This is a genomic window from Bacillus cereus group sp. MYBK95-2 (genome assembly GCF_051915225.1).
In the GTDB taxonomy this organism is placed as follows: Bacteria; Bacillota; Bacilli; order Bacillales; family Bacillaceae_G; genus Bacillus_A; species Bacillus_A cereus.
On sequence record NZ_JBQAEH010000002.1, the window covers coordinates 172042 to 228029 of the forward strand.

Genomic DNA, 55988 nt, shown 5'->3' on the forward strand with positions numbered 1-55988 from the left:
TTCATATTGAATGTGAGGAAGAAGACGAGCACTTCCATAACCACCTCGTGCACAAAAAATTGCCTTCACTTCATTATTTGTAAATGCTTCATGTATATCGTCAAGCCGAACTTGATCACTTCCGGCTAAAAATCCATATTTCTCGTAAACACTCTTCCCGATTATTACGGATAACCCCATCTCTTGTAATACATTCACACCTTTTAATACACTTTCGATTGTAGGTGGACCAGATGGTGCAATAATCATTACTGTATCACCTTGTTTTAATGCATTTGGATAAATCATTAAGCTCAGCCTCCTTCTCTTTCAATATATTCGCTTCATATGAAGTTCAACCCTTGCAAAAGCAGGGGAAAGCTTATCAAATAAAGAAGATATAAAGGAAATAGGAGGGGAAATGATGTTTACAAGTCGAGTAACAGACATATTAAAAATTGAGTATCCCGTTGTTCAAGCCGGTATGGCAGGCGCGATTACGACGCCAGAACTTGTTGCAGCAGTAAGTAATAGTGGAGGATTAGGGACGCTTGGAGCCGGCTATATGAGCCCAGAACAAATTCGTGAAGCGATTTATAGAATAAGAGAACTAACAGATAAACCTTTCGGTGTTAATTTACTTGTAACGAAAGAGATAGAAATAGAAGAAGAGAAGGTAAATGAGGCGAAAGTATTACTAAGCGGAGTGAATAGAGAATTAGGTATAGAAGTAGAAGGAACGTTAAAGCTTCCAAAAAGCTATAAGGAACAATTACAAGTGCTATTAGATGAAAAAGTACCGGTCGTTAGCTTTGCATTTCAAACGTTAGAAAAAGAAGAAATAAATGATTTAAAAAGAAGTGGAATAAAAGTTATCGGAACAGCTACCCATGTGAAGGAAGCGAAAGTACTTGCTGAACTAGGAGTAGATATTATTATTGGGCAAGGTAGCGAAGCAGGAGGGCATAGAGGAACGTTTATTGGGAAAGAACGAGATGCTATGATTGGTACTTTTGCGTTAATACCTCAGTTAGTAGGGGTTATTCCGCATATCCCAATTGTCGCAGCAGGTGGTGTAATGAACGGACAAGGGCTTGTTGCGGCATTGGCACTAGGAGCAGAAGGTGTTCAAATGGGATCAGCCTTTTTAACAAGTGAAGAGAGTATTACGCACGATGTGTATAAAGAAGCGGTTTTACATAGTACAGATACGAGCACAACTGTAACTCGTGCGTTTTCCGGGAAATATGCACGCGGTATTCGGAATGAATTTATAGAAAGACATGAAGGAAAAGAAGAAGGGCTTCCGGTATATCCAGTGCAAAACGTATTAACTTCTAAAATACGCCAAGAGGCAGCGAAGCAAAATAAGGAAGAATATATGTCACTTTGGGCAGGACAGGCAGCATCATTGGCACGAATCGAATCAGCTCAGCATGTAGTGGAGCGAGTTATGAAAGAAGCGGCGAATGCAATCGAGCAATTACAAAATATATACAAAAAGACCACTTGAGTAATTCAAGCGGTCTTTTCGTTAGTTTGCTTTATAAAATTGTTGGATGGCTTCGTCGATGTAAACCCAGCCTTTCCAACCTAAGTGCATATGATCTTTTAAGAAGTATTTATCGTATTCATGATTTGAGAAGTCGGCAATTGGATAACCAGCTTTTTCAATTTGCTCATGAACTTTCTTATAGTATGCTTCGCGGCGTTCTTTCGGGAAGCCAGCGTAGTCGTACCAAGGACCTTTGACAGGAACAGAAATGAAGAGTGGTTTTGCACCAGATTGTTTTAATAAATCAAGTACAATTTGTAAATCTTCATATTCTGGCGATTGGTCATAAGCATCATTTTTTAAGTAACCTTCACGTTGCTTTAATTTTTTCTTAATTTTGCTATTGAAGTAACCATCTTCGATACCATATTCATTAGATCCAGATTCTGCTGCACCTGTTTGATCCGCATGTTTACGAGCCTCTTCCCAGTTCATTTGTTTTAATGAAGGATCGAGCTTCTCTTTGTGCGGTTTAATATTAAACATAGCTGTAAATAAATCTTTACGATCTAAAATGTTACGATAAATATAAGCGAAAGGTTTAGCAGCAAGTGCTTTTACTTTATACTTCGTATCATCATAAGCGATACCTTCAAGCGAAATTTTTAATAAAGTTTCTTTTTTTACAATCTCAAAGTTTAATAAACGCTTTGCAATTTGTTTTTTCATTTCAGGTTTTAAATCATTGTTGAAAATGAAGTGGTAACCTTGTTGTTTTGAAAAGTTAGGTGCAAAGTGCGTTTCGTCAATACCTTGTGGTACAAACCATTGCGGAGAAAGAACGAATACCATTTTCTTATCTTTCAATTGATCCATTGTAGATGCGAAGTTTAATACATGTACAAGGTCTTGTGTTCCGCCGCGTCCAAGAAGGAATGGCGTAAATCCTTCAGGCTTTACTTTAAAATAATTAGATGGATGGAAAGCATCCATACGTGCGAATTCCGATGAACCGTACATCGGAAGATATTTTGGATCTGCTAACATCTTTTGCTGTAAAATCATACTTTGAATTTTTTCTTCTTTTAAAGAAGTAGCAGCTTGTTCTACTTTTTCATCACTTAAAAGTGGAAGTAGGAAGCGCGTTGGAATAAGTAAGAATACAGCAAAAAGGGCCAATGCTAAAAGCATCGGACCAAATTTTGCTTTGTTCATCGGATTTCTTCCAACTTTTTAATAACCATGTTTGGTGTAGCCCACTCGTCACGGTCAAAATCAGAAATAGAAACTTCAATATCTAAACGCTCTTGGAATTCAACTAATAAAGATACTATAGCGAAAGAATCAAGGATACCTTCTTCAAATAATTGAACATCTAAGTTTTCTTTCACAATATCGTTTTCACATACTTCTTCTAAAATATCTAATACTTGCTCTTTGAATTCTGCCATTTTTAAAATCTCCTTTATATCCGAAATATATTATATGTGCAACTTCTTAATGGAATAAGAAGGGTGCATTAAAAGTATCTGTTAAGGTGTCCAGAGAAGATTAGGAAACCGAAACATACAACGTGGAACGTAATTACAATCGCAAGGATGTGTGTAAATTTATTGTTTGGCCAAAACTTATGCTTTTTGTTTTTTCGTTCAAAAATATCGAATAAAATAAACAGTGCGGCATGGTATAGACCATAAATAACATACTGCGCAACAGCGCTTCCTTGGATGTGCCAAATTCCCATAATGAAGAAGTTTAAAAATGCACCGATATACGAAATAGTGTAACGGTTCTTAATTAACTTTTTCTTCGTTGCAAAAAAGACGAAACGCATGTAAATAAAATCACGGAACCAGAATGATAAACTCATGTGCCAGCGGTTCCAGAAGTCTTTAATATTACGACTAAGGAATGGCTTATTGAAGTTTTCTGGCGTTTTAATTCCCATCATATAACTTACACCAATTACAAAAGAGCTATAACCAGCAAAATCAAAGAATAGATATAAGCTATAGCTATACATGTAAATCATATTTGAAAATATTGTATCGTGTTGAGCGAATGCTGGATCCATACAATATTGCTTTATTAAGTAAGCAATAATAAATTTATACAAGAAACCTTGGAAAATACGATTTAGTCCTGTATATAGTAAATTTTGATATTCTTCAGCGCTAGGTGGCTTTTGAATATCTTTTTGGAATCTTCGGTAACGATCGATAGGTCCTGTTGAAATCGCAGGGAAGAATAAAACGAATTCCCAGAAGTTAAAGAAAGAAAGCTCTTTAATTAAACCATCACGAACTTCAAATACCATTTGAACTGCTCTGAATGTTACGTAAGATATACCTAGGAAAACAACAAGTTTTAACTCAGGTAAAAACGATGCAAACGGCGCGATTTTTGCCAAAATAAGAGGCAAAATCGATAAAATAACAGCTATGCAAAATGTGAATGTACTATTATTTTGTTTTCTTAAAATTAAATAGCCTTTAATAAGGACATATTGCCAAATAATAAATGCAGCTAGCATCATTGCTTGCTTTGGTTTATCTGAGAAGATAATAGCAATCATGACTAATGTTAAAACGGCATTATATTTGCGCAACATTTTACCTTTTAATCCAGCTATGATAGTAGGTATTAATAAAATGCCCACTATAGCGAAAAAATAAAATGATCCATATGCGGTCATGCTGTAACCTCACTCAATAATTTTTTGCGATCTACCTTTCCATTTGGTGTCATTGGAATAGAAGATTGATACATGAATTTACGTGGAATCATGTAGTTTGGTAATCGCTCATTGAGTTCTTTTTTGATTGCAGATGTTAATTTGAATTCTTTTTCAAATGAATGTTCTCCAGGAACAACAACCGCTAATAAATAATCGTATTTCTCACCTTTTTTAATTGGAACGATAACTGCTCCTTCTACGTAAGAACACGCACGAAGGTGATGCTCAATTTCTTCTAATTCCATTCGATAACCATGCAGCTTAATTTGGAAATCAAGACGACCATTATAGAATAGAAGACCATTTTCAACATAGCCAGCATCGCCTGTTTTATAGGCGCGCTCACCGTCAATCATAGTAAATGCTTTTTCTGTTAATTCAGGGCTTCCTAAATATCCAACGCTTACGCTTGGACCGACAATTACGATTTCACCTTTTTCACCATCAGGTGCGATCGTGCCATCTTCTTTCATAATAAGAAGGCGACAGTCTGATTTACAATAGCCAACTGGAAGTGATTTGTATTGATCAAGCACTTCTTCTGTAACGTGAATACCTGTTACAGCGACAGTAGCTTCTGTTGGACCATACGTATTCATAATTGTTGCTTTAGGGAAACGTTCAATTAATTTTCTAGCCACTTCATTTGGTAACACTTCGCCGCAGAATAAGAATGTTTTCATGTTCGGTAGCATACTCTCAGAGAAAGATGCTTCCATTAAACACATTTCAGCGAAAGAAGGTGTGGAAGTCCATACTTGAATATCCGATTGCTCTAAAGAAGCAAACAAGTCTTTTGGACGCGCAATCATATCTTTATCGATTGCCCAAAGTGTACCACCTGTTACTAATGATGGGTAAATATCCATTACAGATAAATCGAATGAGAAAGGTGCTTGGTTTAAGAATACTTGCCCTGTTTGTAAGTTGAAATCTTCTACAGCCCATTTTGTAAAGCTAACAAGGCAGTTATAAGTAATCTGAACCCCCTTCGGATTACCTGTGCTTCCTGATGTGTAAATAATGTAGAAATTCTCATCACCTTTTACCGCATGTTCAGGATTTGGAGTGTTCCCTTTATGAGTAAAGAAAATATCTTTTAAGTTGTCTTCACTTACGATGCGAACTGGTAAATCAGTTACAGTTACTGCTGTTGCCGATAAAAGTAATTTCGCACCAGAATTTTCAGCAATACGTTGTACACGATCAGCTGGGATAGATAAATCTACAGGAATGTAAGCATGTCCAGCTTTTACACATCCTAAAAAGTTAATAATCATTTCAGGTTGCATATGGCCATACACCATAATTGGTGAACGATCGTCTGGATACTCAGAAGAAATCCAATGTGCTAACGCATCAGAATCTTCCTTTAATTGTTTGTACGTAATTTTCGCATCTCGCCAAACAAAAGCGGTTTGATCAGGCGTTTCTGCAGCCCACTTTTCAATTTGTTCTAATAACTTCATAACGTTCCCACCCTAGAATTCATTGTAAATAAATGTACTTGTGTTTGTATCATGGAATCCATACAACCAAAGTAATGCAAATAAAATTGCAAGATAATAAACCGTCTTTGCAACCCATTGTGTGAGTGGTCGAGACCATATCTCTTTTAATCTTTCCATGTCTTTCCCTCTCTTAATGAAATAATAGCTCTTTGTAGGTATCATGTCCTACATTATTGTGAAAAAAACAAAATCCCACATTTTAGGTAAAAATAAGTCAAAAGGCTCTTTTCTGATATTAGCACTAAATACTAAAAAAGAAAATCCCTAACTTAGCAATTATATTACATTCAGCATGAATTTGTAATGGGTTTGACATGTAAATAGAAAGTGGATTGTGTGAATACATAAAAGTGGACTATAAGAATACGTAAAAATACAGTGTTTGTTTTTATTAATCATTTAAGACGGAGTAAACTTTTAAATTTCTAGTTCTTTTGAAAAGGAGGAAATTATCATGAATAGAGTGTGGAAGAATCTAATTTCGGAAGAAAATATCGTGAAATGGAGAAGGCATTTCCATAAGTATCCGGAATTATCATTTCATGAAAAAGAAACTTCGCAATTTATATATGATACATTATGCTCATTTTCTTCTTTTGAAGTAACGAGACCGACGAAATATAGTGTACTAGCAATTAAAAGAGGTGTGAAGCAAGGGAAAGTAATTGCGATTCGAGCTGATATAGACGCTTTGCCAATTCAAGAGGAGACAAGTAAATCTTATACATCTGTGAATAAAGGAATGATGCATGCATGTGGGCACGATGCTCACGCAGCTATTTTATTAAGCACAGCAGAGGTGTTATCAAATATAAAGGAAGATTTTGCAGGTGAGATTCGTCTATTCTTTCAGCACGCAGAAGAGGTGTATCCAGGCGGGGGACAAGAAATGGTTGAGGCAGGTGTAATGGACGGTGTTGATTATGTAATAGGTTTACATGTTATGTCAGGACTTGAGAGTGGAAAGATAGGAATTGCATATGGACCGATGATGGCAGCTCCAGACGTATTTACAGTTGAGATTCAAGGCAAAGGAGGACATGCGGCGCGACCAGAAGAAACGATAGATCCTATTGCTATCGGAGCACAGATTATTACAAATCTACAACATATCGTATCAAGAAATACAAGTGCTTTTATGCAAAGGGTTGTTTCAGTTACACAATTTCATGGGGGAACGGCTGACAATATTATTCCTAGTACAGCAACTTTAATGGGAACTGTTCGTTCATTTAATCAAGCATTGAGGGTGGAAGCAGAAGGGAAAATCGAGAAAATTGTGAAAGGAATTACAGAAGCACATGGAGGATCGTATACATATACGTATCGATATGGATATGATCCGGTTATTAATGATGAATATATTACGAAAATAGTAGAAGAAAGTGCACTACATTTGTTTGGGAATGAGCGTGTTGTGAAGCTTGAACCTTCTATGGGTGGAGAAGATTTTTCAGCATATTTAAGAAAAGCACCTGGTTGTTTCATTAAATTAGGAACAGGTAATGAAAATATATATACTTGTTATCCACATCATCATCCGAAATTTGACTTGGATGAATCAGCATTAATTTGTGGAGTGGAGCTATTTTTAGAGACGACTATAAGATTACTAAAATCATAGAAAAACAAAAAAAGGCAACTGCACTCTATTGCAGTTGCTTTTATTTCTTTCCGTCAGAGAGGGCTGAGAAAGAACTATGCTCATTCATAGTATATGAATAGCTAACGGACAAGCTTGTACATTTTAATCATTTTTTTAAAAATAGTTATTGACATTGATAATCAATGTCAATTAATCTAAATATAGTTGGAATTGATAATTATTATCAATAGGATGGATGCGACATGTTAATGAGAAAGAATTTTCACCTTCTGCGGAGGGGATTAAAAGATAAAAATAAAGATGTTGATCAGCATATGGAATGGCAAAGAAATGTAATTCGGTCTGAATATGTAGATGAGAAGAAGAGCATTCAAACAGAAAAAGAGATACAAAGTAAAGGGAGAGGTTCAGTTGAGTAAGTTAGTAATGATTTTTGCAAGTATGAGTGGAAATACAGAGGAAATGGCTGACCATATTGCCGGCGTAATTCGTGAAACAGAAAATGAAATTGAAGTTATTGATATTATGGATTCACCAGAAGCTTCTATATTAGAACAGTATGATGGAATTATTTTAGGTGCATACACTTGGGGAGATGGCGATCTTCCTGATGATTTCTTAGATTTTTATGATGCAATGGATTCTATTGATTTAACTGGGAAAAAAGCGGCAGTATTCGGATCATGTGATTCGGCTTATCCGAAATACGGAGTGGCAGTTGACATTTTAATAGAAAAGCTACAAGAGCGCGGGGCAGCAGTTGTGTTAGAAGGACTAAAAGTAGAATTAACGCCAGAAGATGAAGATGTAGAAAAATGTTTACAGTTTGGAGCTGAATTTGTAAAACACCTTTCTTAATGGCAGAAGGGAGATGAAGAGCAAGTGCATGAGAAAATCTCAATCAAAACGATGACAGATTATCATTTGTATGATTTTATGCGTTGTCCGCATAAATTTTATTTTCGTCACATAAAAAGAAGAGAACCTTCTTCATTTGAATGGCAACAAATAGCACAAATGATTGTCAATCAAATTATTAACGAGTATTACACGCTACCTGCGGGTCAACAAACGAAAATTGTACTTTTAATATTAATAGAAAAGTATTGGAAAAAAGTAAGGATTAATATGTTTGCTTCGAAGACGGAGTACTATATTGTATTAGCGAAGCTAACGGATCACTTATTACAGTTCGTTGAAAAGGATGATAGTCAGACACCACCATTGTTTTTATACGAGAAGTTTCAAACATATATGGAAGAGTTAGGTGTCCACATGTCATTGACATTTGAAGTTGGTGAGTGGAGTGCTGAGTCGTTTGTAATTAAAAAGTATGTTGTCGATGCAGATGAGGAAATGCTTGCTCTTTGTCAGAAGCTAATGACAGTATTCAGTTATAAAGCTTTCGGAGTTCTTCCAGGAAAAATTGAAGTTATTAATTTAATAGAAGGAACTAAGTATGAGTACATTCCGAAACAGGAAGATATTATAACTGGAATGGCTGATTTATCTAGAATGAAAGAAATGTTAGAGCAACCTGAGCATTATACAGAGCGTCATTTTCGTTCTGAGTGTATAAGTTGTGCGTTTCGTAGTGAATGCCAAGGGGAAGAAGTAAAGACAGAAGCGAAACAGAAGAAAAATATAGTTCATTAAAGGATGCAACTTTGCATCCTTTTTTGTTATTGACATGAAAAGCTTTTCATCATTTACGGTATATTTGTAGCAGATTTTAATAAAGTGAAACTTTAATCAGTGGGGGTTTTGTCAATCACCCACTGATTATCAGCCCTCATTAATCGGGCTACCCACAAATAGCAGAATAAAGGGAGGAATAATCAATGAAAGATGAAACAAAAGTATTTCAATGGTTAAAAGAACAAAATGCTCCTTTTGAAATTCAACTGCAAATTTTACAGGCGTTTCAATTGTATAAAGTTATTGTTGAAATGGATAAAAAGTTAATGATGTATGAGGAGAGAGTATATAGGGAGAGAATGTAATCTCATCCCTGTAATATCGTTTTTAGCTGTTCTGTGCCTGTAATGAATTCGAGTTCATTCTCTGACTCAAAGTTATAAATAATATTATGTAGTAAAGGACTGTATTGATAAAAGGTAGTAATACGATGAATGAGTAATGGATCATGATGAGAAATAAGTGTACTGTACTGTTCATATACAGATGTAGTAAACTCATCTCCGAAATCATAATATAGTCCTGCAAAATCAAAAGCAGGATCGCCAATTTGCGCATCACCAAAATCGATAACACCTGAAATGCTTTTGTTATGCTTGTTAAATAAAATGTGATGATGAGTAAAATCAGCGTGAATGATTGTGTTTTGAAAAGTGGATGTAGCTAAACATGCAAAGAAATTTTCAAATAAGCGATTTAAGGCTAGTTTCTGTAATGAAGTAAGGCTAGTAGTGAGATATTGGTTTAATTTTGTTTGTAGCTCTTTCCAGTAGGTACATGTTTTTTCAATAGGGAAACATAGCGTTGTAACTTGGTGTAAAGGAATACTATGTAGTACCGCAAGGAAAGTAGCTAATTGTGTAATAATTGCTTTCAGCTCTGTATCCTCCAGCGTGGCAACTGTTTCTGTTTTTAATGGTTCACCATGAATGAGAGTATAGTAACTACAAAGAGGAACCTCATCAGATTCATTTTTATAAATTAGGTGATATTGTGGAACTTCGATTTCTTGTAGTGATTGAGTGAGAATTGCGCATAGTTCTTTTTCTAACGGAATTCGCATCGCATATTCCTGTTTTCGCGGGAAACGAAACAGTAGCTCATCATTTACTATAACTGCTACATTATCCCATCCTTCTTCATTTTGTTTATATGAATGTATAGAAAGATTAGGCAAAGCTTCTTTTATATAATGTTTGTAAGAGTCCATAATTGTTCCTCGTTTCTGAGTTAAGTTATTCTATTTTATGATATCAGAATTTTCTTTCTATATGTTAAAATATATCTATTATTATGAAGAAGGGCGGGAGTATTACGAAAAAAAGACTGTTAATCATTTCTCTATGTATCGCTTTTGTATTGTTTTGGTCATATAAAGAGGAGGTTTTTGCTACCTTTAAACCGATTGATCAGTACGAGTTAAATAAGGAATTAAAGAACAAAAGTATAGAAAATTTAACTCATAATGAAATGAAAAAGGTAGGAGAGCATTTTGTGACTGAACAACTATCAGTGTTTGAGTTTAATAATAAAGAAGATGTGAAACGAAAAGGTGAAGAACTATTTTTAAATAGAGGGTATGAACAATTAATGGGAAATTATTATCCAAATCGTTTTCGAGATTTAGAGTATAAATTTACAAGCGAGGAGATACGTGAAGAGACCAATGAGAGTTTTCTTTATCAAGCTGTAGCGTACGTTGCGGGTACTGAAAATGATAAGAGTAAGAGAGGCGAAATGAAATTGAATTATGAAGTGAAAATTGTAAAGGTTAATAATAGATTTATGGTGCTAGAACAAAAGCAGCGCGTACAATAAAGGAAATTCATTGCTCAATAGATCATTTGGGGGTGTACTACTTAATGCGGAATAAAAAGGCCCTCAAGGAATAAAGGGCCTTTAAAGATTTTCATTTTGTTGACCAAGTTCTTTTTGAGCAATATATAAATTCCCTTGCTCGACTTGTTTAAGAGTATGAACAGAATCTCCTGCATATCCTTTTTGTGTTTTAACAGTTCTTTTTGAACGATTGGAATCTTGTTTCTTCATATAATAGGCCACCTTTCATCAAAAATAAACGAAAATGATAAGTATGAGTAATACAGCAGCGAAAATGGTAATGCCCATTAAAAACGAAGTGTTTTTATATTTAGGTGGCTTATGTACATCTTGCCGATATCCAGGTGAAATTTCAGGGGCAAATTCTTCATCGAATGATTGCTTTTTTTCTTTGTCGTCCATATGTACCCACCTTTCTTTTTCATTATATTATACGTTACAAGAAAAAATATGCATAAAGAAAACAGCCGCTTTATTATTAGCGGCTGTTTTGTGTTGTATATTTTCGTTGTACTTGAAAGAGACGGATAAGTAGGAAGGCAGCGCCAAATGCTAGACCGATAATAAGACCGATCCAATAGCCTTTCGCGGCCCATTCTGTATACGTCGCTAATATGTAACCTAGTGGTAGACCTATTATCCAATAAGCAATTAAAGTCATAATTAGAGCAACATTTACATCTTTATAACCACGCAAAGCTCCTTGTACAGGGGTTGCAATTGCATCTGAAATTTGAAATAAAATTGCAAAGATAAGAAATTCTTTTGCTAAATGATGAACTTTTACATCTGTCGTATAAATAGAAGCAATTTGATCATCAAAGAAGTAGAGAAGAATCGAATATAATAAAGCAAAGGCAAGGGCTAATCCAATTCCAATCAATCCGTATTGTTTTGCATTATCGTAACGTTTTGCTCCAACTTCGAATCCGACCGCAATAGTCATTGCCATTGCTAAACTTAGCGGAGTCATATATAACAAGGAAGCAAAGTTCATAGCTGCTTGGTGAGCTGCAATAGTTGTCGTACTAAAATTACTCATCATGAGCGTTACCGCAGCGAAAATACTCGTTTCAAAAAAGATAGCAAATCCGATAGGGACGCCAAGTTTTAAGAATGCTTTCCAACTCGAAAGAGAAGGTCGGTATAATTGTTTGAAAATGTTGAAAGAGGCAAAAGGCTCTTTCGTCTGAATAATAATGACTGTAATAATTAAAATGCACCAATATGTTGCAGTGGAAGCAATTGCTGCTCCGACACCACCAAGCTTTGGGAAACCGAAGTTACCAAAAATTAATAGGTAATTTAATATTACGTTAATTGGTAATGATAATAATGTAATAATCATCGTTGTTCGAGTTTTTCCTAATGCATCAATAAATCCACGTAAAACAGTGTAAGTGAATAAAGGTATAATTCCTATTGCGATAATACTTAAAAATTGCGCTGCAATACGTTCCACAGGTTCTTCTAAGCGCATGCCATTTAAAATAGGTGAAACGACGAAAAAACCGATGAGGATAACAACGAAGCTAGCACAAATTGCTAAATAAACTGCTTGTATGACAACGTGGGGAACGTCCTCTTTTTTCTTGGATCCAACGAGCTGTGCAACAATGGGAGTAGTAGCCATTAAAATTCCTGTTAACCCCGTACTAACTGGAATCCATATACTTGTTCCAATTGCAACACCTGCTAAATCAGTTGGACTTGCATGTCCTGACATCGTTGTATCAAAAAAACTCATCGCAAATAATGACATTTGTGTTACGAAAATCGGAAAAAATAGTAATACAAATTGCTTTAACTTTTGTGAGAATGAAGTAGTTTCTTTCATAAAATCCCCTTTCCGTATAAAAAAACAAACTCTTACTATCATACAATTTAATCAAAGATTAGAAAAGAAATACGCGCCTATAACATATGAAGCCAATAAAAAAAGGATGCACTTTGAAAAGGGATAAGGTATTATGATAAGGTGTGAAAAAATTACATATTATTTGTTATTAAGGAGGCACTACTTGTGGCTGATTGGTTAATTGGTTTAATCATGGGTGCTGTTGAAGGGTTAACAGAGTTTCTACCAGTATCATCAACAGGACATATGATTTTAACAGGACATTTAATTGGATTTGACGATGAGAGAGCGAAAGTTTTTGAAGTTGTTATCCAATTGGGATCGATTTTAGCAGTTGTTGTTATATTTTGGAAGCGTCTATGGTCGTTAGTTGGAATAGGTAAAGTAACAGACGGACCATCGTTAAATTTATTACATATTATTATCGGGATGATTCCTGCTGGGATACTTGGCGTGTTATTCCATAGCACTATTAAAGAGGTTTTATTTGGTCCAGGACCAGTTGTTATTAGCTTAGTAGCCGGTGGTATTTTAATGATTGTTGCTGAGAAGTTTTCGAAACCAAGTACAGCAAGAACGTTAGATGAAATCACATATAAACAGGCATTTACAATTGGAATGTTTCAATGTTTAGCTCTTTGGCCAGGATTTTCTCGTTCTGGTTCTACAATCAGTGGTGGTTTATTAGCTCGCGTGTCGCATACAGCGGCAGCTGAATATACGTTCATTTTAGCGGTACCGATGATGGTAGCTGCAAGTGGATTAGATTTAATTAAAAGCTGGGATGTATTAAGCTCAGCAGATATAACGCTATTTGTAACAGGATTTGTAACTGCATTCGTTGTTGCGATGCTTGCAATTGTTTCATTCTTGAAATTATTATCTCGTGTGAAACTAACACCGTTCGCTTATTATCGTTTCATTTTAGCTGCGGTATTCTATTTCTTCATTATGTAATAAAAAAACCTGCCGAGCTCGGCAGGTTTTTTATTTTACTATTTTTTTCACCATATTTTCCATTACATGCTCCCAAAGAGAAGTATCATCAGCTAATGTAGCACGGAAATTAGCATACATTTCTTTTTGTTTTTCTTCGAATGTTGGATCTTCTTTTTCGGGTAATGTAGCGCGCATTGAAGTTACTAATTCTTGTACTTTTGGAGCGCGTGGTCCAAAGACGGCTTGTTCATTTCCATCTTTATCAATGAAAATAAAGATTGGAATCGCACGTGCTGTTCCATTTGTTAAATATTGATCCATTAATTCTAAGTTTTCGTCGCGAATTAATAAACTCATTTCAATATTTGCAACTTCAGAAATTCGTTTCATAACAGGTACGCATAAAAGAGCATCGCCACACCAATCAGCAGTTAATACGATAACACGCCAGCCGTCATTTTGACGTTCTTCTAATACAGGAAGTAATTCATTTGGAATTAAAAAGTTATTGTAAATGTGTAGTAGCTCGTATTGGTTTACTTGCATTTCATTCACATATGTATCAAAGGACATACCTTTATCAGCCCATTGTTGTAAGTTCATAATTAACACCTCTTTAGTAAGATTTGCTTTCATTGTACCAATTTTTATATAGAAAAGCTTGTATTCTTACTCTTTCTCGTCACTTAATAACTTATTTAAGAGGAAAAAGAATAGTACGACACATAATTCAGCTATGTTGGACATTTGTACGCTTTCTATCCAATCATCAGCAGTATGAATGACGAACCAATCTAGTGTAATTTCAATGAATGAGAAAAGAGTAATAGAAATCCAATTTGGCATGTTTTGTGTCAGTGGATATAGCAGCGCTTTGAAGAAACTGAAGATGAAAAATGTAATACTGTCTAAGAAAGTGATTAATAAAAAAAAGAGAAGTAACGCAATACGTGAACTATACTCTATACCTGTAATTTGAAAGATTCCTACATATACAAAAAATATAAATGCAAAAATTATAATGAGAAAAAGAGCAATAATACTAATGATAATCGTTTTATCTTTTAGGCTGAGATTTGAGAATTTCTCCTCCTCATGCATTAAGATACCCCCTTTTTCTGGAAGTTAACTTCATTTTATCATGAAATACATATTAAAAAACTACGAATTATGGGAAAATAAGGTGACAAAAAGTAAGATTTCATGTAAAATTATTAATAAGGTTTTTATTTAACTAAATGAAATAAAAGGAGCTGTCAAAGTTGTCTCAAAATCGAGAGCAATTAATGGAAGAACTATCGACAAATGTGTTTGCTATGTTTCGCACATTGCGTAATGATATCGGAAAAATATTTGGTGGTTACATACCGTGGAATGAATTCATCGTCCTGAGAATATTAAATCGTACGAATAAAGAAATGGTATCGCGTGTAGCAAATGAATTAAATGTGTCGAATAGTCATATTACAGCTGTTACAGAAAAATTAATTAATAAAGGTTTTGTAACTCGTTCACGTTCTACATCAGATCGCCGAGTTGTGTATTTAGAGATTACAGAACAAGGGAAAGATTTAGTTGCGAAAATGGAAGATGCGAAAAAACAATATTTACAAGAAAGATTCTCTGCACTTTCAGAAGATGAAATGAATGTAATGATTTCAATTTCCAAAAAACTTATTTAAGTGATTATAAACAAGAAAACGCTTACGTGATGAAATAGAAGATCTTCCTTATATATGGGAGGTCTTCTTTCATGTGTAATAGATGTTAAAAAATAAAATGTGTATGAAAAAAGATAGAGCGCCATACTACTAATACAAGGAAGGGAGGGAGAAATATGACGAATCGTAACGGTAGTAAAGGGAGCGGTAATCAAGGATCACCAAAGTCCGGCCAGTTTAATCAGGAATTTAGCACTGAATTTGAAACTGGTAATGATAATAAAGGGAAAGAATATCGTTCTAAAAAAGGGAGTAAATCAAAAAAGGAGTGAAATTCATCACTCCTTTTTTGATTTAAGATGCTGCCGATTGATCCGTATTATATTTTTCTTCTGATTTTGCGACAATCATTGCGCAAATTGCATCACCAGAAATGTTTACAGCTGTTCTAGACATATCTAAAATACGGTCAATACCGATAATTAAAGCGATACCTTCTACTGGTAGATTTACTTGATTTAAAACCATTGTAAGCATTACAAGTCCAACACCAGGTACACCAGCAGTACCGATACTAGCTAGTACAGCAGTTAATACGACCATAGCTAATTGCGGTAATGTAAGTTCAACTCCGTATACTTGAGCGATAAATACAGTGGCTACCCCTTGCATAATGGCAGTACCATCCATATTAATAGTTGCCCCTAGTGGTTGTACAAATGAGCTTATCGCTTTTGGAACGCCAAGCTTATCTTGTGCTGTTTTCATTGCAAATGGAAGCGATGCATTAGAGCTAGATGTACTAAATCCAATTGCCATTACTGGTCCGAAATGTTTAAAGAAACGAACAATACTTTCTTTTGCTAATACCTTTAATAAGCCGCCATATACAAAGACCCCGTGAATAATGAGTACTAACATAACGACAATCATATACTTGAACATCGCAGCGACGCCTGCAAGCCCCATTTTACCAACGGATGAAGCGAGCAAACCGAATGTTCCAATTGGGGCTAATTTCATAACGAGATTAACAAGATACATCATTAATTCGTTGCCCTGTTCAAGTAATGAATGGATACCTTGAACTCGTTTTCCTAAAATAGCTATACCGAGTCCAATCAATACGGCAAAGGCAATGATTTGTAACATGTTTCCGTCAGCCATCGCTTTTGCTGGGTTATCTGGTACGATATTTAGCAATGTGTCGACGAAAGATGTTTCAGTTTTTGCACCTTCATACTTAAGACCTTCTGTTTTAAAATTACCGCCAGCTCCTGGTTTTATAATAAGTGCAAATGTAACCGCTATAGAGATGGCAACCGCAGTTGTTACGAGAAAGAATGAAATTGATTTTAAACCGATTCTTCCAAGTTGTTTCGGATCTCCAAGGCCGGCAGCACCAAGTACGATAGAAATGAACACAACAGGAACAACTAGCATTTTAATAAGTCGAATAAACAATTGACCAATTGGGTTGAACACAAATTGATTTAGTGGCTCAAAGATAGATGGAGCAGCTAAATTTAGAGTGAGTCCAACAACTAGACCTAGAAATAATGCGATTAAGATTGCTTTTGTTTGTTTCAATAAAATCCCCCCTTTTGTTTTTGCGAAATTTCTTTCTAAAGTAATTATACCGAAAAAATACCTAATTTGACAATATTTTCTGAATTTTTCGTTTTTGTTTAAGTGTAGATAGACTGATTTTGTGTTTGGAAAATAAAATAGACCATCACATAGGATGGTCAAGGGAAGGGGACAATTTATGTCAATTTAATTAGGGATGGAAGTTGCTTTAAGACACTGGGGAATGTCTTATAAATTAGGGAGGAACAACTTCGATACATATACTATAAAAGGTAGATGTGACCTCTGTGTGAACATAGAGTGAAAGAGAGAGGGAGTTTTAAATAAAAGATAGAAAGACAAAAAAATAAGACCATCGTATATAAGATGGTCAAGGAAGGGGACAATTTATGTCAATTTAATTAGGGATGGAAGCTATTCAAAGACACTGGGGAATGTCTTATAAATTAGGGAGGAACAGCTTCGATACATATACTATAAAAGGTGGATGTGACCTCTATGTGAACATAGAGTGAAAGATATGGGGATTTGAAAAATAGTACATATGAAATTGTTATTGCTAGCAATATTGAGTTAGGATATAGAGTTTTCCAGCATAAAACGAAAAGGAATCTGAATATAAATAAAAGTTGTAATCTATGAAAAAAAGGATTATGCTCAACTATATTATGAGAATATAAGGTTTGTCCCAATTATTTAAGGGCTTTTAAAAAGCTTTTTATTGTATGAGGGGAAAGCTTCACTTTAATAAGGGAGTTAGTGATATGGACGTAACAAAAAAACAAGGGCTGTATAATCGTCTTATACGATTAAACCCACCACAAATATTAGCATTAGGCTTTTTCTGCTTAATTGTGGTTGGCGGTTTGTTATTAAAATTACCATTCGCAACGAAAGTACATATTAGTTGGGTAGATGCTTTCTTTACAGCAACGTCAGCAGCGACCGTAACTGGTTTGGGAGTAGTGGATACAGCAAGTACATTTACGATGTTTGGCGAAATTGTTATTATGTTTTTAATTCAAACAGGTGGTCTAGGTCTTATGACAATTGCCATTTTAATTGTTTGGGTACTAGGTAAAAAAATCGGATTACGCCATCGTTTATTAATTGGAGAAGCATTTAATCAAACAAATATAGGTGGTCTTGTAAAATTAGTAAAGCGTGTCTTTATATTTTCGATTTGTATTGAACTTATTGGGGTCATCTTTTTATCGTTTCGCTTTATTCCAGAGTTTGGTTTTGGAAAAGGTTTATACTATAGTATTTTTCATGTAATTGCATCTTATAATAATGCAGGATTTGCTTTATGGCCAGATAATTTAACAAGATATGTAGGGGATCCTATTATTAATATTGGGATTTGCTCTTTAATTGTAATTGGGGGACTCGGTTTTACCGTATTAATTGATATATGGTATAGCCGCAGTTTTCGAAAATTATCACTTCACTCAAAAATAATGATTATTGGAACAGTAGTGCTAAATGTTATAGCAATGATTGTAATTTTTGTATTGGAATATAATAATGTGAAGACGTTAGGGAATTTATCTTTAAATGAAAAACTATGGGCTTCCTTCTTTCAAGGTATTACTCCGCGGACAGCTGGATTTAATACGGTTGACTATGGAGGTATGGAAGAATCATCTATATTATTTACGATGATTTTAATGTTTATTGGTGCAGGAAGTGTATCGACAGGTGGAGGAATTAAATTAACGACGTTTGTTATCTTAATTACATCTGTCCTTTCTTTCTTTAGAAAAAAGGAGGAAATTGTTTTATTTCAGCGTACAATTAAAATGTCGACAGTAACGAGGGCCTTAGCGATTGCTGTTGCCAGTCAAATACTTATTTTAGCAGCGGTATTCATATTAATGCTTACAGAAAACTTCAGCTTTATTCAATTATTATTTGAGACAATATCAGCGTTTGGCACAGTCGGATTAACGATGGGAATTACTGCAAAGCTATCGGCATTCGGAAAATGTATTATTATGTTTGTTATGTTCTGCGGATTAATTGGACCATTAACACTTGTGTTCTCTTTAGCGCGACCAGCAAAACAAAAAATAAAATATCCATCGGAAGATGTGTTTACAGGATAAGGTATCCCGCGTTAAGCGAGATACCTTTTTCTTTTTTAGAACAGGGAGAACAATAGACCAATAAGTGCTACTCGGAATAAAATTGCGATAAGTGCAGCAATTCCACCGACAACTGCAGCGATACCGCCAGTTACAGTAGCTCCGCGATTATAAGCGTAAATACCGAGTAAAACAGAAACAAGACCAAATAGTGTTGGAAATGTAAATAGCGATAAGATAGATAGCGCAAGAGCAATAAAACCAGCAGTTGATCCAGCAGCGGACGATTTTACAACATCTTTATCGTCTTTATCATCGTAATCATAATCAATGCGTTGTGGTGCAACCTCAGCGGCGTACTCTTCTTTATAGTCACTATAATCACTATCTATTCTATCTTTTCTTTTATAATCATCAAATTTCTCAGTCAAAGTCATGACTCCTTTCATAACAAGGTTCAATAGTAGTATGTATCTCTTTTTCTTTTTTATCCCGCTATTTGTGAGAGTCGAGCTACGTACACATCCCACTGATTAAAGTTTCACTATACCGGAGCATGTACAGGGAGTAGTATCTTTTAAAAGGAGGAAAATGTTTTCTTGAAATAGGAAAAGTTAGTATGACTTCCTCTATTTTGGAAAATATAAAAAGGAATAATGAGGAAAGGGTGCAATACATAATGGAACATCCAATTGAAAATTTAATGAAAACGGCAATGACAAATTTAAAAGAAATGGTAGATGTAAATACAATTGTTGGGAGCCCGGTTTCAACAGCTGACGGAAATGTAGTATTAACAGTATCTCAAGTGGCTTTTGGTTTTGGAGCTGGTGGAAGTGATTTTAAAGGGGATTTCATTACTGAAAAACATAACGGTGGGCAAAATCAGCATAAAGAGAACAAACAAGGGCATCCATTTGGAGGAGGAAGCGGGGCTGGGGTTTCCATTAGTCCAGTAGCTTTTTTAGTAGTTGGTTCTAATGGAGTGCAAGTATTACATCTCAACAGCAGTACACATTTAATTGAAAAGGCTTTAAATACTGTACCAAGCACTGTAGATAAATTTGTGAATGGTCGTCAAAAGTGAACTTGCATTTTTTAGGAATTATGATATATTAGAAAAAGTGCGCTTTAGGATGATCGGAATAATTGAAATGTAAATATATATGATGTGTGGAATAAGGGAGAGGAATTTATGATTAATATCAAAAACTTAGTAGTTGGCTTATTTATGTTAGTAAGCGGCTTTGTTGTATATGTAATAAAAGAAAAAGCTCCATTCTAAAACAGACAAACCGTTAATGTCTGTTTTTAATTTGCGGAAAAATATTGACAAGTTATTGTATTGGTGTTAGAATTTTAATTCGTGTCTCGGTTACAGCTAGTGTAAAGTAAATATCTCTTATGAATGCAATACGAAAAGTTTGCGAAAGATCGGGTAATTTTATCAACAACTTTTGTGAACAAACCCTATAAATTGTATTTGTAAGCTATATATGTATACTAGTGAATCAAGGAGCGGTCAGTGGAACCGTAATGATGAGAGAGAGGTAGGGCTTTCATCCAGTATATGTTACTTTCCCGTTAGGTGAATATAAAAAAGAGGACTCCTTTTAAAAGGAGTCCTCTTTCATTTTTCAAGTGCGACTTTCAACTTGTTGACAAATTTCATCCGTTGTTAAACCGTGAGCTGTAATGACTGATCCTTTAATTGATGTATCTGCAATGCCCATCACATTAGAATCTTGCCCAGTTACAACGCAACAATCACACCCTTGTGCATCCTGTTCTGAGTTAAGTGTAACAACTTCATGACCTTGTTGCTGAAGAGCTTGTTGAACGTCTGTTAATGAGTTTTCAACGCCAATTCTAGCCATAATTCTCACCTCCTACCATCTAATTGCTAGTATGCTCAAGTTCACTGCATTTATGAAAAGATGGTAGGAAGTAAATCTTTGTTTAGTCGTTATATACGCCAGTAAGCATTTGACTAACGAATTGATCGTTTAATGTATCTTGGGCAGAAGAAGTATTTGAATGGATGTCGATTGAAGCAATAAAATGATTATGTTCTTGCGTATTTGGTTCTACCTCTACGTAATTATCGAATTTACAAAAACCTTTCGTATCCATTAGATCAAATAATTGCAGCATTTCTACTACCTCTTGTCTCGTTCCTTTAATTTGTACACACGCCATATTTATTTCCTCCTTCATTTTGACAAATTGTTTTTTAAAAATAGGATTATGATTACGAAATGAAAAATATGAATGTTATTTTTAGACAGCGCTATTTTTGTTATTTTCCCCCTTTTTCAGCAAAAGTCGTTATATATTCCCGGATTTATAAAATCGGACGTCCGTTTATTGAATACAATAGATTCGCATCAATTGATGAAAATCCTTCTTTTAAACAAATATTTTTTTAGTGGAAATTGGCGAAAAAAATTTTTTGACTTTTTGTAAACGTTAACAATGTTGTTAAATCAATATAAGTAAAGAAGTACGTACGATTAAAAATTATAAATTTTCTAAAAATTCACTTGATTTATTTAGAAAGGAGAGTAAACTAGGAAACAATAAAAAATTCATAGAACATAGGAGGCGCTTCTAGTGAATGAGCAATGGATTTTCTTAAATGGAGAATTTGTTCCAAAAGATGAGGCAAAAGTTTCAGTATATGATCATGGCTATTTATATGGCGATGGAGTGTTTGAAGGAATTAGAGTTTATAGCGGTAATGTTTTCCGTTTGAGAGAGCACCTTGTCCGGTTGTATGAATCAGCAAAATCAATCCTTTTAGAAATTCCATATTCATTAGATGAAGTAACAAATATTGTTGTTGAGACGATTCGACAAAATAAATTATCTAATGGATACATTCGCCTTGTTGTATCAAGAGGAGCAGGAAATCTTGGATTGGATCCCGATTCATGTAAGAAGCCGAATGTAGTAGTAATTGCAGAACAATTATCTTTATTCCCACAAGAATATTATGAGAAAGGGATTCCAGTTGTAACAGTTGCAACGCGCCGAAATCGTCCCGATGTTTTATCCCCTCAAGTAAAATCTTTAAATTACTTAAACAATATTTTAGTTCGTATTGAAGCGAAATTAGCTGGAGTACAAGAAGCACTTATGTTAAATGATCAAGGATATGTAGCTGAAGGCTCAGGAGATAACGTGTTTATTGTTAAAGGAAATAAATTAATTACACCACCAAGTTCTGCTGGAGCGTTAGAAGGTATTACACGAAACGCCATTTTAGAAATCGGCGAAAAACTTGGATATGATGTAAGAGAAGAGTTATTTACAAGACATGATGTATATGTAGCTGATGAAGTGTTTTTAACAGGAACAGCTGCTGAAGTTATTGCTGTTACGACAGTAGATGGTAGAACGATTGGCTTAGGGCAAACAGGTCCACATACGAACCGTTTATTAGAAGAGTTTCGTAAGTTAGTTGTAGAAGATGGAGAGAAAATTTACGAAGAAAATAAAGTTGGATAACAACTTTTTTAACATAAGAAAGCGTTGATAGGGAGGAGTAGTTGATTGTGAAGCCTCACAGAGAGTCGGTGGTTGCTGAAAACCGATGGTTCACGTCGACGAACATCGCCCTTGAGTGCTAAGCTAAAGCATTTGTCTAGGCTTAGACGGTAGCTCCGTTATTAGCTAGATCCATTTATGGATCACTGAGGCAAGAGTATTCTTGCAAAGAAGGGTGGTACCGCGAAATCTTTCGTCCCTTCAGCACATAGCTGGAGTGTGGACGTAGGATTTTTTTATTGTATAAAAGTTTGAAAAAGGGGGCTTATAAGAACAATGTCTTCAAAAACGGAAGAGAAACTGGCAACTGGTGCACAGCTATTGTTAGAAGCGCTAGAAAAGGAAGGCGTAAAAGTGATTTTCGGTTATCCGGGTGGTGCCGTTTTACCTCTCTATGATGCACTGTATGATTGTGAAATTCCGCATATTTTAACAAGGCATGAGCAAGGGGCAATTCACGCTGCTGAAGGGTATGCCAGAATTACAGGGAACCCAGGGGTTGTAATTGCAACGAGTGGACCAGGTGCTACAAATGTAATTACGGGTCTAGCGGATGCGATGATTGATTCATTGCCACTTGTAGTATTTACAGGCCAAGTAGCAACAACGTTAATTGGGAGCGATGCTTTTCAAGAGGCGGATATTATGGGACTTACGATGCCAGTGACAAAACATAACTATCAAGTGCGAAAGGCCTCAGATTTACCTCGAATTATTAAAGAAGCATTTCATATTGCTAAAACAGGAAGACCAGGACCAGTCGTTATTGACCTTCCGAAAGATATGGTAGTCGAGAAAGGTGAGCGATGTAGCAATGTACAAATGGATTTACCAGGATATAACCCTAATTATGAACCGAATCTACTTCAAATAAACAAATTACTACAAGCAATTGAAACCGCAAAAAAACCGTTAATTTTAGCTGGAGCAGGTATACTGCATGCGAAAGCTTCGAAAGAATTGACAAGTTTTGCCCGTAAATATGAAATCCCTGTTGTGCATACGTTACTTGGACTTGGTGGTTTTCCGCCAGATGATGGGCTATTTCTAGGGATGGGGGGAATGCACGGTTCTTACACAGCCAATATGGCGTTATATGAATGCGACTTACTCATTAATATAGGTGCGAGATTTGACGATCGTCTTACTGGGAATTTAGCTTTTTTTGCTAAAGGGGCGACTGTTGCACATATCGATATTGATCCAGCAGAAATCGGGAAAAATGTGCCAACAGAGATTCCTATTGTTGCAAGTGCTAAGCGGGCGTTAGAAGTATTGCTTCAATCAGAAGGAAAGAAAGAAAATCATCATGAATGGCTCTCTTTATTAAAGAGTAGAAAAGAAAAGTATCCATTCTCTTATAAACGAAATTCTGAAAGTATTAAACCTCAATACGCGATTGATATGCTATATGAAATCACGAAAGGAGAAGCGATTGTAACAACAGACGTTGGGCAACATCAAATGTGGGCAGCACAATACTATCCGTTGAAAAATCCAGATAAATGGGTAACTTCTGGCGGATTAGGAACGATGGGGTTCGGATTTCCAGCAGCAATCGGTGCGCAAATTGCAAAGAGAGATGAACTAGTTATTGCAATTGTTGGTGATGCTGGGTTTCAAATGACTCTGCAAGAATTAAGTGTATTAAAAGAACACGCTTTACCCGTTAAAGTATTTATTTTAAATAATGAAGCTTTAGGAATGGTAAGACAATGGCAAGATGAATTTTACAATCAAAGATATTCACATTCTTTATTGCCATGCCAACCAGATTTCGTCGCTCTTGCGAATGCGTATGGTATAAAAGGTGTTCGTATTGACGATCCACTTCTTGCAAAGAAGCAAATCCAGCATGCGATCGAATTACAAGAGCCAGTCGTAATCGATTGTCGTGTACTTCAATCAGAGAAGGTTATGCCGATGGTTGCACCAGGAAAAGGTGTTCACCAAATGGAGGGAGTGGAAAAAGGGTGAAGAGAATTGTTACAGCGACAGTTCGAAATCAAAGTGGTGTGTTAAACCGAATTACAGGGGTTATGACACGAAGACATTTTAATATTGAAAGTATTTCAGTAGGTCATACAGAATCATCAGATATATCGCGAATGACGATTGTTGTACACGTTGAAAGTGAACAGCAAGTTGAGCAGTTAATTAAACAACTTCATAAGCAAATCGATGTTCTGAAAGTATCAGATATTACAGAAGAAGCAATGATTGCTAGAGAGCTTGCTCTTATTAAAGTAGCAACTTCTGTAGCGAGGGCAGAATTATATAGTTTAATTGAACCATTTCGAGCCGCTGTAATAGATGTTGGGAAGGATTCCATAGTTGTGCAAGTAACAGGTACGCAAGATAAAGTAGAAGCGTTAATTGAATTACTTCGTCCATACGGTTTAAAAGAAATTGCTAGAACAGGTGTAACAGCATTTACACGTAGTATGAAAAAACAAGATAAGCAAGTTATGTTAATTCAATAATCATTTAAATATAGGGGGAAATGAAAATGGCAAAAGTTTATTATGAGAAAGATGTAACAGTAAATGTATTAAAGGAAAAGAAAGTAGCAATCATCGGATATGGCTCGCAAGGTCATGCGCATGCGCAAAATTTACGTGATAACGGATTTGATGTAGTAGTAGGTTTAAGAAAAGGTAAGTCTTGGGATAAAGCGAATGAAGATGGGTTTTCTGTATATACAGTAGCAGAAGCAGCGGAAAAAGCTGATGTAGTAATGATTCTATTACCTGATGAATTACAACCAGAAGTATATGAAGCTGAAATTGCACCAAATTTACAGGCTGGAAACTCTCTCGTGTTCGCACATGGATTTAATGTTCACTTTGATCAAGTAAAACCACCAGCTAATGTAGATGTATTTCTAGTAGCGCCAAAAGGACCGGGGCATCTCGTACGCCGTACGTTCGCCGAGGGAGGGGCTGTTCCTGCATTATTTGCAGTATATCAAGATGCAACAGGAGTTGCGACTGAAAAAGCACTTTCTTATGCTGACGGAATTGGAGCAACGAGAGCTGGTGTATTAGAAACGACGTTTAAAGAAGAAACAGAAACAGATTTATTTGGAGAGCAAGCTGTACTCTGCGGCGGAGTAACTGCACTTGTAAAAGCAGGATTTGAAACGTTAGTTGATGCGGGATACCAGCCTGAACTTGCATATTTTGAATGTTTACATGAACTGAAGCTAATCGTTGACCTTATGTATGAAGGTGGACTTGAAAATATGAGATATTCAGTTTCAGATACAGCGCAGTGGGGAGACTTCGTATCAGGACCACGCGTTGTTACTGAAGATACGAAGAAAGCGATGGGGGCAGTATTAGCAGAAATTCAAGATGGTACATTTGCAAGAGGCTGGATTGCAGAGCATAAAGCAGGAAGACCAAATTTCCACGCGACAAATGAGAAAGAGAATGAACATGAAATCGAAGTAGTAGGACGTAAATTACGTGAAATGATGCCTTTCGTACAGCCGCGAGTAAAGGTAGGGATTAAATAATATGAAGCAGATTTTGTTCATGGATACAACGCTTCGTGATGGCGAACAATCACCAGGAGTAAATTTAAATGAACAAGAGAAGTTACAAATTGCTAGGCAATTAGAGAGGCTTGGTATTCATGTAATGGAAGCTGGATTCGCGGCAGCTTCCGAAGGTGACTTCCAATCGGTAAAACGCATCGCGAATACAATTCAAAACGCTACGGTTATGAGTTTAGCTAGAGCGAAAGAAAGTGACATTCGAAGAGCATATGAAGCTGTGAGAGGCGCTGTATCTCCTCGTCTACACGTATTTCTAGCTACGAGTGATATTCATATGAAATATAAACTTTGTATGTCAAAAGAAGATGTGTTAAATAGTATTCATCGCTCGGTTACGCTCGGAAAATCATTATTTCCGACAGTACAATTTTCTGCAGAAGATGCGACAAGAACATCGAGAGCATTTTTAGCTGAAGCAGTAGAAATTGCGATTCGAGCAGGAGCGAATGTAATTAATATTCCGGATACAGTTGGATATACAAATCCGGAAGAGTATTATTCTCTTTTTAAATACTTACAAGAATCCGTTCCATCATATGAAAAAGCGATTTTTTCTTGTCATTGTCACGATGATCTTGGTATGGCAGTAGCAAATTCGTTAGCTGCGGTTGAAGGGGGAGCAGTGCAAGTAGAAGGAACGATTAATGGCATTGGAGAAAGAGCAGGGAATGCAGCGTTAGAAGAAGTTGCAGTAGCTCTTCATATTAGAAAAGATTTTTATAAAGCAGAACCTTCGATGACTTTAAAAGAAATTAAGGCGACGAGTACATTAGTAAGTAGGTTAACGGGTATGGTTGTACCGAAAAATAAAGCAATTGTTGGAGCGAATGCATTTGCTCATGAATCAGGCATCCACCAAGATGGGGTTTTAAAAGAAGTAACAACTTATGAAATTATCGAACCAGCGCTTATAGGAGAATCTCAAAATCTCTTTGTACTTGGGAAACATTCTGGCCGTCATGCGTTTACGGAAAAAATGAAAGAGCTTGGTTATGAATTTACAAATGAAGAGCGAGATGCGGCATTCGAAGCATTTAAAAAATTGGCGGATCGTAAAAAGGAAATTACTGAGGAAGATTTACGCGCAATTATGCTTGGTGAAGCAGCATTTGCAGCCCAGCAATATAACATTACGCAATTACAAGTGCATTTCGTATCAAATAGTACACAATGCGCAACAGTTGTGCTGAAGGATGAGGAAGGAAATGTATATGAAGATGCAGCCACTGGTTCTGGTAGTATTGAAGCGATATACAATGCGATTCAAAGAATTTTAGGATTAGAATGTGAATTGGCAGATTATCGCATACAATCTATTACACAAGGTCAAGATGCACTTGCTCACGTTCATGTTGAATTAAAAGAAGGTAGTCACCAAATATCAGGTTTCGGAGTTGCGCAAGACGTATTGGAAGCGTCGGCGAGGGCTTATGTCCATGCAGCAGGGAAATTAAAATCTCTTATAGCGCTTGTGAAATAAATAATTGATAGGTGAGAGAAGCTTTCCTCACCTATCAAATTAAAGTTCTGAAAATTCAGTTAAAAGGAGTGTTAAAAATGGAAAAACGTATCGTTTGTTTAGCTGGTGATGGTGTCGGTCCAGAAGTAATGGAGAGTGCGAAGGAAGTATTGCATATGGTAGAAAGGCTATATGGACATCATTTTCATTTGCAAGATGAGTACTTTGGTGGTATTGCTATCGATTTAACTGGGCAACCATTACCACAGCGAACACTTGCCGCCTGTTTAGCGAGTGATGCGGTTTTACTTGGAGCAGTAGGTGGACCAAGGTGGGATAGTGCGAAAGAAAGGCCTGAGAAAGGATTATTAGCATTAAGAAAAGGACTCGGTGTATTTGCGAATGTTCGCCCTGTAACGGTAGAAAGTGCAACTGCACATTTATCACCATTAAAAAACGCTGATGAAATTGATTTCGTTGTCGTTCGTGAATTAACAGGCGGAATTTATTTTTCTTATCCGAAAGAGCGAACGGAAGAAGTGGCGACAGATACACTTACGTATCATCGCCATGAAATTGAACGTATCGTTTCGTATGCTTTTCAATTAGCAAATAAGCGGAAGAAAAAAGTAACATCTATTGATAAAGCGAATGTTTTAGAGTCTAGTAAATTATGGAGAACTGTGACAGAAGAAGTAGCACTTCGCTACCCAAATGTGGAAGTAGAACACATTTTAGTAGATGCAGCAGCTATGGAATTAATTCGGAATCCAGGAAGATTTGACGTTATTGTAACGGAAAATTTATTTGGTGATATTTTAAGTGATGAGGCTTCAGTATTAGCTGGATCATTAGGAATGCTTCCATCAGCAAGTCACGCTGAAAAGGGACCTTCATTATATGAGCCTATTCACGGATCAGCACCGGATATTGCGGGGAAAAATAAGGCGAATCCAATTGCGATGATGCGTTCTGTTGCAATGATGCTTGGGCAATCGTTCGGATTAACGAGAGAAGGATATGCAATTGAAGAAGCAGTTTCTGCAGTCCTTAAATCAGGGAAATGTACAGCAGATATCGGGGGGACTGAAACGACAACTTCATTTACAAAGGCAGTTATTCAAGAAATGGAAGAGCAAGCGTTAGTAGGGAGAGGAAGATAATGGGAAAAAGGTTACTAGATAAGCTTTGGGAAAGACATGTAGTTGCGACTAATGAAAATGGATTGGATTTATTATATATCGATCTACATCTTGTTCATGAAGTAACGTCACCGCAAGCCTTTGAAGGCTTGCGGCTTACAAATCGAACAGTCCGCAGACCAGATTTAACATTTGCAACGATGGATCATAATATTCCAACGAAAGATGTTTGGAATATTACCGACCGCATTGCGAAGCAGCAACTAGATACACTTCGGCAAAACTGTAAACAATTTCAGGTGCCATTAGCGGATATCGGAGATGAAGAGCAAGGGATCGTTCATGTAATAGGACCAGAACTTGGACTCACACAGCCAGGAAAAACGATTGTTTGTGGTGATAGTCATACAGCAACACATGGTGCTTTTGGCGCACTAGCGTTTGGTATTGGTACGAGTGAAGTGGAACATGTATTGGCAATGCAAACGTTATGGCAACGAAAGCCGAAAGCGATGGGCATTGAGTTAAAAGGAAAGTTACCGCAAGGTGTCTATGCGAAAGATATTATTTTACACCTTCTTTCAAAGTACGGAGTAGCAGTTGGAACAGGTTACGTAATGGAATTTTACGGAGAGGCCATTCATGCTATGGATATGGAAGAGAGGATGACGCTTTGCAATATGGCAATTGAAGGGGGAGCAAAGGCTGGCATTATTGCACCAGATGAAAAAACGTTTGCTTACGTAAAAGGGCGTAAATATGCACCGAAAGACTATGAATCTATTAAGAAAAAATGGTCAGAACTTTATACAGATTTAGATGCAGTTTATGATTTACATATTCTAGTAGATGTTACGGATTTAGCGCCGTACGTTACGTGGGGAACAAATCCTAGTATGGGTGTTCGGATCGATGAGAAATTGCCAGAAAAGCATGATGCAAATGACGAAAGAGCGTTTTCTTATATGGGATTGAGTCCCGGACAAAGTACGTATGACATTCCAGTTCAACATGTTTTCATTGGATCTTGTACAAATTCTAGGCTTTCTGACTTAGAAATTGCTGCATCTGTCGTGAAAGGTAAAAAAGTAAAAGAAGGTGTGCGAGCACTTGTTGTACCTGGATCTCAAAGGGTAAGAGAAGCAGCGATGCATAAAGGATTACATCGCATATTTGAAGAAGCTGGATTTGAATGGAGAGAGCCCGGATGCTCAATGTGTCTAGGTATGAATCCGGATCAAGTGCCTGAAGGAGAACATTGTGCCTCTACGTCCAATCGCAATTTTGAAGGAAGACAAGGAAAGGGAGCACGAACGCATTTAGTTAGCCCGGCAATGGCGGCAGCGGCTGCGTTATATGGTCATTTTGTTGATATTAGAAAGGAGAGTTATGATGGAGCCATTTCGTATTCATAAAGGTACTGCCGCAGTACTGATGAATGATAACATTGATACAGATCAAATTATTCCGAAGCAATATTTAAAGAGAATTGAAAGAACTGGGTTTGGGAAGTTTTTATTTGATGAGTGGCGATATGATAATAATCGCCAAGAAAACCCTAATTTCCCGCTTAATGCACAAGAAAGAAAAGGAGCCAGCATATTAATCACAGGTGATAATTTTGGATGTGGCTCGTCAAGAGAACATGCTCCATGGGCACTTGCTGATTATGGTTTCCGCGTTATTATCGCTGGAGGATTTGCCGATATCTTTTATATGAATTGTATGAAGAATGGCATGTTACCGATTGTAATGGATAAAGATATGCGTGAACAACTTGCTAAAACAGATGCGAGGGAACAAATTACAGTTGATTTAGAAAATGAAATAATGACAACGAATACGCATAGATTCCATTTTACGATCGAGAAAATGTGGAAAGAGAAGTTATTGAATGGTTTAGATGAAATTAGTATTACAATGCAATATGAACAAGAAATAAAAGAGTATGAAAGAAAAGTGGCTTTACATTAAAAAAATGACGGAATATTAAAAATGTATTTACATTCAAAATTAACTGTTATATACTATGTGAAAATCAGAGGAGAAAGGGAGTAAGTATTATGAATATCGTGCAATCTATTACAATGCTTACACAACTACATCATCATACATGAAACCCTTGAACCTAGCGTGAAAACGTGTAGGTACAAGGGTTATTCCCGTTGTACCTACACTCTACTGAAGAGCCTTGTAGGTATTTTGTCTACAAGGCTCTTTTTATTTTCGGCTTAGGGGAATGAAATAGGCATACATTAGAAGGGGAAAGGTGTGAAAATTTAGATGACAAAATGGAAACGAGCAAACCCGAATGGAACGAGAGATTATTTATTCGAAGAATGTACGTTAATTGAAGAAGTAGAACAAAAATTAAGGCTTACTTTTTTAGAGAGAGGTTATGAGGAAATAAGAACACCTACAATTGAATTTTATGATGTTTTTGCATTTCAAAATAGACCGATAGATGAAGAGAAGATGTATAAATTTTTTGATGAAAAGGGAAGGATTATCGTTTTACGTCCAGATATGACAATTCCTTTAGCGAGAGTTATTGGAACACAGAGATGGGATACGCCACTTAAAGTGACGTATAGCGGGAATGTATTTCGAGCGAATGAATCCCATTCTGGAAAATATAATGAAATCGTACAAAGTGGTATTGAAGTTATCGGGATTGATAATGTAAGAGCTGAAATTGAATGTGTAATAAGTGTCATTCAAGCACTTCAAAAGTTGAAGGTGCAATCTTTTACAATTGAGATTGGGCAAGTACAGTTATATAAATGTATTGTAAAAAAACTCTCCATCCAGGATGAAGAAGAAAGGGTACTTAGAACGTATATAGAAAGTAAAAATTATGCAGCCCTCTCAAATTTTATCGGAGAAAAGAAATTAGATCGATGCGATGAGACAGTAAGATTACTTGAGAAATTGCCAAGGCTATTTGGAAATTTAGAAGTTATTGAGGAAGCAGAAAAGCTTGCTTCAAGTAATGAAATGAAAATGGCAATTGCAAGAGTAAAAGAAATGTATGAAACAATTGAAACGTTAGGATATGGTTCTTACATATCAATTGATTTGGGCATGATTCAACACTTAGATTACTATACGGGTGTTATTTTCAAAGGATATATATATGAAATTGGAGAAGAAATCGTTAGTGGCGGAAGATACGATGAGCTAATTGGGAATTTTGGAGAAATGCTGCCAGCTGTTGGACTCGCGGTACAAGTAAATCAAATTGTGAAGGCACTGCAAGAGCAGCAAGAACCATATGAACGAAATCAAATTGATATTGTGATTCATTATGAGTTAAATAGATTAGCGGAAGCAGAAAGGTTACGAAATTTACTTCGAAAGGATGGGAAAAATGCTTGGTTATCTCTATTCTCTAATTTAAGCGATACCTTTCAATTTGCAAGAAAAAATAAAATAGGAACGGTCGTTGAGGCACAGAATGAATACTTAGTGGAATATGTATGGAATGAGAAATGGGTAGTCCAGAAAGAAGGAGAGGCTTCATGCGTAACATTCAAATTGCGTTAACGAAAGGAAGATTAGAAAAACATGTCATTCCACTTTTTGAGCAGATTGGAATTGATTGTTCCGAGCTCAAAAATAAAGGTCGGAAGCTTGTATTTCAAAGTAAAAATACAAATGTTTCATTTATTTTAGTAAAAGCGGTTGATGTTGCTACTTATGTAGAACATGGGGTAGCTGATATTGGCATCGTTGGAAAAGATATTTTAATGGAAAACGAGAAAGATATTTATGAAATGCTGGATTTAGGAGTGGGGATTTGTAAGTTTTGTGTTGCTTCTATTCCTACGTATAATCCGAAGAGTTACCGGAAGAAAAGAATCGCTACGAAATACCCCCATATTACTTCTACTTATTTTCATGATAAGGGAGAGGATGTAGAAATTATTAAGATAGAAGGTTCTGTAGAAATCGCTCCTCTTCTTGGATTGGCAGATGCGATTGTAGATATTGTTGAAACAGGAAAAACATTACAAGAGAATGGACTCATTGTATTTGAGGAAATGTACTTTATATCGGCTCGGATGATTGTAAATAAGGCAGCCTTAAAAACTAAAAAAGACGAAATATTCAGCATTATAAATATGATGGAGCAAGAAATCTTATCAGGGAAATAGGAGGATTTAAAATGGAAATCATTTATGAAGAATTTAAGGAGGCATTATCTAAAATAAAAGTGCTAAGAGAAAACGCTAATATAATAGAAGAAACTGTTCAAAGAAGTGTAAGAGAAATCATTAGACATGTAAGGGAAGGGAAAGATGAGGCTTTATCTTTCTATACAAAAAAGTTTGATGGTGTAGAGATGAAAAATTTTCGTGTAAGTGAAGAAGAAATACAGCAAGCGAGTATGTTTGTAGAGAATTCATTTTTAGAAGCTTTAAAAGAGGCGAAGAAAAACGTTGTTTCGTATCACGAAAAGCAAAAGAAGCACTCAATATTCGATTGTGAAAGTAAAGGGATAATTAGAGGGCAACTCATTCGGCCGTTAGAAAATATAGGTGTATATGTACCGGGTGGGACAGCCTCATATCCTTCTTCAGTATTAATGAATGTATTGCCGGCGAAACTCGCAGGTGTGAAAAAGATTGTAATGGTAACACCGCCGAGGAAAGGAGGAATTGATCCGCATATATTAGCTGCTGCAGATCTTGCGGGAGTAGATGAAATTTATACGATAGGTGGCGCACAAGCAATTGCTGCTTTAGCATACGGGACGGAATCGATTCCGAAAGTGGATAAAATAGTTGGACCGGGAAATTTGTACGTCGCTCTAGCGAAACGAGAAGTATACGGAATAGTAAATATCGATATGATTGCTGGTCCATCAGAAATTGTAGTTGTCGCGGATGAAACAGGTAATGCAAAATATATCGCAGCGGATTTATTATCGCAAGCAGAGCATGATGAGAGAGCAACGGCGATTTGTATTACAACGAATATGGAACTAGCTAAAGAAGTAGAAAAAGAGGTAGAAAGACAGTTAGAAACGTTACCAAGAAGTGAAATTGCACGTGAATCAATAAATAGAAATGGAGCCATCTTTATCGTTCCTTCTTTAGAGGAGGCGCTAAAGTTATCAAATGAAATTGCTCCAGAACATTTAGAGTTACATATAAAAGAACCAATGAATGCTCTAGATTATGTGAAACATGCAGGCTCTATTTTCCTTGGGCCATATTCACCTGAACCGCTCGGGGATTATTTAGCGGGACCGAATCATGTATTACCAACGAGCGGAACGGCAAGATTTTTTTCTCCGTTATCAGTCGATGATTTCGTGAAAAAATCAAGTTTTATTTCTTATACGGAGGAAGCATTAAAAAATGTACAGCATCATATTGTAGAGCTTGCAAATAAAGAAGGGTTACATGCACATGCGAGAGCAATCCAAATAAGGTTTGAGGAGGAAAAATAATGCGTCAGTCCAGTCAAGCACGTGAGACGACAGAAACAAAAATTAAATTAAATTTGCAGCTTGATGAAAGTACAAATGTATCTATTCAAACAGGGGTTGGTTTTTTCGATCATATGCTTACTTTATTTGCTAGACATGGAAGATTTGGATTGCAGGTTGAAGCAGAAGGTGATGTATTTGTCGATGCACATCACACCGTTGAAGATGTTGGAATTGTACTTGGAAATTGCTTGAAAGAAGCATTGCAAAACAAAGAGGGAATTAATCGTTACGGTTCTGCGTATGTACCGATGGATGAATCTTTAGGATTTGTCGCAATTGATATAAGTGGACGCTCATATTGTGTATTTCAAGGGGAATTAACAAATCCGAAGCTCGGGGATTTTGATACAGAATTGACGGAAGAATTTTTTAGAGCAGTTGCACATGCTGCCAATATTACATTACATGCGCGCGTTCTATACGGAAGTAATACACATCACAAAATTGAAGCATTATTTAAAGCTTTTGGTAGAGCGCTTAGAGAAGCGGTCGAAAAAAATGCCAACATTACTGGTGTAAATTCAACGAAAGGAATGTTGTAATTGATTGCCATTATAGATTATGGAATGGGGAATATTCGCAGTGTAGAGCAAGCATTAAAATATATTGGCGCAGAGTACATTGTAACGAGTGATAAAAAAGAGATATTGAGAAGCGATGGCGTGATTTTACCGGGAGTAGGTGCATTTCCGAAAGCGATGGACGTATTAGAAGAAAGAGATTTAGTGTGTGTACTAAAAGAGGTTTGTGATATAGGAAAACCACTCCTCGGTATATGTTTGGGCATGCAGCTTTTATTTGAACGAAGTGAGGAACTAAAAGATTGTAGCGGGTTAGGTTTACTACCAGGGGAAATTCGTAAGTTAAAAGTTTCGTATAAAATTCCTCATATGGGATGGAATGAATTAAGGAAGGAAAGAGAATTTCCGCTTTGGAATGGATTAGTGGATGGTTCTTTCGTGTATTATGTTCACTCATATTACGCGGATTGTCCAGATGAAATTGTATGCGGAGTAAGTGATTATGGAATGCAAGTACCAGGGTTTGTCGCGAAAGGAAATGTATTTGGTGCACAGTTTCATCCAGAAAAAAGTGGCGAAATTGGCATGCAAATATTAAAAAATTTTCAAGGGGTGGTAGAAGCATGGAAATCTTCCCAGCTATCGATTTAAAAGAAGGACGATGCGTTAGACTTTATCAAGGAGAGTTTAGTAAAGAAACGGTGATGAATGAAGATCCAGTAGCGCAGGCGATCATATTTGAAAAGCTTGGAGCGGAAATACTACACATTGTTGATTTAGACGGTGCAATTGCTGGCGAGTCTTTAAATTTGCCCGTCATTGAAAAAATCTGCAAGGCGGTACGTATTCCTGTGCAAGTGGGAGGAGGAATTCGTTCACTTGTAACGGTGGAGAAGTTATTGTCAGCAGGTGTAGAAAAAGTGATTTTAGGAACAGCAGCTCTTTATGATAAGTCATTTTTAGAGGAAGCAGTTCGTCTATATAAAGAGAAAATCATTGTTGGAATTGATGCGAAAAATGGTTTCGTAGCAACGAGAGGTTGGCTTGATCTATCTGAAATTTCTTACGTTAGTTTAGCGAAACAAATGGAAAGTTTAGGTGTTCAAACGATTGTGTTTACAGACATTTCGAAAGACGGGACGCTTGCAGGTCCAAATTTTGAACAATTAGCGATACTTCAAAAAAGTGTGGGCATTCGTCTCATCGCCTCTGGAGGAGTGGCATCTATTCAAGATGTGAAAAAGTTAAATGATATGAATATATATGGTGTCATAATTGGAAAGGCGCTTTACGAGAAAACAATTGATTTAGAAGAAGTATTACAGGTAACGAAGTTATGTTAGCGAAACGAATTATTCCATGTCTAGATGTGAAAGAAGGGCGAGTCGTAAAGGGTGTAAATTTTATAGGATTACAAGATGTCGGTGATCCGGTTGAAATAGCTGAAGCATATAACGAGGCAGGGGCAGATGAAATCGTATTTTTAGATATTACGGCGACTCATGAAGGAAGAAAAACGATTATAGATGTTGTAGAAAAAACAGCAGCAAAAGTATTTATTCCTCTTACGGTTGGCGGGGGGATATCAAGTGTGAAAGATATGTACAATTTACTAAGAGCTGGGGCAGACAAAGTTTCAATAAACTCAGCGGCAGTGCGAAACCCGAAGTTAATAGAAGAAGGGGCAGAACACTTTGGATCACAATGTATTGTCGTGGCAATTGATGCTAGAAAAGTAGCAGAAGGTAAATGGAACGTATATGTCAACGGCGGAAGAGTTGACACAGGAATGGATGCCATAGAATGGGCGAAGCGTGTTGTTAAACTTGGGGCAGGTGAAATTTTGTTAACGAGTATGGATGCAGATGGAACGAAAAGCGGATATGACCTTCGTTTAACAGAAGAAATTTCAAAAAGTGTTTCTATTCCAGTCATCGCATCAGGAGGCTGTGGTCATACGGATCATATTATAGAAGTTTTTCAAAAGACAACGGTTGATGCAGCGTTAGCGGCATCCATCTTTCATTATGGTGAGGCGACAGTGCAGAGTGTAAAGCGAAAATTAAGAGATGCAAATATTGAGGTGCGGTTATGAAACCTAATTTTTCAAAAGGATTAATACCGGCAATTGTCATCGAAGAAGGTACGAAAGACGTTTTAATGCTAGCTTATATGAATGAAGAAGCATATAAAAAAACGTTAGAGACGAAAAGAACATGGTTTTATTCTCGTTCGAGGCAGTCGTTATGGAATAAGGGGGAAACATCAGGGAATGTTCAATATGTGCAATCTTTATATTTAGATTGTGATCAAGATTCAATTGTTGTGAATGTGAAACAAGTAGGACCTGCTTGTCATACGGGAGAGAAGACATGTTTTCACTATCAAATTATATAGGGGGATACATATGGAAAATGCCTTTAAGTTGCTGTATAAAACAATTGAAGAACGAAAGGGAAGCCCACTTCCTGAATCGTATACAAATTATTTATTTTCAAAAGGAGAAGATAAAATTTTAAAGAAGATTGGTGAAGAGTGTGCTGAAGTAATTATCGCATGTAAAAATAATGATAAAGAAGAAGTAGTGAAAGAAATGGTTGATGTATTTTATCACTGTTTCGTTTTATTAGCTGAAAAAAATATTGCATTGGAAGATGTGATGCGAGAGGTGAAAGAACGAAATGGAAAGCTTTCGAGAGTTGGGGATAGAAGGGAAATAGATACATTATAAGGGGGAATGTATATGAAAGTAGATTATCATCTTCACTTAGAAGAAGGACCGTATTCAATAGGATGGCTTGCTAAAATAAATGAAGCGTTGGAATGTTATGAACCGCTTCAAGAAAGACATTCTATTGATTGGCTTATGAAAACACAAGAGCGTTTGCAAAAGCGTGTGAAGGAAGGGCCATTTACAACAGAATGGATAGATCTATATTTAGAAGAAGCTGTGCGAAAAGGAATAAAAGAAGTGGGAATTGTTGATCATCTATATCGTTTTCATGAAGCAAAAGGATATTATGAAAAATATGTAGATATTAGTGATTCTAAGCTCGGTCGTATACAGAAAGAATGGTTAGATCAAGTAAGGGTAGTTTCACTGTATGATTTTACAAAGGCAATTGAAGAGGCGAAAGAACGATGGGGGAAAAGAGGTGTCACACTTAAACTTGGAATTGAAGCGGATTATTTTATTGGTTGTGAAGGAGAGTTAAAAGAATTATTAGCGCTAGGAGACTTTGATTATGTAATTGGTTCCGTTCATTTTCTAAATGGCTGGGGATTTGATAATCCAGATACGAAAGAATATTTTGAGGTGCATGACCTACGCGCATTATATGATATGTTTTTTAAAACAGTTGAGAGTGCGATTCGTACCGAGTTATTTGATATTATCGCTCATCTTGATAATATAAAGGTATTTAATTATCGATTGGATGAGAATGAACAGCTTTCTTATTATGAGGAAATTGCCTGTGCATTAGTAGAAACGAATACGGCAACAGAAATAAATGCAGGATTATACTATCGTTATCCTGTTCGTGAAATGTGCCCAAGTCCACTATATTTACAAGTATTAGCTAAGTATGGTGTTCCAATTACGATTTCTTCGGATGCCCATTACCCAAATGATTTAGGGAATTATGTACAAGAAAATGTACAAACATTACGAGCTCACGGTGTTACTCAGGTTGCAACATTTACGAAGCGAGCAAGAGTAATGAGGTCGCTTGAAGAAGAAGTAACAAATTCAAAATGAAACGCAATTTTTTGATGAAAACTGTCCTTTTTGTTCAAAATAAGAAAGAATGAAAAGGAGGGTAAGAAATGGCGAAACAACAAAACAAACAAAATGTACAAGGTGCACAGCAACAAGCTTATACTTCTGAAACGAATGCTGCATCTCAATCGGTTATTGAGGAGCAAATTAGCGATACGGTTGCAGAAGGAACTATTGATGTGAAGCTTGGAAAAGAATCGCAGGAAAAAGCGTAAGAAGAGGGGAGAGTTGCATCTCCTCTTTTTTCATGGAAAAGTGTCGATTTTCAAAACTATAATCAAATTCCTTGGTTTTTATATGTGGATTTCTTACAATGAAATATAAGAGATGTCTTATTTTCTATAGAAGAGGTGTTAGTAGTGGCAAAAATATTAGTAGCGGGAAAAATTCCGGAAATTGGATTAGAACTATTAAAAGATCATAATGTAGAAATGTACAATAAAGAGGAGTTAATTTCTATAGATGAATTAACAGAGCGTGTAAAAGATAAAGATGCATTGTTAAGTTTACTTTCGACAAAGGTGCCAAAAGAAGTTATTGATGCAGCGCCTCATTTAAAGATTGTTGCAAACTATGGTGCTGGTTACGACAATATTGATTACACGTATGCGGGCGAAAAAGGAATTGCAGTTACGAATACACCGAAAGTATCAACGGAAGCGACTGCAGAATTAACATTTGCACTTCTTTTAGCAGCGGCGCGTAGAATTCCTGAAGGGGATACGTTATGTCGTACGACTGGATTTAACGGATGGGCACCGTTATTTTTCTTAGGACGAGAAGTCCATGGTAAGACAATCGGAATTATAGGTCTTGGAGAAATCGGGAAGGCTGTTGCAAAACGTGCGAAAGCATTTGGAATGGATGTTTTATATACAGGGCCAAATCGTAAGCTTGAAGCTGAAAGTGAACTGGGAGCAACGTATGTGACGTTGGAAGAATTATTACAAACAGCAGACTTTATTACAATTAACTGTGCTTATAATCCGAAATTACATCATATGATTGATGAAGAGCAGTTTAAAATGATGAAGAAAACAGCGTATATTGTAAATGCTTCACGTGGACCAATTATGAATGAAGCAGCACTTGCTCATGCATTAAAAACGAATGAAATTGAAGGAGCAGCTCTTGACGTGTTTGAATTTGAACCGAAAATTACAGAAGAGCTAAAAGAATTAAAGAATGTAGTACTTGCTCCACACGTAGGGAATGCAACATTTGAAACTCGTGATGCGATGGCTGAAATGGCTGTCAGAAATATTTTAGCTGTATTAAACGGCGAAGAGCCAGTAACACCTGTAAATCAAAAGGTATTAGTTACAAAATAAAAAGAAACCTTCCGGACTCGGAAGGTTTTCTTATTTTTCTTTATTGGCTTTTTTAGACGGTCTTTGTCTAATGAATTGAGATAACATGTACAAAATATATAGTGGAATGGCAATGAATAAGAAAACAGAAAAATTTCCAAATCCTGTTTGATACATTGTAATAATGATTCCAACTAAAAATAGTGTAATAATGATGCTATATCGTGGAATTGGTACATCTTTTAAACTTGGGATACGAATGCGGCTCACCATTAAAAATGCGAACGTTACAAATACGGTAATAAGAACGATTTTTGGAATGGTATGTGAAAATAATGTTAAGAAAGCAACAAGCCCTCCCGCTGCTGTAATCGGTACTCCAGTGAAATATTTCATTGAAGTAGAAGATGGTGTTACATTAAATCGTGCTAAACGATATGCTCCGAAAAGAGGGAATAATCCCGCTATGTATAATCCGATGATTCCGTAGTTTGAGAAAGATGTGTAATACATTAAAACAGCTGGTGCTGCACCAAATGTTACGACATCTGCAAGCGAGTCGAGCTCTTTTCCCATTTGTGAATCAACACGTAATAAACGAGCAACACGGCCATCAAGACTATCTAACATCATCCCGATAAGTACTAAAATAGCAGCTGATTTATAATATCCTAAAGATGCATAGCCGATTGATAAAAATCCGCTATATAAATTTCCGAGCGTAAATAAGTTTGGAATAGCTGCTCTATACAAAATCTGATCCCTTGCTTTCTGTAATAAATTCTTAATTAGTGTATGAAAGTTTACTTATTTTATCATACCATAAATTTATTCCTCATACGAAAGAAATTACCAATTTGTGAAAGATTTCATAGAAGGATGGTTCGAAAATTAAGTGAAAATAAAAAGAGGAAGCAACTTGTATAAAGTTGCTTCCTTTACTATTCAAATTTCGTTGTCATCGTTCCGGTTTTATATCGATTATTAGGATCGAAGCGTAATAAATCTCCATAAATTAATTTATCGGAGAGTTTTAATTCTGTTTTTGCTTTTTCAATATACGGCTGACATAACGTCATGTCAGCTTCTTCACCCGTACTTCTTTTGTAGCACATATTTTTTGTATAAACATACTCTTCAGAAACAAAGCTACCATCACGCATTACCATAAGCGGGTCTTTCTCTTTAATAAATAAGTCAGTTCCAAATTCAACGGATTTATTTGTTTTAATACCAAGTAAATGAAGGAGCGTTGGCTTAATATCAATTTGACCGGATACTTTAGAAACAACTTTTCCTTCTTGGCCAGGCACATGAATAATAAGAGGGACTCGTTGTAATTGCATAGAATCGAATGGTGTAATAGTATCTTTTCCTAGGAACTGTGCCATAGCTGCGTTATGGTTTTCGGAAATACCGTAATGATCACCATAAATGACAATAACGGAATTATCATATAATCCTTCTTCTTTTAATTGTTGAATAAATAATTTAAGAGCTTCATCTGTGTAACGAACAGTTGGGAAGTAGCGGTTTACAACACCACTTTCCGAGTTGAATTCATCAACATATTGATCTTCCGGATTTAGAAGAAACGGAAAATGATTTGTTAATGTAATAAATTTTGTATAGAACGGTTGCGGTAAAGATTTTAACTTTGGAATAGATTGTTCAAAGAACTCTTTATCTTTTAATCCCCAACCGACAGACATTTGCTCCGTTCCTGCGTAATCATTTAAATTAAAATAACGATCATATCCAAGCGCAGGATACATTACATCCCGATTCCAAAACGTTTTATCGTTTGAATGGAAGACGGCAGAAGAATATCCGTATTTCTTTAATTGTTCTGGTGTCGCTGTGTATTCATTTGTTGCATGAGTAAAGAATACAGAACCACGATCTAGCGGATAAAGTGAGTTTTCAACGATAAATTCAGCATCAGAAGTTTTGCCTTGTCCAGTTTGATGATAGAAGTTATCGAAATAGAAACTATCCTTAATAAATTCATTTAAAAATGGTGTAATTTCTTTTCCATTTATTTTTTTATTAATAACAAAGTTTTGTGTAGATTCCATTGAAATTAAAATTACATTTTTACCTTTTGCAGCTCCAAATAAGTTTTTATCAACTTGTTTGTCTTTTGAGTCTGTATAGTTTTTAATTTCAGAAAACCCATCTCCACTTGCAAATACACGCTCAGCTGAAGACTTGGATTGAAGCGTAATGTCAAATAGATGGTATGTGTATAAACCTAAATTCTTCACGACAGTTTGACGGTCAAATGAGCGCGAGAACATTTGTGGTTTATAAATAACTGATACAACAATTTGTAGTGCTAATAAAGCTGTTACACCGCTAAAGAAAGTTCGCTTCTCTGAGCGGGAAAGTGGTGTTTTGTCGCCAAATGATGGGAATTTACGTGAAATAAACATTAAAATAATTGCATCTGCAAATAAAAGTAATGTTTTGTACGTAAAGAGTTCTTTTATACTTGTCCCTAAATCAGCCATATTGTTTGTTTGGAATAAAACCGGGAAAGTAACGAAATCGTTATAGAACCCATAAAACATTGCGTTTCCAAATAAAATAAATGACAGTATAAAACTGATTCCAATTATAATTCGGTTTCGGTGCTTAGATGCAAGTAAAGCTAAGCCGAAAAATAAAAGTAACGCAGCTAGTGGATTGATAAAAAGCATGAATTCTTCAAAGAAATTATCAATTTTAATATCAAATGCTAGCTTGTACACAATATATGTTTTAATCCATAGTAAAACGACTGCAACGAGTGCAAATCGCAGTTTTGGAAACAGATGTTGTAGCATAATATACTCCTCTCCTAAAAAGCATGACAGTTCTTGTGAGTCAGTTTGCTTAACGACTCATTTTATATATACGAACAGTCCTTTGTTATTATGATTATTATACTATGAGTATCATTATACGAAAATAAAAGAAGGTTGTGGGCTTTTTTATAATAATCGAGTAGAAAAAGAGTGGTGGGAGACAATAAAACAGAATTTCTATGTATGATAATTATCGTACGCAGAAAGAATCGCGTGATAATACGGAGGTTATAATGCGAAAATTATTATATTTTATAGCATGCAGTAGTGTTATACTTTTTACTTCACCGAGTGTGTCGGTAGCCCAATATGATGCACCTCTTATGGAAGATGCACTTTATTCTGTTTTATTTCCAAAAATAAATAAAGCAATTGAAAAACAATATGGAAGTTTGAAACCTTATCAATGTCCTAAAATTATTAGTTTAAAAAAAGTGTATAGCGGTACATATTTATTTCAAGCAAGTATTGAAGTGACAAAGTATGAACGTGTTGCTGGGAAAATTGCTCCACCATTTGAGAAGGTAACGATTACATTTAATAACGAAGAAGGCGAATGGGAAGTGACAAAGATTTCAGTAAAGCGCTTACCAAATGATACGAAACTAAACTGTAAAAAAACAATATAAAAAATTGTTTGACAAATAAAATGGTCCTTTGGTATTGTTAATAGCAACAATTAGATGTTTGAAAATTAAATAGACTTACCTCATCTACTCTCAAAGGTAGAGGCCGCGATAGGAAAGAGTAAGCTATGGGAGATTTAATGGAATCTGTGATCATAGGTTGAAAGGGACTATTGCCGAAATATAAGAATAACCATCTTATTCATATATTGGGACTGCATTGAATAAATGTAGTACTGTCATAAGATTTATTTTATGGAGAGCTATTTGGAGATGTTGATGCGGTTTCTTATTTTGAGGAGATAACAACTCGTTTATTTTTTCAATATATATTTTTCCTAATAAGAAACGCGTGTGAACATTGTTCCGCGCGTTTTTTGTCTATCTAAAAGCGTGCTGCAATGAATAGAAGATTGGGGTTATGAGTTTTAGAGGAAATAAGGGAGGAATTTAAATGTATTTACACGGCACAAGCCGAATTAATGGGCAAGGACACTTAGAAATTGGAGGGTGCGATACGACGCAGCTAGCAAAGCAATACGGAACACCACTTTATGTATACGATGAAGAGTCTATTCGAGGAAAATGCCGAGCATTTCATCGTGCTTTTAAAGAAAGTGGTTTCTCTTATCAAGTAGCATATGCAAGCAAGGCGTTCTTGTGCATGGAGATGTGCCGAGTAGCTCGTGAAGAGAATATGTCATTAGACGTTGTTTCTGGGGGAGAATTATATACTGCGCTCCAAGCAGGATTTCCGGCATCACGTATTCATTTTCATGGAAATAATAAAACAGAAGAAGAAATAGTGATGGCTCTTCAGGCGAATATCGGTTGTTTTGTCGTAGATAATTTCTTTGAATTAGAAGTTTTACACGATTTAGCGATGCAACATGGGAAATTTGTGAACATATTAATTCGTGTAACGCCTGGAGTAGAGGCGCACACACATGAATATATTACAACAGGTCAAGATGATTCGAAATTTGGATTTGGTGTTTCAAACGGTCAAGCAATGCAGGCAATTGGATTTGCTTTACAAAAATCCAATTATAATGTGCTAGGGATCCATTCACATATTGGGTCGCAAATATTTGAAACAGCTGGTTTTGTTCGAGCAATTGAAGTTCTTCGCCAATTTTTAGAAGAAGTGAGAGAGCAAACAAACTATGTAGTAAAAGTGTTAAATGTAGGCGGGGGATTTGGAATACGTTACACAGAGTCAGATACACCATTAACTCTTGAGACATATGTGCGAGCTGTAACAAGTGCAGTGAGAGAACAATTTACTGTATGTGAATATCCATTGCCAGAAATATGGATTGAGCCAGGCCGTAGCATTGTAGGTGATGCTGGGACAACAATTTATACAGTTGGATCTGTGAAAGATATTCCTGGTATTCGGAAATATGTATCAGTCGATGGTGGAATGACAGATAATTTAAGACCTGCTTTATATAATGCGCGTTATGAAGCGATGTTAGCGAATCGAGCGAATGATGAGAATGAGGAACTCGTTTCGATTGCCGGGAAATGCTGTGAGAGTGGAGACATGTTGATTTGGGATATTCATTTACCGAAAGTCGCTGCTTCTGATTTACTAGCAGTTTCCTGTACAGGAGCATACGGGTACTCGATGGCGAATAATTACAATCGGATTCGAAGACCAGCCGTTGTCTTTGCAAAAGGCGGAACATCGCAAGTAGTTGTGGAACGCGAAACATATGAAAATATTATTGGGAACGATCGCATACGTATTAAAGAGCTTGTCTAAATAGGAAAAGGAGTTGTTCGAATGGGCAATTCCTTTTTTATAAAATAAAATAATTAAAATATATCGGAAAACTAGGATTGAAAAAAATCAGAATTGTGATAAAATACAAATACAAAGCTTATCAAGAGAAGCGGAGGGAACTGGCCCGAAGAAGCTCGGCAACCTGCTTATAGAAAGCAAGGTGCTAAATCCAGCAAAATGGGATCCATTTTGAAAGATAAGGTAAAATATATTACCGAACAGTCTTTTCGAAATGGGAAAGATTTTTTTTATGAATAAAAAGGGGGGCTGTTCGCGTGAGTGTACGGGAACATTTTGATGAAGTATCCGAGAAGATTGAAGCGATGCTTGCTGATATGAAATATGGTTCAATTACAATTGTTGTGCAAGATGGGAAAGTAATTCAGTTAGAGAAAAGTGAAAAAGTACGTTTAAAGTGAAAAGCGCTGACTAGAAAAACTAGAGGCGGTTTTAACCTATTTTCATTAGGTTAAAACCGTCTTTTTGCTTTTACAGGGGGAAAAAACATGTTGACGTATGAAACGTGGGAAGAAAATGTTGTTTCGTTTTCGGAAGAAGATGAAACAAAAGGTGCGTTATCAGTATTAAATTGGGCTTATAAAGAATATAAAGATGAGGTTGTCTACGCATGTAGCTTTGGGGTGGAAGGTATGGTATTGCTACACATTATAAACCAAGTAAATCCATCTGCTAAAGTTGTATTTTTGGATACAAATGTTCATTTTCAAGAAACGTATGAATTAATTCGAAAAGTGCGGGAACGATTTCCTTCATTGAATATTATAGAAAAACAGCCAGAACTTACACTTGATGAACAGGCGAAGTTGCATGGTGAAAAACTGTGGGAGAGCAATCCGAATCTTTGTTGTAAGATTAGAAAAATTTTACCTTTAGAAAAATCATTAGTCGTGGAAAAAGCATGGATATCGGGCTTAAGAAGGGAACAATCAGAAACACGTAAGCATACAAAGTTTATAAATCAAGATCATCGTTTTCAATCTATTAAAGTTTGTCCACTCATTCATTGGACGTGGAAAGAAGTTTGGCGATATGTATACAAACATAGCTTGCCGTATAACCCGTTGCATGATGTTGGCTATCCAAGTATTGGGTGTGAGAAATGTACGTTACCTGTAGGGGATGGTGGCGATTCAAGAGATGGTAGATGGGCTGGAAAAGTGAAAACTGAATGTGGTCTTCATTACCAATAAGATGAATCTTGAAATAAAGCTAAGAGAGGATATAGAAAAATGAGCATAGTAAACGAATTAGTAAACCGTATAGATGAGACATATGACGTATCACAAATTGAAAAAGAAATTAAATTAGACAATATTGCGTTAAGTGATTTAGAACTATTGGCGACAGGTGGATATAGCCCCCTTACTGGTTTTTTAGGGAAGGAAGATTATGATTCTGTTGTAGAAACGCTTCGTTTAGCAAATGGTAGTGTGTGGAGTATACCGATTACATTACCGGTAACAGAAAAAGTCGCAGAAAGCCTGAAGGCTGGAGAGGAAGTAAAGCTTGTCAACAATGGAAATATATACGGTGTCATTCAAATAGAAGATATTTTTGTACCAGATAAAGAAAAAGAAGCGTTACTTGTATATAAAACAACGGATGAGGCTCATCCAGGAGTGAAAAAATTATATGAACGACCAAACGTTTACGTTGGAGGAACTATTATTCTAACAAAACGCTTTGAAAATAATCAATTTCCTTCTTATCATTTAGACCCAATTGAAACGAGGGAAGCATTTAAAAAACGTGGGTGGAAAACAGTGGTCGGATTTCAAACGAGAAACCCGGTACATCGTGCCCATGAGTATATTCAAAAATCTGCTCTTGAAATTGTAGATGGTCTCTTTTTAAATCCGCTCGTTGGAGAAACGAAATCGGATGATATTCCTGCTGATGTAAGAATGGAAAGCTATGAAGTACTTCTTCAAAACTATTATCCGAAAAATCGTGTCTTTTTAAGTGTATTTCCTGCTGCCATGCGTTACGCAGGACCAAGGGAAGCGATATTTCATGCGTTAGTAAGAAAGAATTTTGGATGTACCCACTTTATAGTAGGGCGTGATCATGCTGGAGTAGGAGATTATTACGGAACGTATGAAGCGCAAGAAATCTTCACAAATTTTACGATAGAAGAGTTAGGAATTACACCACTATTCTTTGAGCATAGTTTTTACTGCACGAAATGTGAAGCGATGGCTTCAACGAAAACATGTCCGCACGGAAAAGAAGATCATGTTATTTTATCGGGTACGAAAGTAAGAGAATTATTAAGAAACGGTGAGATTCCGCCAAGTACATTTAGTCGTAAAGAAGTAGTGGAAGTGCTAATTAAAGGCTTGAAAAAAGAAGTAGTAACAGAATAGGGAGAGAACGAGATGGATACGAATATTACTTGGCATACAGCTTCGGTTTCAAAAGATGAGAGAAGAGTGAAGAATGGACATCATAGTTTTGTAATTTGGTTTACTGGTTTATCAGCTTCGGGTAAATCTACAGTAGCGAATGCGGTCGCTCGTAAACTGTTTGAAAAGAATATTGGAAATTATGTGCTGGATGGGGATAACATTCGCCACGGTTTAAATAAAGACTTAGGATTTTCTGAAAGTGATCGCATGGAAAATATAAGACGTATTGGCGAAGTGGCAAAGTTATTTGTAGACCAAGGAGCAGTTGTCCTTACAGCATTTATTTCACCATTTCGAGTAGACCGCAAACAAGTAAGAGATTTATTAGCGGCAGATGAATTTATTGAAATTTTTGTGAAGTGTCCGATTGAAGAGTGTGAGAAACGTGATCCGAAAGGACTTTATAAAAAGGCAAGAAAAGGTGATATTAAGGATTTCACAGGTATTGATTCGCCTTATGAAGAGCCAGAGCAAGCGGAATTAATTGTAGAAACGCACAAATATTCTATTGAAGAATGTGCAGAACAAATCGTGAAGTACTTACAAGAGCGTAGTTTTATATAGGGGGATAAACAATGAGTTATGAAAAAGTATGGGCTAACAATGAAAAATTAAATCAGACCGAGAAAAATAAATTAGAAAAAGATGGCTTAGAAATTTTTAATGATATTCCTTACTATGCGGAAAATGGTTTCGAATCTATTCCGAAAGAAGAGTGGGATGCCTTTAAATGGGCAGGCTTGTATTTACAAAGACCGAAAGAAGCTGGTTATTTTATGATGCGGGTAAATATTCCGTCAGGGATTATTACAAATGCACAGGCAGAAGTACTTGCTTCTATCGCTGAAGATTATGGACGTAATGTAATAGATATTACGACGAGACAGGCGATTCAGTTTCACTGGTTAGAAATTCAGCAAATTCCAGATATTTTTAAAAGATTAGCAAGAGTTGGGTTATCTTCAGCGGGGGCTTGTGGTGATATAACGCGGAATATTACAGGTAATCCGCTTGCTGGCATTGATGCAAATGAACTATTCGATACAACGCATATTGTAAAAGAAGTATATGATTACTTCCAACATAATGAAGAGTTTTCTAACTTGCCACGTAAATTTAAAATGTCTATTAGTTCTAATATTTATAATTCAGCAAACGCAGAAATTAACTGTGTTGCATTTACGCCTGCAACGAAAGAAATAGATGGTGAGAAAAAAGTTGGTTTTCATATAAAAGTAGGTGGAGGATTATCAGCTCGACCGTATTTAGCTGATGAATTAGATGTATTCGTTTTACCAGAAGAAGTGAAGGCGGTGGCGATTGCGATTGCTACTATATTCCGTGATTTTGGATATCGTGAAAAACGTCATTTAGCTCGGTTGAAATTTCTTGTTGCGGACTGGGGAGCAGAGAAATTTAAAGAGAAACTAATAGAGTATACAGGGCCTTTACAAAGTAAAGGGGAAAGTGCACTCAAAGGATGGAATGCAGGCTATTTTTATGGTGTTCAAGACCAAAAACAAAAGGGATTAAAATATGTAGGTTTTAATGTACCGGTAGGTCGTTTACATGCAGAAGAAATGTTTGAGATTGCAAGAATCGCAAAGCAATATGGAAATGGACAAATTCGTACATGTAACTCGCAAAACTTCATTATTCCGAACGTTCCTCCAGAAAATGTAAAAGGATTACTTAGTGAACCGCTGTTTGAAGCGATATCTGCTAGCCCGAAATCATTTATTGGTCATGCGGTTTCATGTACCGGTATTGAATATTGTAATCTTGCACTAGTAGAAACGAAAGAAAGATTACGAAAAATTGCAGAATACTTAGATACACAAATTGCACTCGATGTTCCAGTTCGAATTCATATGGTAGGCTGCCCGAATTCATGTGGTCAACGTCAAATTGCTGACATTGGGCTACAAGGGGTGAAAATGAAAACGAAGGAAAAAGGTATTGTTGAAGCGTTTGAAATATACGTAGGTGGAACATTGTTAGATGGCGGTGCCTACAATCAAAAGTTAAAAGGAAAAATAGATGGCGAGGATCTACCTGATGTACTCGCATCATTTATAAGTTATTTCAAAGAGAATAAATTACCAGCCGAAACATTTTATGATTTTGTAGGTCGTGTTGGTGTAGACATATTACAAATAGCGTTAAATAACGTGTTAGAAGAAGTCATAGCGTCTTAGGGGGGACAATATGGATTTATATCGATTTGAAGCTGTATTAGTGAGTGATATTGTTCCGATTGTTGTTGTTGCTCAAAGTGAAGAACAGGCATTTAAGCTTGCGGAGATTGAGCTTGAAAAACATTTTTTACCGTTGCCAGAGGTAAAAGAGATTTCTTTGTTTGAAAAAAAGAAGATTCGAAAAGGTGCAGCATTTGTTATTCATGAGTAGAGATTAGTAATACGAAAAAATAAAAACTTCCATTCTTATATACGAATGGAAGTTTCATTTTAATAGTAGAAATGAGGAGAGATGATGGGGAAGGTTTATATTGTTGGAGCGGGTCCTGGCGATCCAGATTTAATTACTGTTAAAGGGTTGAAATGTATTGAGAAGGCAGATGTTATTTTATACGATCGCCTTGTGAATAAAGAGCTGCTTTCACACGCAAAGCCTGACGCGGATTTAATTTATTGCGGGAAACTCCCGAATTATCACACGATGAAGCAAGAAACAATTAATACATTTCTTATTAAGTATGCGAAAAAAGGGAAAGTTGTAACGAGGCTTAAGGGCGGCGATCCATTTGTATTTGGTAGAGGGGGAGAAGAAGCGGAAGCATTAGCAAAGCAAGGTGTACCATTTGAAATCGTCCCAGGTATTTCATCTGGAATAGCTGCACCTGCTTATGCTGGTATTCCAGTGACGCACCGTGATGCAAGTGCAAGTTTTGCTATTGTGACTGGGCATAGGAAAGAAGGTGCTGAAGAAGAAGTGAAATGGAAAAGTTTAGCGAAAGGTGTAGAGACTTTAGCGGTATATATGGGGGTTAGTAATTTGCCCTACATATGTGAGCAACTTATGAAGCATGGAAAAGATAAAAGTACGCCAGCTGCTATTATTGAGCAGGGGACGACGTCTATGCAACGCACAGTTGTTGGAACGTTAGGGACAATTGTAGATGTTGCGAAAAAAGAGCAAATTCAAAATCCGAGTATGATTGTAATTGGAGAGGTTGTCCGTTTTAGAGAAAAAATTCATTGGTTTGAGAAGCAGACAGAAAATGCTTATCAAGTAAGTGGAGTGTTGTAAAATGAAAGCCGTCTTATATATATGTCATGGAAGTCGTTTGAAGACAGCGAAAGAAGAGGCGATTCAATTTATTACATCGTGCATGAGCCGTATAGAAGCGACTATTCAAGAAGTTTGTTTTTTAGAGTTAGCGAATCCTTCTATTGAAGATAGTTTTCGTACATGTGTGAAGCGTGGGGCCACTGAGATTATTGCTATCCCTGTTTTTTTATTAGCGGCAGGTCATGTAAAAAAAGATATCCCTTTTGAATTGGAAAAGTTAACCAATCAATTTTCGGATGTTAAAGTGACCTATGGTAATCCGTTTGGTGTATCAGAAACACTTGTTAAATCGGTGTATAGCGGAAGTGGCATCGAACAGGAAGATAAAAATGAAGTGACGTTACTTCTTGTTGCAAGAGGGAGCAGTGATCCTGAAGTATTAAGAGATATAAACTGGATTGCTTCTTTATTTCAAACAAAAGAGAAGGTTAAAAAAGTAGAAGTTTGTTATTTAGCGGCTGCAGAGCCAAAATTTGAGGAGAAGTTAAAGGAAGTTGTAGAACGAAAAGAAAAGAACATCGTTGTACTGCCTTACTTGTTATTTACAGGTTTACTTATGAAACATATTGAGAAAGAAGTGCGCCAATATGAAGTGGAAGAGATAAAAATTAGTCCATATTTAGGGAAGAATGAAGCGTTTCAAGATATGTTAATTCAGAAAACGACGGAGTTATTGAAAGGAGATCAGTATGTATCCACTTACAGTGCGAGTTAATGAGAAACGCGTTGTTGTTATTGGCGGGGGAAAAGTTGCAGGATTTAAAATTATTCCTTTACTCAAACAGGGTGCGGATATAGTTGTGATAAGTCCAGAATTAGATGCGAATTTAGTAAAACTTGTGGAAGAAAAGAAAATTCGTTGGTATCAAAGAGAATATGAAAAAAGTGATATTAAAAGTGCTTTTTTAGTTGTTGCAGCGAGTAGTGATTCAATATTAAATGAACAAGTTGCTGAAGATGCCGCTGAGAATCAATTAGTAAATGTTATTACAAATCCGGAAAGTGGTAATGTTCATTTTCCGGCAGCGATTCATCGTGGTTTACTTAATATAGCAGTTTCTACTGGGGGAGCGAGCCCGAAGCTAGCAAAAAAAATTCGAGATGATATTGCAAATAAATATGATGAGACATATGAATCGTATTTAGATTTTTTATATGAAGTAAGGTTGAAGTTAAAAGATTTACAGTTAGAAAAGAGGGAACGAAATATATTGCTCCAAGAAGTGTTGAAATCAGTATATGTGCAAAATGAGGGGAAAAGAGAAAGTTTTTTACGTGAGTTAGAGGAAAAGGTTTTAAAATAATAAAAGATAAAGTGCGCTTTACAAATATAAAAATATAATTTATAATCACAAGTAACTTCAATAGATGAAATCGATGAGCAAGAAGAGTACGTATATTTGATGCGTTCAGAGAGCTGGGGTTAGGTGGGAGCCCGGTACGATAAAATATACAGAATGGGCTTGCGAGAGGTATGTTGAACATTGTAGTAGGCAACCCGGGTTCCGCCGTTAAAAGGATAGAGTATCGGAATTATTCCTGTACTTGAACAAGTGGGATTTATCAATCCAATTGAGGTGGTACCACGGTATTTACATTACATATATCGTCCTCTACATGCATATTTGCGTGTAGGGGACTTTTTTATTTTCTAAAGGAGGTGTGCGAGTATGAAATGAAAGTGTATAATTAACAAAAGTTTAAATATTCAGAAAAGGAGAAATTATGATGAAAGAAACACAGCAATGGACGTCGAAAATAGGCTTTGTACTCGCAGCAGCCGGAGCCGCAGTAGGTCTTGGTGCGATATGGAAATTTCCATATGTTGCAGGTAATGGCGGGGGAGGCGCATTCTTCCTTGTATTTTTACTATTAACTTTATTTATAGGTATGCCTCTTCTAATAGCGGAGTTTGTTATTGGACGTAGCACGCAAAAAGAGGCGGTTACAGCTTATAAAGTACTAGTGCCAAATAGCAAATTATATCCTTGGATTGGTCGTATGGGAGTTGTTACTTGTTTTAGTGTACTATCTTTTTATAGTGTTGTAGGTGGATGGATTTTACTTTATTTATATTATAGTGTGACAGGAAGTTTCTGGAATGGTGCAGCTGATTATGGACAATTGTTCGGTGAAACGATTTCAAATCCATTAAGTGCGATTGGAGCACAATTTATCTTTATGCTTTGTACGATTTTTGTTGTAAGTAAAGGTGTAGAGAAAGGTATAGAAAAGGCAAGTAAGTACATGATGCCGCTATTATTTATTTTATTTATTGCGATTATTGTTCGTGCGTTAACACTCGATGGTGCTTTTGCTGGAGTAGAGTTCTTCTTAAAACCAGATTTTTCAAAGCTTACAGCAGATACAATTTTATATGCGATGGGACAATCTTTCTTCTCGCTAACTGTAGGTGCCTCGGTAATGGTAACGTATAGTTCGTATTTAAAGAAAGAGGAACATTTAGCGAAATCGGCAACATCTATTGTAAGTTTAACTGTTTTTGTTACAGTACTTGCAGGATTAGCAATTTTCCCAGCGATTTTCGCATTAGGAGTTAAACCGACTGAAGGACCGGGATTACTGTTTATCGTCCTTCCAGCAGTATTTGCAAAAATACCATTTGGTCAATTTTTCTTTATTATGTTTTTAATTTTATTCTTCTTTGCGACTTTAACATCAGCAATTTCAATGCTTGAAATTGTAGTAGCATCTGTTGCGAAAGGTAATGAGAAGAAGCGTCCGTCAGCATCATTATTAATTGGTATTCTTATTTTTGCAGTCGGTATTCCATCAGCGTTATCATTTGGGATTATGAGTGACGTGAAAATATTTGGGAAAACATTCTTTGATTTAGTCGACTTTTCGGTAAGTAACGTATTGCTGCCGTTAGGAGTACTAGCTATTTCATTATTTGTACCAAATAAAATGAGTAAAGAGTTGTTGATGAAAGAATTAGAAGTGACGGAAACGAAAGGGAAAACGTTATTTAACATTTGGTTCTTCTTACTTCGTTATGTTATTCCGGTAACTGTAATAATTGTATTTTTAAATGCGATAGGTGTATTTAAAATGTTTGCATAAAAAAAGGCGGGGATCTCCCGTCTTTTTTTATGTTGATGAATGTAATAGACGATTATACGCTTTATAGGCTGTGGTGACTGCGAGGAATGAACCGATTAAAAATAAAACTGAGCCGCCAAATGTAAATATCCGGCCAATATACGTTTCTCTAGCTTCTTCTATTTTTTGTTGTAATTGCGTATTCATATGGATCACCTCGTAAACTATAGGCATTTAGTTATAGTCTATGTAGAATGCCTATATTGTGTGAAGTGTAAATGAAAAACCTCGGTAGGCACCGAGGTTTTTTATAATCCGATATAAGGAGATGGGTCAACTGCGTTTGTCTTGCCGACATTCCATTCTCCAAGATGAAGTTCGAAGTGTAAATGTTGTCCGTATGATTGGCCCGTATTCCCCATAAATCCAAGCTGATCGCCTTGTTTTACAGTTTGTCCATTCGATACAGAACGACTATTCATATGAGCATATACTGTCGTATATGTTTTTCCGTTTATACGGTGAGATAAATACACTACGTTTCCGTAACTAGATGATAATTCTGAGCGAATAACAACGCCATCTGCAGCAGCGATAATTGGAACCGTTCCCGAAGCAGCGATGTCAATTCCTTTATGGTTATCTAAAGAACGTACACCAAATCCGGAAGTTTTTGATCCAGCTGCTGGTTTGATAAAACCACCGATATTTGTATCATGTGGTGTTGGGGCCGCTTGAGCAGATTTAGTAGCTTGTTGTTTGCGAGCCTCTTCTGCCTGTCGGGCTTCTTCCGCTTTACGAGCTTCTTCCGCCCGTTTTTCTTCTTCAATTGCTTTTTGAACAGCTTGACGTTGATTTTCTAAAATGCCCTTGGATTCTTCTAATCCTTCAATCTCTGAATCTACTTTTGCTACTTTCGTATGTAGATCGTTAATAAGAGTTTGTTGCTGCTGTTGGTTATTTTGTAATTCTTGTTGTTTTTGTTCTAGTTTTTGTTCAGAGTCTTTCAGTTGTTGTTCTTTTTTCTCAACAGCCTCTTTTTCTGTCGTTACAGCATTTTGATCAGATGTTTGTTTTTTTACAATATCTGTATCGTTGTTTAATATTAAACTTACGGAGTACATATTATCAACAAGATCAGCAATGTTTGTAGAGTTTGTTAATACTTCTGTAATGATATTTGTACGCGGTTTTTCTTGCATAGATTGTAATCGTTGTTTAATAACTTCCTGACGTGTATCTATGTTTGTTTGTAATTGTTCTATATGTTTCTTTTTGTCAGTAATTACTTGTTGTGTTTTGCTAATTTCTTTTTTTGTATCGTTTAATTCAGTCTCATTTTTATTAATGGAAGTAGTTAATTCATCAATTTTCTTCTGTAATTCTTGAATTTCTTTTTCTATTTGTTCTTTCTCGACTGATTTATTTTGTAAGTCACTTTGTTTGCCTTCTAATTCAGATTGAATGTTAGATAATTTATCTTGATTCGTTTCAGCGTATACGGGTGAAAGTAACGGGGAAGCAAAAATCGTTCCTGCTGCTAAAACACTAAACGCTGCAAATTTCTTTTTCATTGTTGTCTGACTCCTTTCCCTATGAATGTTATATATCATAAGAAGAAGGGTGTCTATCGTTGTAATCATAATGTAAAGAAAATTTTATAAAATTGCTAAGTTTTGTCGGAATTTATCATTTTTCAACTGTAATTGTCATAGTGCTTACATTTTATTCATATGTGTAACAAAGGTATATTTTGGAATTTTCCTGTAAAATGAAGGAGGAAAGTAATCGTTTTTATGAGGTGAAATATTACTTGGAAAGCTAATAAAACACTAGTGAGGAATCGTTCTCATGTGAGGTTTTCTGACATGGGTCTACTTTTTGTCAAGAAAATTATTTGCGTTCGGGCAAAGTTATTTTGTTGTCAGATTTAAATTTTTGATTTATGATTTTTAACAGGGACAAAATGTAGTGAATTGTCGAATAATATGTAATACTCTTAATTTCTTAGTTTTATAGAGATAGAATGAGAGATAGAGTGACACATCGAAGAGGGGGTTACAACAAATATGAAAAGAATAGGACTAGCATGG

At 36.1% G+C, this 55988-nt stretch carries 66 protein-coding genes, 2 riboswitches and 2 other annotated features (2 of these 70 only partly in view); of the genes, 46 read left to right on the forward strand and 20 right to left on the reverse strand.

What is annotated here, in order from left to right:
- Nucleotides 1-288, reverse strand: the start of a protein-coding gene (locus tag ACTFN4_RS07815; RefSeq protein WP_000640079.1) for a S66 peptidase family protein. 633 nt of this gene lie to the left of the window's left edge; 288 of the gene's 921 nt are visible here — the first part of the coding sequence; its start codon is at nucleotides 286-288; its stop codon lies beyond the left edge, outside the window.
- A 115-nt stretch (nucleotides 289-403) separates the two neighbouring features.
- Between ACTFN4_RS07815 and ACTFN4_RS07820 the strand changes: the two genes are divergently transcribed.
- Nucleotides 404-1492: an NAD(P)H-dependent flavin oxidoreductase gene (locus ACTFN4_RS07820; protein WP_000495279.1), complete on the forward strand. Its 1089-nt coding sequence runs from the start codon at nucleotides 404-406 to the stop codon at nucleotides 1490-1492.
- 21 nt (nucleotides 1493-1513) lie between these two features.
- Here ACTFN4_RS07820 and dltD read toward each other — a convergent pair whose 3' ends face one another.
- The 5 genes from dltD to ACTFN4_RS07845 form a co-directional block, all read right to left on the reverse strand.
- The gene (dltD, locus tag ACTFN4_RS07825; RefSeq protein ID WP_001030268.1) at nucleotides 1514-2689 is read right to left on the reverse strand and encodes a D-alanyl-lipoteichoic acid biosynthesis protein DltD; all 1176 of its coding nucleotides are present in this window, start codon (nucleotides 2687-2689) and stop codon (nucleotides 1514-1516) included.
- Nucleotides 2686-2925 carry a D-alanine--poly(phosphoribitol) ligase subunit DltC gene (dltC, locus tag ACTFN4_RS07830; RefSeq protein ID WP_439962205.1) on the reverse strand — a complete coding sequence of 80 codons (240 nt, stop codon included), beginning with the start codon at nucleotides 2923-2925 and terminating at the stop codon, nucleotides 2686-2688. The genes dltD and dltC overlap by 4 nt, the downstream gene beginning before the upstream one ends.
- A 68-nt stretch (nucleotides 2926-2993) precedes the next feature.
- Nucleotides 2994-4169, reverse strand: coding sequence for a D-alanyl-lipoteichoic acid biosynthesis protein DltB (dltB, locus tag ACTFN4_RS07835; protein ID WP_000127933.1), 1176 nt, complete (start codon nucleotides 4167-4169; stop codon nucleotides 2994-2996).
- Nucleotides 4166-5680: a D-alanine--poly(phosphoribitol) ligase subunit DltA gene (dltA, locus tag ACTFN4_RS07840; RefSeq protein ID WP_000770505.1), complete on the reverse strand. Its 1515-nt coding sequence runs from the start codon at nucleotides 5678-5680 to the stop codon at nucleotides 4166-4168. The genes dltB and dltA overlap by 4 nt, the downstream gene beginning before the upstream one ends.
- Nucleotides 5681-5692: 12 nt before the next feature.
- Nucleotides 5693-5839, reverse strand: a complete 147-nt coding sequence (locus ACTFN4_RS07845; protein WP_000440293.1) for a teichoic acid D-Ala incorporation-associated protein DltX — start codon at nucleotides 5837-5839, stop codon at nucleotides 5693-5695.
- A gap of 337 nt (nucleotides 5840-6176) precedes the next feature.
- Between ACTFN4_RS07845 and amaA the strand changes: the two genes are divergently transcribed.
- From amaA to ACTFN4_RS07870, 5 genes are all read left to right on the forward strand, one after another.
- Nucleotides 6177-7346 (forward strand): N-acyl-aliphatic-L-amino acid amidohydrolase, encoded by a 1170-nt coding sequence (gene amaA / locus ACTFN4_RS07850; protein WP_001082783.1) that lies wholly within the window; start codon nucleotides 6177-6179, stop codon nucleotides 7344-7346.
- A 224-nt stretch (nucleotides 7347-7570) separates the two neighbouring features.
- Nucleotides 7571-7747 (forward strand): hypothetical protein, encoded by a 177-nt coding sequence (locus ACTFN4_RS07855; protein WP_000929023.1) that lies wholly within the window; start codon nucleotides 7571-7573, stop codon nucleotides 7745-7747.
- Nucleotides 7740-8186: a flavodoxin gene (locus ACTFN4_RS07860; RefSeq protein ID WP_000041153.1), complete on the forward strand. Its 447-nt coding sequence runs from the start codon at nucleotides 7740-7742 to the stop codon at nucleotides 8184-8186. Before ACTFN4_RS07855 ends, ACTFN4_RS07860 begins: the two co-directional genes overlap by 8 nt.
- Nucleotides 8187-8210: 24 nt before the next feature.
- Nucleotides 8211-8984 (forward strand): hypothetical protein, encoded by a 774-nt coding sequence (locus ACTFN4_RS07865; protein WP_000544574.1) that lies wholly within the window; start codon nucleotides 8211-8213, stop codon nucleotides 8982-8984.
- Nucleotides 8985-9169: 185 nt separating this feature from the next.
- On the forward strand, nucleotides 9170-9331 hold the full coding sequence (locus tag ACTFN4_RS07870) for a hypothetical protein (protein ID WP_000651086.1): 162 nt from the start codon (nucleotides 9170-9172) through the stop codon (nucleotides 9329-9331).
- A gap of 2 nt (nucleotides 9332-9333) precedes the next feature.
- On the opposite strand, the gene ACTFN4_RS07875 is transcribed toward ACTFN4_RS07870, so the two are convergent.
- Nucleotides 9334-10236: an aminoglycoside phosphotransferase family protein gene (locus tag ACTFN4_RS07875; RefSeq protein ID WP_000378985.1), complete on the reverse strand. Its 903-nt coding sequence runs from the start codon at nucleotides 10234-10236 to the stop codon at nucleotides 9334-9336.
- A gap of 83 nt (nucleotides 10237-10319) precedes the next feature.
- Between ACTFN4_RS07875 and ACTFN4_RS07880 the strand changes: the two genes are divergently transcribed.
- Nucleotides 10320-10844 carry a hypothetical protein gene (locus tag ACTFN4_RS07880; protein WP_048538170.1) on the forward strand — a complete coding sequence of 175 codons (525 nt, stop codon included), beginning with the start codon at nucleotides 10320-10322 and terminating at the stop codon, nucleotides 10842-10844.
- Nucleotides 10845-10925: 81 nt separating this feature from the next.
- Here ACTFN4_RS07880 and ACTFN4_RS07885 read toward each other — a convergent pair whose 3' ends face one another.
- The 3 genes from ACTFN4_RS07885 to ACTFN4_RS07895 form a co-directional block, all read right to left on the reverse strand.
- Nucleotides 10926-11075 (reverse strand): hypothetical protein, encoded by a 150-nt coding sequence (locus ACTFN4_RS07885; protein WP_000743742.1) that lies wholly within the window; start codon nucleotides 11073-11075, stop codon nucleotides 10926-10928.
- An 18-nt stretch (nucleotides 11076-11093) separates the two neighbouring features.
- The gene (locus ACTFN4_RS07890; protein WP_000341062.1) at nucleotides 11094-11267 is read right to left on the reverse strand and encodes a hypothetical protein; all 174 of its coding nucleotides are present in this window, start codon (nucleotides 11265-11267) and stop codon (nucleotides 11094-11096) included.
- Between the two features lie 76 nt (nucleotides 11268-11343).
- Nucleotides 11344-12702, reverse strand: a complete 1359-nt coding sequence (locus ACTFN4_RS07895) for an MATE family efflux transporter (protein WP_439962206.1) — start codon at nucleotides 12700-12702, stop codon at nucleotides 11344-11346.
- Nucleotides 12703-12888: 186 nt separating this feature from the next.
- On the opposite strand from ACTFN4_RS07895, the gene uppP reads away from it, so the two are divergent.
- Complete coding sequence (gene uppP / locus ACTFN4_RS07900) at nucleotides 12889-13680, forward strand: bacitracin resistance undecaprenyl-diphosphatase (protein WP_000796253.1); 792 nt, start codon at nucleotides 12889-12891, stop codon at nucleotides 13678-13680.
- 30 nt (nucleotides 13681-13710) lie between these two features.
- On the opposite strand, the gene ACTFN4_RS07905 is transcribed toward uppP, so the two are convergent.
- Together ACTFN4_RS07905 and ACTFN4_RS07910 are read right to left on the reverse strand one after the other, a co-directional pair.
- Nucleotides 13711-14298 carry a thioredoxin family protein gene (locus ACTFN4_RS07905; RefSeq protein WP_072939643.1) on the reverse strand — a complete coding sequence of 196 codons (588 nt, stop codon included), beginning with the start codon at nucleotides 14296-14298 and terminating at the stop codon, nucleotides 13711-13713.
- 33 nt (nucleotides 14299-14331) lie between these two features.
- Nucleotides 14332-14763 carry a YrvL family regulatory protein gene (locus tag ACTFN4_RS07910; RefSeq protein WP_000544070.1) on the reverse strand — a complete coding sequence of 144 codons (432 nt, stop codon included), beginning with the start codon at nucleotides 14761-14763 and terminating at the stop codon, nucleotides 14332-14334.
- A gap of 161 nt (nucleotides 14764-14924) precedes the next feature.
- Here ACTFN4_RS07910 and ACTFN4_RS07915 point away from each other — a divergent pair, with 161 nt between their 5' ends.
- Together ACTFN4_RS07915 and ACTFN4_RS07920 are read left to right on the forward strand one after the other, a co-directional pair.
- Nucleotides 14925-15344, forward strand: coding sequence for a MarR family winged helix-turn-helix transcriptional regulator (locus ACTFN4_RS07915; RefSeq protein ID WP_000081432.1), 420 nt, complete (start codon nucleotides 14925-14927; stop codon nucleotides 15342-15344).
- A gap of 155 nt (nucleotides 15345-15499) precedes the next feature.
- Nucleotides 15500-15655 (forward strand): hypothetical protein, encoded by a 156-nt coding sequence (locus tag ACTFN4_RS07920; RefSeq protein WP_000184928.1) that lies wholly within the window; start codon nucleotides 15500-15502, stop codon nucleotides 15653-15655.
- Nucleotides 15656-15677: 22 nt separating this feature from the next.
- Here ACTFN4_RS07920 and ACTFN4_RS07925 read toward each other — a convergent pair whose 3' ends face one another.
- Nucleotides 15678-16913 (reverse strand): dicarboxylate/amino acid:cation symporter, encoded by a 1236-nt coding sequence (locus ACTFN4_RS07925; RefSeq protein WP_000814802.1) that lies wholly within the window; start codon nucleotides 16911-16913, stop codon nucleotides 15678-15680.
- A 764-nt stretch (nucleotides 16914-17677) separates the two neighbouring features.
- Between ACTFN4_RS07925 and ACTFN4_RS07930 the strand changes: the two genes are divergently transcribed.
- A complete protein-coding gene (locus ACTFN4_RS07930) occupies nucleotides 17678-19021 on the forward strand; it encodes a TrkH family potassium uptake protein (RefSeq protein WP_000383526.1) in 1344 nt (447 codons plus the stop codon).
- Nucleotides 19022-19056: 35 nt separating this feature from the next.
- Here ACTFN4_RS07930 and ACTFN4_RS07935 read toward each other — a convergent pair whose 3' ends face one another.
- A complete protein-coding gene (locus tag ACTFN4_RS07935) occupies nucleotides 19057-19431 on the reverse strand; it encodes a hypothetical protein (protein WP_000136541.1) in 375 nt (124 codons plus the stop codon).
- A 188-nt stretch (nucleotides 19432-19619) separates the two neighbouring features.
- Here ACTFN4_RS07935 and ytfJ point away from each other — a divergent pair, with 188 nt between their 5' ends.
- Complete coding sequence (gene ytfJ, locus ACTFN4_RS07940) at nucleotides 19620-20087, forward strand: GerW family sporulation protein (RefSeq protein ID WP_000204234.1); 468 nt, start codon at nucleotides 19620-19622, stop codon at nucleotides 20085-20087.
- A gap of 108 nt (nucleotides 20088-20195) precedes the next feature.
- Entirely contained in the window at nucleotides 20196-20285 is a 90-nt protein-coding gene (locus ACTFN4_RS07945) for a hypothetical protein (protein WP_000608227.1), read from the forward strand.
- 352 nt (nucleotides 20286-20637) lie between these two features.
- Here ACTFN4_RS07945 and ACTFN4_RS07950 read toward each other — a convergent pair whose 3' ends face one another.
- Together ACTFN4_RS07950 and ACTFN4_RS07955 are read right to left on the reverse strand one after the other, a co-directional pair.
- Nucleotides 20638-20877: a YkuS family protein gene (locus tag ACTFN4_RS07950; RefSeq protein ID WP_000101022.1), complete on the reverse strand. Its 240-nt coding sequence runs from the start codon at nucleotides 20875-20877 to the stop codon at nucleotides 20638-20640.
- Between the two features lie 82 nt (nucleotides 20878-20959).
- Nucleotides 20960-21199: a DUF3911 family protein gene (locus ACTFN4_RS07955; protein ID WP_000752514.1), complete on the reverse strand. Its 240-nt coding sequence runs from the start codon at nucleotides 21197-21199 to the stop codon at nucleotides 20960-20962.
- A gap of 414 nt (nucleotides 21200-21613) precedes the next feature.
- Here ACTFN4_RS07955 and ilvE point away from each other — a divergent pair, with 414 nt between their 5' ends.
- From ilvE to ACTFN4_RS08055, 20 genes are all read left to right on the forward strand, one after another.
- The gene (gene ilvE, locus ACTFN4_RS07960) at nucleotides 21614-22510 is read left to right on the forward strand and encodes a branched-chain-amino-acid transaminase (protein ID WP_001005486.1); all 897 of its coding nucleotides are present in this window, start codon (nucleotides 21614-21616) and stop codon (nucleotides 22508-22510) included.
- Between the two features lie 15 nt (nucleotides 22511-22525).
- Nucleotides 22526-22753: a binding site (T-box leader), on the forward strand.
- A 72-nt stretch (nucleotides 22754-22825) separates the two neighbouring features.
- Complete coding sequence (ilvB, locus tag ACTFN4_RS07965; RefSeq protein WP_000095868.1) at nucleotides 22826-24526, forward strand: acetolactate synthase large subunit; 1701 nt, start codon at nucleotides 22826-22828, stop codon at nucleotides 24524-24526.
- Nucleotides 24523-25032: an acetolactate synthase small subunit gene (ilvN, locus tag ACTFN4_RS07970; protein WP_000822952.1), complete on the forward strand. Its 510-nt coding sequence runs from the start codon at nucleotides 24523-24525 to the stop codon at nucleotides 25030-25032. The genes ilvB and ilvN overlap by 4 nt, the downstream gene beginning before the upstream one ends.
- A gap of 26 nt (nucleotides 25033-25058) precedes the next feature.
- Nucleotides 25059-26069, forward strand: a complete 1011-nt coding sequence (ilvC, locus tag ACTFN4_RS07975) for a ketol-acid reductoisomerase (RefSeq protein ID WP_001151740.1) — start codon at nucleotides 25059-25061, stop codon at nucleotides 26067-26069.
- A gap of 1 nt (nucleotide 26070) precedes the next feature.
- On the forward strand, nucleotides 26071-27591 hold the full coding sequence (leuA, locus tag ACTFN4_RS07980; protein WP_000809600.1) for a 2-isopropylmalate synthase: 1521 nt from the start codon (nucleotides 26071-26073) through the stop codon (nucleotides 27589-27591).
- Nucleotides 27592-27668: 77 nt separating this feature from the next.
- Entirely contained in the window at nucleotides 27669-28733 is a 1065-nt protein-coding gene (gene leuB / locus ACTFN4_RS07985) for a 3-isopropylmalate dehydrogenase (protein WP_000415365.1), read from the forward strand.
- Nucleotides 28733-30127 (forward strand): 3-isopropylmalate dehydratase large subunit, encoded by a 1395-nt coding sequence (leuC, locus tag ACTFN4_RS07990; protein ID WP_439962207.1) that lies wholly within the window; start codon nucleotides 28733-28735, stop codon nucleotides 30125-30127. Before leuB ends, leuC begins: the two co-directional genes overlap by 1 nt.
- A complete protein-coding gene (gene leuD, locus ACTFN4_RS07995) occupies nucleotides 30105-30686 on the forward strand; it encodes a 3-isopropylmalate dehydratase small subunit (protein WP_000433189.1) in 582 nt (193 codons plus the stop codon). The genes leuC and leuD overlap by 23 nt, the downstream gene beginning before the upstream one ends.
- Before the next feature lie 309 nt (nucleotides 30687-30995).
- Nucleotides 30996-32258, forward strand: a complete 1263-nt coding sequence (locus ACTFN4_RS08000; protein WP_048538173.1) for an ATP phosphoribosyltransferase regulatory subunit — start codon at nucleotides 30996-30998, stop codon at nucleotides 32256-32258.
- The gene (gene hisG / locus ACTFN4_RS08005) at nucleotides 32234-32869 is read left to right on the forward strand and encodes an ATP phosphoribosyltransferase (RefSeq protein ID WP_001244493.1); all 636 of its coding nucleotides are present in this window, start codon (nucleotides 32234-32236) and stop codon (nucleotides 32867-32869) included. Before ACTFN4_RS08000 ends, hisG begins: the two co-directional genes overlap by 25 nt.
- 11 nt (nucleotides 32870-32880) lie before the next feature.
- Nucleotides 32881-34170 (forward strand): histidinol dehydrogenase, encoded by a 1290-nt coding sequence (hisD, locus tag ACTFN4_RS08010; RefSeq protein ID WP_000402931.1) that lies wholly within the window; start codon nucleotides 32881-32883, stop codon nucleotides 34168-34170.
- The gene (gene hisB / locus ACTFN4_RS08015) at nucleotides 34170-34754 is read left to right on the forward strand and encodes an imidazoleglycerol-phosphate dehydratase HisB (protein WP_001249949.1); all 585 of its coding nucleotides are present in this window, start codon (nucleotides 34170-34172) and stop codon (nucleotides 34752-34754) included. The genes hisD and hisB overlap by 1 nt, the downstream gene beginning before the upstream one ends.
- Entirely contained in the window at nucleotides 34755-35384 is a 630-nt protein-coding gene (hisH, locus tag ACTFN4_RS08020) for an imidazole glycerol phosphate synthase subunit HisH (protein ID WP_000560360.1), read from the forward strand.
- Nucleotides 35357-36076, forward strand: a complete 720-nt coding sequence (hisA, locus tag ACTFN4_RS08025) for a 1-(5-phosphoribosyl)-5-[(5-phosphoribosylamino)methylideneamino]imidazole-4-carboxamide isomerase (protein WP_000402298.1) — start codon at nucleotides 35357-35359, stop codon at nucleotides 36074-36076. Before hisH ends, hisA begins: the two co-directional genes overlap by 28 nt.
- The gene (gene hisF / locus ACTFN4_RS08030) at nucleotides 36070-36828 is read left to right on the forward strand and encodes an imidazoleglycerol phosphate synthase cyclase subunit (protein ID WP_000880108.1); all 759 of its coding nucleotides are present in this window, start codon (nucleotides 36070-36072) and stop codon (nucleotides 36826-36828) included. The genes hisA and hisF overlap by 7 nt, the downstream gene beginning before the upstream one ends.
- Complete coding sequence (gene hisI, locus ACTFN4_RS08035) at nucleotides 36825-37130, forward strand: phosphoribosyl-AMP cyclohydrolase (protein WP_000803956.1); 306 nt, start codon at nucleotides 36825-36827, stop codon at nucleotides 37128-37130. The genes hisF and hisI overlap by 4 nt, the downstream gene beginning before the upstream one ends.
- A 10-nt stretch (nucleotides 37131-37140) precedes the next feature.
- Entirely contained in the window at nucleotides 37141-37464 is a 324-nt protein-coding gene (gene hisE / locus ACTFN4_RS08040; RefSeq protein ID WP_000426358.1) for a phosphoribosyl-ATP diphosphatase, read from the forward strand.
- A 12-nt stretch (nucleotides 37465-37476) separates the two neighbouring features.
- On the forward strand, nucleotides 37477-38493 hold the full coding sequence (locus tag ACTFN4_RS08045; RefSeq protein WP_000861838.1) for a histidinol phosphate phosphatase domain-containing protein: 1017 nt from the start codon (nucleotides 37477-37479) through the stop codon (nucleotides 38491-38493).
- Nucleotides 38494-38561: 68 nt separating this feature from the next.
- A complete protein-coding gene (locus ACTFN4_RS08050) occupies nucleotides 38562-38729 on the forward strand; it encodes a YozQ family protein (RefSeq protein ID WP_001118878.1) in 168 nt (55 codons plus the stop codon).
- A gap of 144 nt (nucleotides 38730-38873) precedes the next feature.
- Nucleotides 38874-39845, forward strand: a complete 972-nt coding sequence (locus ACTFN4_RS08055; protein WP_001062858.1) for an NAD(P)-dependent oxidoreductase — start codon at nucleotides 38874-38876, stop codon at nucleotides 39843-39845.
- A gap of 30 nt (nucleotides 39846-39875) precedes the next feature.
- Here the strand turns inward: ACTFN4_RS08055 and pssA are convergent, their stop codons facing one another.
- Together pssA and ACTFN4_RS08065 are read right to left on the reverse strand one after the other, a co-directional pair.
- Nucleotides 39876-40577, reverse strand: coding sequence for a CDP-diacylglycerol--serine O-phosphatidyltransferase (gene pssA, locus ACTFN4_RS08060; protein WP_000285417.1), 702 nt, complete (start codon nucleotides 40575-40577; stop codon nucleotides 39876-39878).
- A 188-nt stretch (nucleotides 40578-40765) separates the two neighbouring features.
- The gene (locus ACTFN4_RS08065; protein WP_000939078.1) at nucleotides 40766-42652 is read right to left on the reverse strand and encodes an LTA synthase family protein; all 1887 of its coding nucleotides are present in this window, start codon (nucleotides 42650-42652) and stop codon (nucleotides 40766-40768) included.
- Between the two features lie 254 nt (nucleotides 42653-42906).
- Between ACTFN4_RS08065 and ACTFN4_RS08070 the strand changes: the two genes are divergently transcribed.
- The 12 genes from ACTFN4_RS08070 (at nucleotide 42907) to ACTFN4_RS08125 (ending at nucleotide 53916) form a co-directional block, all read left to right on the forward strand.
- Nucleotides 42907-43302 carry a DUF3888 domain-containing protein gene (locus ACTFN4_RS08070; RefSeq protein WP_001228823.1) on the forward strand — a complete coding sequence of 132 codons (396 nt, stop codon included), beginning with the start codon at nucleotides 42907-42909 and terminating at the stop codon, nucleotides 43300-43302.
- An 89-nt stretch (nucleotides 43303-43391) separates the two neighbouring features.
- Nucleotides 43392-43573, forward strand: a riboswitch (Lysine riboswitch).
- A 180-nt stretch (nucleotides 43574-43753) separates the two neighbouring features.
- The gene (gene lysA / locus ACTFN4_RS08075) at nucleotides 43754-45070 is read left to right on the forward strand and encodes a diaminopimelate decarboxylase (RefSeq protein WP_000280642.1); all 1317 of its coding nucleotides are present in this window, start codon (nucleotides 43754-43756) and stop codon (nucleotides 45068-45070) included.
- Between the two features lie 115 nt (nucleotides 45071-45185).
- A riboswitch (SAM riboswitch) is annotated at nucleotides 45186-45294 on the forward strand.
- Between the two features lie 72 nt (nucleotides 45295-45366).
- A complete protein-coding gene (locus ACTFN4_RS08080; RefSeq protein WP_000116158.1) occupies nucleotides 45367-45510 on the forward strand; it encodes a YezD family protein in 144 nt (47 codons plus the stop codon).
- Nucleotides 45511-45597: 87 nt separating this feature from the next.
- A complete protein-coding gene (locus tag ACTFN4_RS08085; RefSeq protein ID WP_000959022.1) occupies nucleotides 45598-46302 on the forward strand; it encodes a phosphoadenylyl-sulfate reductase in 705 nt (234 codons plus the stop codon).
- A gap of 39 nt (nucleotides 46303-46341) precedes the next feature.
- Entirely contained in the window at nucleotides 46342-47478 is a 1137-nt protein-coding gene (gene sat, locus ACTFN4_RS08090; protein WP_000029491.1) for a sulfate adenylyltransferase, read from the forward strand.
- A gap of 12 nt (nucleotides 47479-47490) precedes the next feature.
- Nucleotides 47491-48084, forward strand: coding sequence for an adenylyl-sulfate kinase (gene cysC / locus ACTFN4_RS08095; protein WP_000380499.1), 594 nt, complete (start codon nucleotides 47491-47493; stop codon nucleotides 48082-48084).
- Between the two features lie 11 nt (nucleotides 48085-48095).
- Complete coding sequence (locus tag ACTFN4_RS08100) at nucleotides 48096-49718, forward strand: nitrite/sulfite reductase (protein ID WP_000119620.1); 1623 nt, start codon at nucleotides 48096-48098, stop codon at nucleotides 49716-49718.
- Between the two features lie 10 nt (nucleotides 49719-49728).
- Complete coding sequence (locus ACTFN4_RS08105) at nucleotides 49729-49929, forward strand: DUF3906 family protein (RefSeq protein WP_000366918.1); 201 nt, start codon at nucleotides 49729-49731, stop codon at nucleotides 49927-49929.
- Nucleotides 49930-50013: 84 nt separating this feature from the next.
- Entirely contained in the window at nucleotides 50014-50790 is a 777-nt protein-coding gene (cobA, locus tag ACTFN4_RS08110; RefSeq protein WP_000521257.1) for a uroporphyrinogen-III C-methyltransferase, read from the forward strand.
- A 1-nt stretch (nucleotide 50791) separates the two neighbouring features.
- Nucleotides 50792-51547, forward strand: a complete 756-nt coding sequence (locus ACTFN4_RS08115) for a sirohydrochlorin chelatase (protein ID WP_000648892.1) — start codon at nucleotides 50792-50794, stop codon at nucleotides 51545-51547.
- A complete protein-coding gene (locus ACTFN4_RS08120) occupies nucleotides 51522-52136 on the forward strand; it encodes an NAD(P)-binding protein (RefSeq protein ID WP_000283356.1) in 615 nt (204 codons plus the stop codon). The genes ACTFN4_RS08115 and ACTFN4_RS08120 overlap by 26 nt, the downstream gene beginning before the upstream one ends.
- Nucleotides 52137-52200: 64 nt before the next feature.
- Nucleotides 52201-52449 (forward strand) — a binding site (T-box leader).
- Nucleotides 52450-52560: 111 nt separating this feature from the next.
- The gene (locus tag ACTFN4_RS08125; protein WP_000665430.1) at nucleotides 52561-53916 is read left to right on the forward strand and encodes a sodium-dependent transporter; all 1356 of its coding nucleotides are present in this window, start codon (nucleotides 52561-52563) and stop codon (nucleotides 53914-53916) included.
- 27 nt (nucleotides 53917-53943) lie between these two features.
- Here the strand turns inward: ACTFN4_RS08125 and ACTFN4_RS08130 are convergent, their stop codons facing one another.
- A complete protein-coding gene (locus ACTFN4_RS08130; protein WP_001096001.1) occupies nucleotides 53944-54102 on the reverse strand; it encodes a hypothetical protein in 159 nt (52 codons plus the stop codon).
- Between the two features lie 101 nt (nucleotides 54103-54203).
- A complete protein-coding gene (locus ACTFN4_RS08135) occupies nucleotides 54204-55469 on the reverse strand; it encodes a murein hydrolase activator EnvC family protein (protein WP_000726086.1) in 1266 nt (421 codons plus the stop codon).
- 495 nt (nucleotides 55470-55964) lie between these two features.
- Between ACTFN4_RS08135 and gltP the strand changes: the two genes are divergently transcribed.
- Nucleotides 55965-55988, forward strand: the beginning of a protein-coding gene (gltP, locus tag ACTFN4_RS08140; RefSeq protein ID WP_000821134.1) for a glutamate/aspartate:proton symporter GltP. It continues 1251 nt past the right edge of the window; the window shows 24 of its 1275 coding nt (coding positions 1-24); its start codon is at nucleotides 55965-55967; its stop codon lies beyond the right edge, outside the window.

Excerpts from the sequence above, each read along its gene's own strand:
- ACTFN4_RS07820 (WP_000495279.1), top strand. The coding sequence starts at position 404 with ATGTTTACAAGTCGAGTAACAGACATATTAAAAATTGAGTATCCCGTT.
- dltD (WP_001030268.1), bottom strand. The coding sequence starts at position 2,689 with ATGAACAAAGCAAAATTTGGTCCGATGCTTTTAGCATTGGCCCTTTTT.
- dltC (WP_439962205.1), bottom strand. The coding sequence starts at position 2,925 with ATGGCAGAATTCAAAGAGCAAGTATTAGATATTTTAGAAGAAGTATGT.
- dltB (WP_000127933.1), bottom strand. The coding sequence starts at position 4,169 with ATGACCGCATATGGATCATTTTATTTTTTCGCTATAGTGGGCATTTTA.
- dltA (WP_000770505.1), bottom strand. The coding sequence starts at position 5,680 with ATGAAGTTATTAGAACAAATTGAAAAGTGGGCTGCAGAAACGCCTGAT.
- ACTFN4_RS07845 (WP_000440293.1), bottom strand. The coding sequence starts at position 5,839 with ATGGAAAGATTAAAAGAGATATGGTCTCGACCACTCACACAATGGGTT.
- amaA (WP_001082783.1), top strand. The coding sequence starts at position 6,177 with ATGAATAGAGTGTGGAAGAATCTAATTTCGGAAGAAAATATCGTGAAA.
- ACTFN4_RS07855 (WP_000929023.1), top strand. The coding sequence starts at position 7,571 with ATGTTAATGAGAAAGAATTTTCACCTTCTGCGGAGGGGATTAAAAGAT.
- ACTFN4_RS07870 (WP_000651086.1), top strand. The coding sequence starts at position 9,170 with ATGAAAGATGAAACAAAAGTATTTCAATGGTTAAAAGAACAAAATGCT.
- ACTFN4_RS07875 (WP_000378985.1), bottom strand. The coding sequence starts at position 10,236 with ATGGACTCTTACAAACATTATATAAAAGAAGCTTTGCCTAATCTTTCT.
- ACTFN4_RS07880 (WP_048538170.1), top strand. The coding sequence starts at position 10,320 with ATGAAGAAGGGCGGGAGTATTACGAAAAAAAGACTGTTAATCATTTCT.
- ACTFN4_RS07885 (WP_000743742.1), bottom strand. The coding sequence starts at position 11,075 with ATGAAGAAACAAGATTCCAATCGTTCAAAAAGAACTGTTAAAACACAA.
- ACTFN4_RS07890 (WP_000341062.1), bottom strand. The coding sequence starts at position 11,267 with ATGGACGACAAAGAAAAAAAGCAATCATTCGATGAAGAATTTGCCCCT.
- ACTFN4_RS07895 (WP_439962206.1), bottom strand. The coding sequence starts at position 12,702 with ATGAAAGAAACTACTTCATTCTCACAAAAGTTAAAGCAATTTGTATTA.
- ACTFN4_RS07905 (WP_072939643.1), bottom strand. The coding sequence starts at position 14,298 with ATGAAAGCAAATCTTACTAAAGAGGTGTTAATTATGAACTTACAACAA.
- ACTFN4_RS07910 (WP_000544070.1), bottom strand. The coding sequence starts at position 14,763 with ATGCATGAGGAGGAGAAATTCTCAAATCTCAGCCTAAAAGATAAAACG.
- ACTFN4_RS07920 (WP_000184928.1), top strand. The coding sequence starts at position 15,500 with ATGACGAATCGTAACGGTAGTAAAGGGAGCGGTAATCAAGGATCACCA.
- ACTFN4_RS07930 (WP_000383526.1), top strand. The coding sequence starts at position 17,678 with ATGGACGTAACAAAAAAACAAGGGCTGTATAATCGTCTTATACGATTA.
- ytfJ (WP_000204234.1), top strand. The coding sequence starts at position 19,620 with ATGACTTCCTCTATTTTGGAAAATATAAAAAGGAATAATGAGGAAAGG.
- ACTFN4_RS07945 (WP_000608227.1), top strand. The coding sequence starts at position 20,196 with ATGATTAATATCAAAAACTTAGTAGTTGGCTTATTTATGTTAGTAAGC.
- ACTFN4_RS07950 (WP_000101022.1), bottom strand. The coding sequence starts at position 20,877 with ATGGCTAGAATTGGCGTTGAAAACTCATTAACAGACGTTCAACAAGCT.
- ACTFN4_RS07955 (WP_000752514.1), bottom strand. The coding sequence starts at position 21,199 with ATGGCGTGTGTACAAATTAAAGGAACGAGACAAGAGGTAGTAGAAATG.
- ilvB (WP_000095868.1), top strand. The coding sequence starts at position 22,826 with ATGTCTTCAAAAACGGAAGAGAAACTGGCAACTGGTGCACAGCTATTG.
- ilvC (WP_001151740.1), top strand. The coding sequence starts at position 25,059 with ATGGCAAAAGTTTATTATGAGAAAGATGTAACAGTAAATGTATTAAAG.
- leuA (WP_000809600.1), top strand. The coding sequence starts at position 26,071 with ATGAAGCAGATTTTGTTCATGGATACAACGCTTCGTGATGGCGAACAA.
- leuB (WP_000415365.1), top strand. The coding sequence starts at position 27,669 with ATGGAAAAACGTATCGTTTGTTTAGCTGGTGATGGTGTCGGTCCAGAA.
- leuC (WP_439962207.1), top strand. The coding sequence starts at position 28,733 with ATGGGAAAAAGGTTACTAGATAAGCTTTGGGAAAGACATGTAGTTGCG.
- leuD (WP_000433189.1), top strand. The coding sequence starts at position 30,105 with ATGGAGCCATTTCGTATTCATAAAGGTACTGCCGCAGTACTGATGAAT.
- ACTFN4_RS08000 (WP_048538173.1), top strand. The coding sequence starts at position 30,996 with ATGACAAAATGGAAACGAGCAAACCCGAATGGAACGAGAGATTATTTA.
- hisG (WP_001244493.1), top strand. The coding sequence starts at position 32,234 with ATGCGTAACATTCAAATTGCGTTAACGAAAGGAAGATTAGAAAAACAT.
- hisD (WP_000402931.1), top strand. The coding sequence starts at position 32,881 with ATGGAAATCATTTATGAAGAATTTAAGGAGGCATTATCTAAAATAAAA.
- hisB (WP_001249949.1), top strand. The coding sequence starts at position 34,170 with ATGCGTCAGTCCAGTCAAGCACGTGAGACGACAGAAACAAAAATTAAA.
- hisA (WP_000402298.1), top strand. The coding sequence starts at position 35,357 with ATGGAAATCTTCCCAGCTATCGATTTAAAAGAAGGACGATGCGTTAGA.
- hisF (WP_000880108.1), top strand. The coding sequence starts at position 36,070 with ATGTTAGCGAAACGAATTATTCCATGTCTAGATGTGAAAGAAGGGCGA.
- hisI (WP_000803956.1), top strand. The coding sequence starts at position 36,825 with ATGAAACCTAATTTTTCAAAAGGATTAATACCGGCAATTGTCATCGAA.
- hisE (WP_000426358.1), top strand. The coding sequence starts at position 37,141 with ATGGAAAATGCCTTTAAGTTGCTGTATAAAACAATTGAAGAACGAAAG.
- ACTFN4_RS08045 (WP_000861838.1), top strand. The coding sequence starts at position 37,477 with ATGAAAGTAGATTATCATCTTCACTTAGAAGAAGGACCGTATTCAATA.
- ACTFN4_RS08050 (WP_001118878.1), top strand. The coding sequence starts at position 38,562 with ATGGCGAAACAACAAAACAAACAAAATGTACAAGGTGCACAGCAACAA.
- ACTFN4_RS08065 (WP_000939078.1), bottom strand. The coding sequence starts at position 42,652 with ATGCTACAACATCTGTTTCCAAAACTGCGATTTGCACTCGTTGCAGTC.
- ACTFN4_RS08070 (WP_001228823.1), top strand. The coding sequence starts at position 42,907 with ATGCGAAAATTATTATATTTTATAGCATGCAGTAGTGTTATACTTTTT.
- lysA (WP_000280642.1), top strand. The coding sequence starts at position 43,754 with ATGTATTTACACGGCACAAGCCGAATTAATGGGCAAGGACACTTAGAA.
- ACTFN4_RS08085 (WP_000959022.1), top strand. The coding sequence starts at position 45,598 with ATGTTGACGTATGAAACGTGGGAAGAAAATGTTGTTTCGTTTTCGGAA.
- sat (WP_000029491.1), top strand. The coding sequence starts at position 46,342 with ATGAGCATAGTAAACGAATTAGTAAACCGTATAGATGAGACATATGAC.
- cysC (WP_000380499.1), top strand. The coding sequence starts at position 47,491 with ATGGATACGAATATTACTTGGCATACAGCTTCGGTTTCAAAAGATGAG.
- ACTFN4_RS08100 (WP_000119620.1), top strand. The coding sequence starts at position 48,096 with ATGAGTTATGAAAAAGTATGGGCTAACAATGAAAAATTAAATCAGACC.
- ACTFN4_RS08105 (WP_000366918.1), top strand. The coding sequence starts at position 49,729 with ATGGATTTATATCGATTTGAAGCTGTATTAGTGAGTGATATTGTTCCG.
- cobA (WP_000521257.1), top strand. The coding sequence starts at position 50,014 with ATGGGGAAGGTTTATATTGTTGGAGCGGGTCCTGGCGATCCAGATTTA.
- ACTFN4_RS08115 (WP_000648892.1), top strand. The coding sequence starts at position 50,792 with ATGAAAGCCGTCTTATATATATGTCATGGAAGTCGTTTGAAGACAGCG.
- ACTFN4_RS08120 (WP_000283356.1), top strand. The coding sequence starts at position 51,522 with ATGTATCCACTTACAGTGCGAGTTAATGAGAAACGCGTTGTTGTTATT.
- ACTFN4_RS08125 (WP_000665430.1), top strand. The coding sequence starts at position 52,561 with ATGAAAGAAACACAGCAATGGACGTCGAAAATAGGCTTTGTACTCGCA.
- ACTFN4_RS08130 (WP_001096001.1), bottom strand. The coding sequence starts at position 54,102 with ATGAATACGCAATTACAACAAAAAATAGAAGAAGCTAGAGAAACGTAT.
- ACTFN4_RS08135 (WP_000726086.1), bottom strand. The coding sequence starts at position 55,469 with ATGAAAAAGAAATTTGCAGCGTTTAGTGTTTTAGCAGCAGGAACGATT.